Raw genomic sequence first — 48,887 nt, 5'->3', positions numbered from 1 at the left:
GTGGCAGGGCTCCCCGGTGGGGAGGCGCTGGGCGCCTGGCTGGAGGCCCATCGGCCCGAGCCGAGCCCAGCCGGCCTGCTGCACGGCGACTTTCATCTGTCGAACCTGATGTTCCGCTTCGACGCGCCGGCGGTCGCCGCCATCATCGACTGGGAGCTCGCCACCGTCGGCGACCCGCTGCTGGACCTCGGCTGGCTGATCGCCACCTGGCCCGATGCCAGCGGGCGCGGCGCCGGCACCATCCATGTCGAGCCCTGGGACGGCTTCCCTTCCACCGCGGAACTGAGCGCGCACTACGGCGAGCGCAGCCCGCGCGACCTGTCGCGGCTGCCCTGGTACGTGGCCCTGGCGGGCTACAAGCTGGGCATCCTGCTCGAGGGCAGCTACGCGCGCACCTGTGCCGAGGGTACTGCCGAGGCGCGGCGGGAGCTCGGCCTGAAACACCACGCATCGGCCCGGCGCCTGATCCAGACGGCGCTGGCACACATCGCCTCCGGAGCCATCGCATGAGTTCAGAACTGAAGGGCAAGCGCATCATCGTCACCGGCGCAGCCCGGGGCATCGGCGCCAGTGCCGCGCGAGCCTTCGTGGCGGCGGGCGCGCGCGTGGCGGCGCTCGACGTCAACGAATGCCCGGCGCTGGAGGCTTCCCGCTATTTCCGCTGCGACGTCGCCTCGCGCGCCGAGGTGGACGCGGCCTTCACCGCCGCCGTCGACTGGCTCGGCGGCCTGGACGTGCTGGTCAACATCGCCGGCGTCGAGCGCGCCGCGCCGGCCGAGGTGATCGCCGCTGCGGACTGGGACCTGATGTTCGACGTCAACGCCCGTGGCACGCTGAACACCAACCAGGCCGCCTTCGAGCACCTGCGCGCCGCCGGCGGCGGGCGCATCCTCAACTTCGCCTCGGCGGCCGGCGTGCTCGGCATGCCCGGCTGCGCGCACTACTCGGCCGCCAAGGCGGCGGTGCTGGGCTGGACGCGCACGGTGGCCAAGGAATGGGCGCGCCACAACATCACCGTCAACGCACTCGCGCCCGGCATGTGGACGCCGATGTACGAGACCCATCGCCAGCGCATGAGCGCGGACGAACTCGCCGCCCACGACCGGATGATGGCGATGCTGATCCCGCTGGGCGGCAAGCTCGGCGACCCGGATCGCGACATGGCGCCGGTGCTGGTGTTCCTGGCCGGGGACGGCGCCCGCTTCATCACCGGGCAGACGCTGGCCGTCGACGGCGGGTTGATGATTCCATGACACGGCTGACCCGTTCGCAGGCCATCCCGCTGGTGCTGCTCACGCTCGTCTGGGGCCTGAACTGGCCGGTGATGAAAAGCGCCGTCAATGCGTATCCGCCGATGAGTTTCCGCGCCTTGTCGATGCTGGCCGGCCTGCCGTGCCTGGCACTGGCGCTGCGCTTCTTCAAGGTGCCGTTCCGCATCGCCCGGCGGGACTGGGCGGCCGTGGCCGTGCTGTCGCTGACGAACATGGTGGTCTGGCATGTCTGCCTGATGCTCGCGCTGCCGGGCCTGCCCTCGGGCCGGGCCGCGATCCTGGGTTACACGATGCCGGTGTTCTCGGCCCTGTGGGGGTTGGGACTCTACGGCGAGCGGGTGCGCGGGCGGCAGGCGCTGGGCATCCTCGCGGCCGGCGCGGGTGTGGTGCTGCTGCTGTGGCACGAGTTCGCGCGGATGAGCGGCGCGCCGGTGTCTGCGGCGGTGCTGCTGTTCGGCACCGCGATCTGGGCGCTGGGCACGCAGCAGCTGCGCCGCACACGGGTGCAGGCGCCGACGCTGGCGATCGCCTTCTGGATGACCGTCGTCACCACCGTCGTGGCCTGCGTCTGGAGCGCGGCCACCGAGTCGGCCCGCTGGGCAAGACCTGACCCCCGGGTGCTCGGCGCCATCGCCTACAACGCCGCGCTGATCTTCGGCTTCTGCCAGCCGGCCTGGTTCAGCCTCGCGCGTTCGCTGCCGCCGGTGGCCTCCAGCGTCAGCATCTGCATGATCCCGGTGATCGGGCTGCTGTCCGGCGCGGCGCTGCTGGGCGAGACCTTGCACTGGCAGGACGGCGCGGCGATTGCGCTGATCATCGGGGCGATTGCGCTGGTCTTGTGGCCGGCCCGGTCTCCCTCAGCCTCGGTCCAGCTTCGAGAGGCCTGAAGTGAAGCTGCCACCCTCCAACAGCGCTCGCCCAGTCTCCGTTCGGCCTGAGGTATCGAAGCCCTGTGCCCGACCTCTCGCATGGGCCCTTCGATACCTCAGGGCGAACGGTGCTTGGGTTTCATCGGCCGAGGGTGGCGCGCAGCGCTATGGAAAACTGAAATGAGCGAACCGCAAGTCCGCGCAACACCGATTCCCGCGGCAGAGAGCCAGGCCATGGCCCTGCTGGCCCTGGTCAGCTGCCAGGTCGGCCTGCATGCCTGCACGCAGGGCGCGCGCCTGGCCGCACCCCTGCAGGCGCTGCAGCAGGGGCAGGGCGCCTTCACCGTGGGCGTGCTGCTGGCCTTCTTCGCGCTGGTGCCGGCGGTGTTCGCGATTCCGGCCGGGCGCATGGCCGACCGATTCGGCTTTCACCGGCCGGTGCGCGTGGCAGCCACGCTGTCGCTGATGGGCGCGCTATGCAGCGCGCTGAGCAGCCATGTGCTGGCGCTCTGCGCCACGGGCGCGCTGTGCGGCGCGGGTTCGGGCTTCGGCATGATCGCCGTGCAGCGTACGGCCAGCCGCATGGCGCGCAGCGCCGCCGAGCGGATCAGCATCTTCTCCCGCGTGGCGCTGGCGCCCTCGGTGGCCAATCTGGTCGGGCCGATGCTGGCCGGCGTACTGATCGACCACTACGGCTTTCGCGCCGCCTTCTCGGCGCTGGCCCTGCTGCCGGCCGCTACCCTGCTGATCGCCGGAGGCGTGCCGCGGGAGTTGATTGCCCGCGCCGCGCCGGTGGCAACGGCGCCGCCGCCAGCCTGGCAGATGCTGCGCTCGCCGGGCTTCCGGCGCCTGCTGTTCATCAACTGGCTGGTGTCGACGAGCTGGGATGTGTTCGGCTTTGCGCTGCCCATCCTGGGCCATGCGCGAGGCTTCAGCGCGGCCTCGATCGGCGGCGTGCTGGCGGCCTATGCGGTGGCTTCGATGGCGGTGCGCCTGCTGATCCCGCTGGTGGCCGAGCGGCTGTCGCGCCGGCTGATGATGGTGGGCGCGCTGGGCCTGGCGGGCGTGGTGCTGCTGGTGTTCCCGTTCCTGGGCGCTGTCTGGGCGATGGGCCTGGGCGCCTCGGTGCTGGGCCTGGCGCTGGGCGCCGTCCAGCCGGCGATCCTGGCCAGCGTGCACGAGGTGGCGCCGCCCGGCCGCCAGGGCGAGGCGCTGGCCCTGCGGGCGATGAGCGTGCATCTCTCGATGGCCACGATGCCGCTGGTGTTCGGGGCGGCGGGCGCGGCGCTCGGGGCCAGCACGCTGCTGGGCCTGATGGCCGGCGCGCTGGCGCTGGGCACCTGGCAGGCGAGCAGGAAGGGAAGCGAGAGCCATGCAGACCACTGAACTGAAGTCGCTGATGCAGAGCCTGGCGCCGCACAAGGTCTTTGGCGGCCGGCGCCAGGAGGCGCACTACGAGGTGGCGGTGCAGGACATACGCTGGGCCACGCCCGGCGAGATCCGGCTCCTCTCAGGCCGGCACTGCCTGATCGAGCTGGCCGAGCCGCCGTCGCCGCTGTCAGTGGGCCGGGCACGTTATGTGATCCAGGCCGAGGACGAGCGCAAGCGCGCCGCCGGCATGCTCAACGTGATGCCGCCGGACTCGTCCCGCGTGGTCAGCTGGAACGCGGGTGAGCACCATGCGGTGGTCTGCGTGATCGAGCCCGAGCACTTCGGCCTGCTGGGCGGGATCGACTGCCGCTGGAAGGAAGTCGACCCCGGGCTGACGATCGACATCCGCAACCCGCGCCTGCAGACCTGCATGCAATGGCTGGCCGAGGAGATCGCCCGGCCGGCCTTTGGCTCGGCGCTGCAGGTCCAGAACATCCTGACCATGCTGGTGCTGGAATTGCACCGCCACTTCGCACAGGGCAGTCAAGCCTGCGAGCCTGCACCCGCCGGTCGGCTCAGCGCCGCCCAGCTGGCGCGGCTGCGCGACCTGGTGGAAAGCTGCGGCGACCCGGAATCGCTGACGCTGGCCGGGCTGGCGCAGGCCTGCGGCCTGCCGGCCCGTTCGCTGTCGTCGATGTTCAAGGAGAGCACGGGCCAGACGCTGCGCAGCTATGTGGCGGCCAGCCATATCGAGCGCGCCAAGCTGCTGCTGTCCGATGGCGGGCTGCTGATCAAGCAGGTGGCCTACCGCAGCGGTTTCCGCAACGCGGCGGCCTTCGGCGATGCCTTCCGCAAGGCGACCGGACTGACGCCGGTGCAGTACCGTCAGCACCTCGGCCTCGCCGGCCTCGTCGGCGACATGCCGGTCCGCACCGATCACTGACAACACCCCGAGACGACAAGGAACCCCCATGAGACTCGAAGGCAGGAAGGCACTGGTGACCGCGGCCGGGCAGGGGATCGGCAAGGCCGCGGCCCTGGCGATGGCGGCCGAGGGCGCGCAGGTCTGGGCGACGGACGTCAATCCGGAACTGCTGGCCGGCTACGCGGGTGTCGCCAACATCAGCACCGCCGTGCTCGACGTGATGGACAAGGCCGCCATCCAGGCCTTGGCAGAGGCGCTGCCGGCGCTGGACGTGATCTTCAACTGCGCCGGCGTCGTGCACGGGGGCACGGCCCTCCAGGCCACCGACCGGGACTGGGACTTCGCCTTCGACCTCAACGTCCGTTCGCAGTTCTGGGTGGCGCAGGCCTTCCTGCCCGGCATGATCGCCAAGGGCGGCGGCAGCATCGTCAACATGAGCAGCGTCTGCGGCGTCAAGGGCCTGCCCAACCGCTTCATCTACGGGGCTTCGAAGGCCGCGGTCATCGGCCTGAGCAAGAGCATCGCTGCGGACTTCGTCAAGCAGGGCGTGCGCTGCAATGCGATCTGCCCGGGCACGGTCGACACGCCTTCGCTGCAGGGCCGCATCGACAGCGCCGCCGATCCGGTCGCCGCGCGCAAGGACTTCATCGCTCGCCAGCCGATGGGCCGGCTCGCCCAGGCCCATGAGATCGCGCCGCTGGTGGTGTTCCTGGCCAGCGACGACTCGATGTTCATCACCGGGCAGGCCTACAACGTGGACGGCGGCATCACGATCTGAGCGCGACCCAGCTGTCCATCAGCAGGCGGCTCTGCGAGCGGGCCGCCTGCTTGATGGCCTCCAACTGCGCCGGCCCGAGGTCCTGCCAGCCGAGCTTGGACAGCAGCGAGCGCTGGCCGATCGAGAACACGATCACCTGCCCGCACAGCATCATCACGCGCATGCGCAGCAGCGGGTCTTCCGACGTGCCGCCGCAATAGCGGGCGACCAGCAGCGCCGACACCTCGCCCATGCGCGGGCGCAGGCCCTGGTCGAGCAGCTCCAGCAGGGCGCCCGGGCCGTGGCCGACCTGTTCGTGCGTGATGAAGAGCCGGCGGTGCGCGGCGTCGTCGGGCAGCAGCAGGAAATCGGCCAGCGCATCGAGCAGGGTGCCGAAGGCTTCGAAGATCTGCTCGCGCGAGGCGGCGTCGTCGTCCAGCACTGCCTGCGCCTGGCTCACCGCCGGCTCGAAATGCGCGGCCGAGCTGTCGGCGATGTACTGGGCGCAGGCGCGGTAGACGCCTTCCTTGCTGTCGAAGTAGTACTGCAGCGCGGGGGCGTTGACGCCGGCCATCTCGGCGATCGCGCGGGTGGTCGTGCCCTCGAAGCCGCGCTCGCCGAACAGGCGAAGCGCGACCTGGATGATGCGGCGACGTGTCTCCTCGCCGCGGGCATAGCCGGAGTCGGCGCGGTGGCGTGGCGCGCCCTCGCGGTGGGGGCTCCTCTTCGCAAGCTCAGCGGGCATATTGGTGTCGGGGCGTCAGGCCTTGGACAGCAGGCTGATCATTCTCGTTCACGCCAGCTGCAGGCTCCCCACTCGCGGCATCCGCCCCAGCGTCAACAACAGCACCGGTCCGATCACGCAGCAGGCGGTGCTGTACGCGAGCAAGGGCCCGTAGCCGCCGCTGGCCTTGTACATGGCCGCATACATCAGCGGCGCGAGCATGCTGCCGGCGGTGATCAGGCCCAGGTGGATGCCGAACAGGCGGCCATAGTGCTCCAGCCCGAAATAGCGCGAGACCAGGTAGGCGGACATGTCGAACTCCGCACCGGTGCCGACGCCGACCAGGCACACCGCCAGCACCAGCAACCAGGAGGGCGAACCGGCGCCCGCGCTCCACAGCATCAGGCAGCCGATGGCAGGCATGGCCAGCGCCACGGCCGCGACGCCCGGCGCCCAGACCCGGTCGATCAGCCAGCCGGCGATGACCCGGCCGGCGATCAGCGCGATGCCGAAGCTGCCGAAGACGCTGCCGGCCTCGGTGGCGCTGAGCCCGATGTCGCGCAGCAGCGGCACCGTGTTGGTCACCATGCCGACGATGGCCGAGACGACCAGCGTCAGCGCGACATTGAGTGTCCAGAAGCGGCGCGAGCGGACGGCGGTGCGGAAGTCCGAAGGCCCGGCCACCGCGGGCTGCCCGGCAGCGGCCGCCTTCAGCGGCGTCGCGCCAGGATCCGGGCTGGCATCGGGGCTGGCCCTGAACCACAGCAGCGCCAGCGGCCAGGTCAGCACCAGCGGCAGGCCGCCCAGCACAAGGAAGGCCGCGCGCCAGTCCCAGCGCTCGATGGCCCAGCCCAGCAGCGGCGGCAGGATCGCGGCCGACAGGCCCGAGCCGCAGAGCACCAACGCCAGCGCCAGGCCGCGGCGGCGATCGAACCACTGGCTGATCAGCTGCGTCCAGGTCACGAAGGTGATGCCCGTGCCGGCGATCGGGGCCAGGAAATAGAACAGGTAGAGCCAGCCGATCGCGTTCGGGATCAGTGTGATCGCGAACAGCGCCAGGGCCAGCGCCACCAGCGAGAACAAGGCCATGCGCCGCAGGCCCCAGCGCAGGTTGGCCCAGCCGGCCAACTGGCTGGCGACGACCACGCCGCCGGACATGAAGCTGATCGCGATCTGCAGGTCGGGCCGGCTCCAGCCGAAGGCCTTCTGCAGCGGCAGCACCAGCGTGCCCAGGCTGTAGAGCATCGTCACGCTGGCGGTGGTGGCCGCGCCGGCCAGGGCCAGCAGCAGGATGCGCCAGCCGCGCGCGAATTCATTGTTGTTCATCGGCTGGCCGCCAGGTCGACGAGATCGGCCATCGCCGGGTTGTGGGCCAGCATGCCGCCGTCGGCGATATAGGTCTGGCCGTTGATGTAGCGCGCCTCGTCGGAGGCGAGGAAGCAGACCAGGGCGGCCAGGTCGTCCGGCTCGCCGATCTCCGGCGTCAGCAGATGACGCTGCATGACCTGGATGACGTCCGGCACCGCGGCGCGCGCGCCGGGCGACATGACCAGCCCCGGCGCCACCGCGTTGCAGCGGACGCCCTGCTTGCCGTGGTGGGTGGCGATCTGGCGGGTCAAGCCGATGATGGCCGCCTTGGACACCGTGTAGGCCATGCGCGTGATGTCGCCGGAGAAGGCGCCGGTGGAGGCGGTGTTGACGATGGCGCCCGCACCCTGCTTGATCATCGTCGGCAGCGCGTACTTGCAGCCAGCCAGATAGCCGCGCACATTGGCGGCGAAGATCAGATCCCAGGTATCGAAGCCGATGTCGATGGCGTTCGTGTCCTTCGCGTGCAGCGCCCGCGAAGTGAGGGCGGCGTTGTTGTGCAGCACGTCCAGGCGGCCGAAGCGCTCGATGGTGCCCAGCACCAGGCTTTCGATCGTGCTTACGTCGGCAGCGTCGAAGCGCATGGCGCTGGCGGCGCTGCCAAGTTCGGCGGCCACCGACGCCGCCCGATCGCCATTGATGTCGGCGATGACCACCGTTGCGCCCTCGGCGACCAGCCGCCGGCAGGTCGCCTCGCCGATGCCGGAGGCGCCGCCGGTGACGATCGCCACCTTGCCGTCGAAGCGGCCCGGATGCGGGCTCATCATCATCATTCCTCGGTGCCGAGCACGTTGCGGGCCGTGCCGTTGCGGCGGTCGCCTTCGCCCCAGGCGAACCAGCGGTCGGGCACGCGGGTGTCGCCGACGCGCTGCCAGCGGCCTTCCTGCTGCGCCGTGGGCACATGGCCGCCGAGGAAGTCGACCATGCGGCCCTTGGCGTCGGGGATGAATTCCCACTGGTCCTTGCCCTCGACGGTCAGCAGCACCTTGTCGATGAAAGGGTCGCCGTCCTTGCGGATGACGGTGGCCTCGACGTCGGTGGTGGTCCGTACCTCGCCCTTCTCGTTGCAGAGGAAGGCGAAGCCGAGGTTCTCGTGGCCGACCAGGAAGGTGCCGGCGTCGATCGTGCCGTCGGTGTAGACGGTGGCGAAGGCGCACCAGATCACATGCTTCTTGTTGTTGACGATCAGGCACTTCTTGGCGTGCACCTGGCCGCCCTCGGCCATGTAGGACTGCTCGACCGCCACGATGCCCTTGACCGCGCGGCCCTCGACCGTGCCGGCCACGTCATAGAGCTGCGAGATGTAGAAGGTGCCCCAGTCCACGCCGGGCAGCAGCCATTGCATGCCGGGGCCGATGTTGCGGCCCTGCAGGTCCATCAGGCCTTCCTCGAGCCAGTGGATGTGCTCGCCGGAGGCGTCCAGCTTCCAGGGCGTGCCGGCTTCGTCAGGCAGGCTGGTCCAGCGGGCGGTGTCGCCTTCGACCAGCGCGCGGGTAGGCATCAGCGTCTGCGCGGTGGCCAGCATCTTCGGCTTGTCCATGCGCAGCGTCTGTCCGTCCACGCGGGTGCTCTGGTAGATGAAGCGGGTGTTGTTGGGCGTGCCGGTGGGCGAGTTGACGGCGCGCACCATCGTGTACATGTGGCCCTCGTCGTCGCGCACGGTGCCGAAGGGCATGGTCTTGCTCAGATGCAGGCCGAAGAAGCCACGCAGGTCGTGCATGGCCGCGCCGCTGCTGCGGTGCGGAGCGACGAGCATCTGGAAAGCGAAGTCGCCACGTTCGGGCAGGCGGGGGAAGGTCTTCATGATGGGGTCAGTGCTTTCAGGGAGTTGAGCAGCGCGTCGGAGCTCATGCCATGCTTCTGGGCGACGCATGCGAGGTCGAGGTATTCGCGCCAGGACTGGATCTGGCCGCGGTCGTTCAGTTCGAAGACGGCCACCAGCGGGATGTCGACCCAGTGGCCATTGCGCAGCGAGGAGTCCACGCGTTCGGTGAACACGGTGTTGCCGCTGGCCGCCACGGCCTTCATTTGATGCTTCTGGTCGGCCACCCGTTCCTTCATGCCCAGCAGCGCGGCCTTGATGGCAGCGCGGCCGCGGATCGGCTCGACGGTCGGCGTCACGATCTGGTAGCTGGCGTCCTCGGCCAGCGGGGCGAGCGCGGCGTCGAAGTCCTGGGGCCAGGTCTTGCTGAAGGCGCTGATGAACTGGCGGACCGTGGTTTCGTGGTTCATGGGAGGACCAGTGGCTGTCGATTCAGCATGATGGCGAGATCGCCGCGGGGCCGGGGCGGGCTTGCTATCGCTGAGTTGCGGGCTGCCATCGCTGAGTTGCGCGCCGGCGGGCAGGGCGGTCGGCGCGCGCGAGGTAGGCGTCGATCACGGCGCTGTCACCCAGCAGCGGGCGGGCGTGCTCGAACAGGCTCATGTAGAGGATGTCCACGGCCGTGAAGCGGTCGCCGAGGATGTAGGGCCCGGCGGCAAGCGTGGCCTCGATGTGCTTCATCATCTCGCCGTCCAGGTAACTCATCGGCGCGTCCTGCGCGAGCAGCTTGTTGCCCTTCATGTAGACCAGCGGCTCGGTCAGGCCCACCTGGTAGAACAGCCAGGTCAGGTAGCGGCCGCGCAGCGGATCGCCCGGCGGCACGCCGACAGGCGCTTGCGGAAACAGGTCGGTCAGGTAGAGCGCGATGGCGCCGGTCTCGGTCACGACATGGCCGTCGTGCGAGAGGGCCGGCGTGTAGCCGTGCGGGTGCGGATTGCGCGGGTCGGCGTTGCTGCCGTCGGCCTTGGGATAGCTGACGACTTCGACGGCGTATTCAGCCTCGAGTTCCTCGAGCAGCCAGAGGATGCGCGAGGAGAAGGAACCGGGCGAGTGGTAGAGCGTCAGCATCTTCGCCGCCCCGTCCTTCAGTTCGTGGCAAAGCCGCGGAACTGCTCCAGCTCGACCACCTGCGCCGGCGGCTTCAGGAAGTAGACGACCGACAGGCGGCCCGGCTCGAAGCGGTAGGTCTCGATGCTCTCGATCACCGCATCGGTTCCCTTGATGCAGTTGCGGTGGTGCACGGCGACCTCGTTGCCGTTGATGATGGTCTCCACCACTTCGAGCCGGAAGCTCGCGTTGTGCTTGTCCCACATCTCCTCGATGATGAACCAGCCGGTGTTCGGGTCGCTGCGGCCGGCGTAGCCGATGTCCAGCCGCTCGGGCGCCATCTCGCGGTAGTGGGCCATGAAGCCGTCGCGGTCCCCGCTGTTCCAGCAGGCCACCTGGCCCTTCATGAAGCGCTCGATGGCTGTTCTGTCTACCGTTGTCGTGCTTGTTGTCATGCTTGTCCTTTTACGCGGGCCAGAGGTCGGCGAGGCCGGGGTTGGTCGAGGTGATGAACTTGCGCAGCAGCGCCTTGAGCAGCAGGCCGTCGTCGCCATCCATGCGGGCGAGCAGGTCTGACTCGCGCGACTTGGCGGCGGCCAGCAGGCGGACCGAGCGCGTGCGGCCCGAGTCGCTCAGGCGGTACAGCGGCGGCCCGCCGGCCGAGCCGGCGATGGCGACCCAGCCCTGGGCGAGCAGCGTGTAGAGGAGGGGCTCGCAGGAAGCGGCGAGCACGTAGGAGAGCGCGGCATCGAGGCTGGCGGCGGTGATGCCGTCCTGCACCGTCAGCGCCGCGATGACGATCCATTGCGCTTCGCTCAGGCCCTGCGCGCGCACCAGCTCGCGCAGGCCGGCGTGGCTCTGGTAATGCGCGCGGCCGAGCAGGTAGCCGAGCATGTCGTCGTTGAGCCCGCCCGCGACCCTGGCGCTGCGCGCCTGCGGCAGCGAGCGGTCGTGTTCGGTGGCCCTGGCGTAGCGGCCGGCATGGAAGACCAGCGGCGAGCGGGCGCTGCGCTCGAAGGCGATGACCTCGCCCACGATGATGACGTGGTCGCCGCCCTCGTAGCGGAAGCTCGTGCGGCATTCGAAGCGGGCGGAGCAGCCTTGCAGCAGCGGCACGCCGGAGCTCGCCGCGGGCACGACGTCCAGGCCAGCGAACTTGTCTTCGCCCGCGCGTGCGAACACGTCCGACAGCGCATGCTGTTCGGCCGCCAGCACATGCACCGCCCAGTGCTCGGTGTCCATGAACACCGGCAGGCTGCGCGAGCTCTTGGCCAGGCTCCAGAGCACCATCGGCGGATCGAGCGAGACCGAGTTGAAGCTGTTCGCTGTGAGGCCTACCGGCCTGCCGTCGCTCGTGCGCGCGGTGATGACCGTCACGCCTGTGGCGAAGGAGCCCAATGCAGCGCGAAAGGCCTTCGGATCGTGGCTGCGCGCCGGCAGCACCGCGTCCACCCGCTCAGCCCTGCTTGATGAAGTAGCGAACAGCCAGGCGGCCCGGTGTCCTGAAGTCGTACAGCTCGATGGTCTCGATGGCGATCGCCGTGCCGCGGACCTTGTTGCGGTTGTGGCAGGCCGCCTCCAGGCCGTTGACGACCAGCAGCACCTCTTCGATCTCGATCTTGGCGCTCTGCTGGGACCACATGCCTTCGAGCACCGGCCAGCCGTCGCCGGCCGGTCCGCGGCCGACATACTCGATCTGCAGGCCGTCAGGCGCAGCCTGTCGATAGGCGCCGATGAAGCCGTCCTTGTCGCCCGCGTTCCAGGCCTGCACCTGGGCATGGAGGAAGGCCTGGATGGTGGATGCGTCCATGGCGTTCAGTCCCAGATGACGTGGATGTTCTTGGCGCCGCGCAGCATGGCGCCCTCGATGACCGGCGGGGCCTGGGTCGGATCGACGCGCAGATTCGGCAGGAGATCCAGCACGGCATTGACCGCGCAGACGATCTCGACCTTGGCGACGAACTGGCCGATGCACATGTGCGCGCCGAAGCCGAAGCCGAAGGAGGGCTTCTGGCGGCGATCGACGTCGAACACGTCGGGGTTCTCGAACACCGTCTCGTCCCGATTGGCCGAGGCCACCATGCACTGGACGAAGCTGCCCTTCTCGATCTTCACGCCGCCGATCTCCATGTCGTTGGCGGCCTCGCGGACCTTGAAGGTGGACACCGGCTCGAAGCGCACCGTCTCGTCGATGATCTTGTTGAGCAGCGAGCGATCGGCCATCAGGCGGGCCATCAGCTCGGGCTTGGTCAGCAGCATCGTCATCACGGCGCTGAAGGTGCGGGTGGTCGTCTCGGTGGCGGCAGGCAGCAGCGAGCGGACGAAGGTCGTGACCTCGTGGTCGTCGAGCTTGCGGCCCTCGTACTCGGCGCGGATCAGGCGGCTGATCAGGTCGTCGCCGGTGGCGCCTTCGGCGCGGCGCTGCTGCACCACACCCTTGATCGAGTCGTACAGGCCCTTCAGCGCGATGCCGGCCTGGCGGCGGGCTTCGTCGATCTTGGTCGGGTCGATGATGTTGGCGCCCAGGATGGCCAGGCCCCAGGTGGCGTATTGGCGGTAGGTCTCCTTGTCCTCGGGGAAGCCCATCACGGCGTAGATCGCGCGGATCGGGAAGTTCAGGCCGAAGCCCGCCAGGTCGGCCTTCTTGTCAGCCACCAGCGGCGCGATGAACTCCTCGCGCATGATCCGGTCCAGCGCCGGCTTCCACTTGTTGACCGTCTCCGGCATGAAGGCCGGCTGCAGCATCGCGCGCACGTTGCGGTGCTGCTGGCCGTCCATGGCCAGGATGATCAGCCCATCGAACACGGCTCCTAGGCCTTCGGCGATGAAGCCGTTGGTGTAGTTGGTCGGATCCTTCAGCACGTTCAGCACGTCCTGGTACTTGAAGACGGCCACGGTCTTGCGGGTCTGCATCTTCATGCCGGCATTGGTCGGCACGCCGAACTTGCCGATGAAGTCGCCCTCCCAGACCGGAGAGTTCTGGCGCATCTCGCGGCACAGCGCGTAGATGTCGGCGCCGGTGCCCTGGTAGGCTTCTGAGACCGACGAGTACACACTCTCCAGCTTCTGTTCGTTCGATTGCTGAGTCGCGGTTTCGGTGTGGCTTGTCATGGTCATGTCTCCGTCTTGGAAAGGTCGGGGTAGCGCCCCAGGGTGAGCAGCAGTGCGGGGCCGAGGACGCACGCGCCGCCGCAGAGCATGAAGAGAGGGTGGTAGCCGCTGGCCTTCAGCAGCGCGCCGAAGGCGAAGGGCGACACGGCCGAGCCGATGGTGACCAGGCCCAGGTGCATGCCGAACAGCCGCCCGTAGTCGCGCAGCCCGAAGTAGCGGGAGATCAGGTAGGCCGCGATGTCGAATTCGGCGCCAGCGCCCACGCCGCACAGCGCGACGGCGGCGATCAGCAGGGCCAGCGGGGTCTGCGCATCGGCGCTGAGCAGCAGCGCGCAGCCGATGGCCGGCATCGCGAGCACGACTGCCGCGACGCCCGGCGCCCAGAAGCGGTCGATCAGCGCGCCGACGAAGACGCGCCCGGCGATCAGCGCCACGCCGAAGCTGCTGAAGATGCCGGCCGCGGTGGCGGCGCTGAAGCCCAGGCCGCGCAGCATGGGCACGGTGTTGGCCGTCAGGCCGTAGAGTGCGGAAACGACCAGTGCCAGCGCGATATTGCAGGTCCAGAAGCTGCGGCTTCGCACGGCCTGCCGCCACGGGATGCCGTCGACCTTGGCCGTTAGCACCTTGGATGCCGACACGCCCTGCGCGGGCAGGCTGCGCCAGGCCGTGCTCAGCCAGAACAGCAGCACCAGGCCGCCGAGGCTCAGGTAGCCGGCCTGCCAGCCCCAGCGCGCGACGGCGGCGCTTAGCAGCGGGGGCAGCGCGGCCGCGGCCAGGCCGGTGCCGCACAGCACCAGCGACAGGGCGAGGCCGCGGTGGCGTTCGAAGCGCAGGTTGACGATGTGGGTCCAGGTGACCGGCGTGGTGCCGATGCCGATGAAGGGCAGCAGGAAGTAGCCGAGGTAGAGCCAGCCGATGGCGCTGGACGCCAGCGTCAGCGCGGCGAAGGCCAGCACCAGCGCCAGCATCGACACACCGGTCACCGCGCGCATGCCGTAGCGCGCATTGAGCCAGCCGACGAAGTTGACCGAGACCGCTCCGCCGGCGGCGAGGAAGCTCACTAGCAGTTGCAGGTCCGCCTTGCTCCAGCCCAGCGCGTCGCTCAGCGGCACGATCAGCGTGCCGAGGCTGTAGATCAGCAACGCGCTGACGCTGGTGGCCACGCCGGCCAGGGCCAGCAGCAGCGTCGGCCAGCCGGCGCGGAACTCGCTAACTCCGAGATTCGGCGCAACCGCTGCGCTGATGGTGTGTGTAGTCATTTGCCGAGGAAGCGCTTGACGCGCCCCGCTGCGATGCGGCCGGGCAGGCCGTTGATGCCGCCGCCCGGGTGGATGCCGGCGCCGCCGAAGAACAGGCCCGACACCGGCAGCGTCTCGCCGCCCAGGCCGAAGGCCGGCCGCATGCCGCCGGAGCGGGTCGTGCCGGTGTCGATGTGGACGACGCAGCCGTTGTGCACGTTCAGCCGCTTGGCCAGGTCCGGCGAGGCCTCGACCCGGCGACCGATCTCCAGGTCCTTCAGCCCGTCCATGTACTCGCTGGCCTGGTCGATCACCTGCTGGCCCACGCGGCTGCGGATCGCGTCCCAGCCTTCGCCGGGCTTGACCGGCATTGCCACCGGATAGAGGTAGGCGATGTCCTGGCCCGCCGGCGCCTGCGACGGGTCCACCGCGCTGGGCAGCGTGTTCCACATATAGGGAAGGGAGGGCACCTCGCCGCGCGCCGCGGCGCGGAAGTTCTCGAGCACCGCTTCGGTCGTGCCGATCAGCAGCACGCACTTTCGCAGGTCCAGCCCGTCGCTGCGCATCGCCTGGTGGCGCTTGACGCTGACCTGGCCGCGCAGCGCCACGTCCACCTTCAGCGGGGCGCCGCCATGGGCGTTGGCCGGCGCGAGCGCCACGCGCACCATCGCGCGCCGGTCCAGCGCGCCTGGGGTGACGATGTCGAAGGCGTTCTTCGGATGGATGCTGGCCACCACGGCCTTGGCGTTCAGCACGCGGCCGTCCTTCAGCCGCACGCCGGTGGCCTTGCCGCCCTGGGCGATGATCTCGGCCGCGGGCGCGTTGAGCAGGATCGTCCCGCCTAGTTCTTCCAGCCGTGCGGCCAGGGCATTGCTCAACTGCTGCATGCCGCCCACCACGCGGCCCACGCCGGTGCGCAGCAGGAAGCCCAGCAGCGCGAAGTAGACGCCGGTGCCCTCGTTGGTGATCGGACCGGCGGCGCCGAGCAGGCAGCACAGCGCCGACTGGGTGATCGGGTGCTCGAAGCGCTCCATGATCACCTGGTAGGCCGGGCTGCCGAGCATGCCCATGATCTCGGGTTTCAGGTGCTTGTTGCGCAGCAGCGCCTTCAGCGCCTGGAACTTCGCGCCCCAGTTCTTCAGCGCCGGGTCCACGCGCATCATCGGGATCGCCATGTCGATGAAGGCATTGACGATCTTCATGAATGCGATGAACTCGGCGGCGTCCGGCTCCGAGAAGCGGCGGATCTCGGCTGCGGTCTTGTCCACGTCGCGCCAGAAAGCCAGCGACTGGCCGTCCGGATGCAGGTACACATAGCCCGGCGTCATCTCCACGTGCTTGAAGCCGTGGCGCGCCAGGTCCAGTTCCTCCGGCATCATCGGATGGACCCGCAGCGACATCAGGTCCAGCGCGCAGGGGTGCACCAGGTGCTGCGGCGCCTCGGGGATCAGGTAGCCCGACGAACACATGCCGCCGACCTTCTCCAGCGCCTCGGTCACCACCACCCTCTTGCCCGCCATCGCCAGGTAGCAGGCGCAGGCCAGGCCGTTGTGTCCGCCGCCGACGACGACCACGTCGTATGTTGCTGTTGTCTCGCTCATGGAATCCTTGTGCTTCTTCTCGAATGGGGGTCTTATCTCAGATACTCAGATGCCGCCGACCGGTCTCCACCAGTGCAGTCGGTCGGAGACCTGTTGCAGGTGCTGCCAGGCGGAGGAGACGGCAGCGCTGGCTTGCGGGCGGGACAGCCCCAAGCCCAGCATCACCAGCGTCGCGGTCTCGCGGATGTAGGCGGCATCCAGCGCGCCGGTCTGCAGGATGCGCCGCGCGCCTTCGAGGCTCACGCCGACGACCAGGTCCACCGCGGCCTCCAGCGACTCGAATTGCACCTGGCCGCGCTGCCGGGCCTCCTCGAGCCCGCGCTTGACGATCACGCTGCGCGGGTCCTCGCCGTCGAGAAACTCGATGAAGTCGACGCGCGAGATGAAGGCCGCGTGCCGTGGCTCCATGGCCGCGCGGGCCAGCGCCATCAGCGGGCCGGCCGCCATGCGCACGGCGTAGTCCTCGACGCCGGCGAACAGCGCCTCGTAGCTCGACAGCATCTCGCCCGCCATGCTGCGACCGATCTCGGCGCGCACTTCGTCCAGCGAATCGAAGTACTTGTAGAAGGTGCCGCGCGAGACTTCGGCCACGCGGATCACGTCGTCGATCACCGGGTGGAAACCGGCAGGCGCCTGCAGATAGGCCTCCATCGTCGCGGCGATCAGCCGGGCGTGCATGCGCTCGCGCTTCTCCGCGGCCGAGCGGACGCGGAAGTCGTCGGTCGCGGTGCTAGCTTCCACTTCAGGCAGCCTCGCGGATATCGGGCAGCAGCGACAGGTTCGACGCCTGGCCCAGCAGCGCGCGCCCATAGAGTTCGGTGGACAGCATCGTGTTCAACGCCGTGTGCCGCGAGCCGACGCTCAGGTCGCGCCACAGCCGCTGCAAGGGGCTGCTGAGCGCGAAGGCGCCGGGCCCGGCGATCTCCATCAGGCGCTCGCCGGCGCGGCGCAACTGACGCATCGCATAGCCGCAGTCCGCCTGGATGCGCGCCTTCTCGTAGCCGCTCAGCGGCTGGCTCTGCGCCGCCTCGTCGATCATCGAGACGGCGCGGCGCACATGCAGCCAGGCCGAGTCGATCTCCAGCGCCGCCTCGCCGAGCTGGCCGACGAAGGTCTGCGAGTCCGCCTGCTTGCCGTACTGCCAGCCAATCGTCGGCCGCACGGGCATGTTCGCCTTGACGATGTCCAGCATCGCGCCGGCCGCGCCGAGCATCGGCGACAGCACGCCCAGCGGGAACAGCGGCTCGACCGGCCAGCGGTCCCGTGGCTCCATCTCTGCCAGCGGACGGCTGCCGCGCAGCGCGGAGAAACGCAGCACCAGCGTCGCCGGCACGAAGGCGTTCTTCGCCACGATGGTGTTGCTGCCCGAGGCCGAGAGGCCCGAGACATGCCAGGTGTCCTGGATGGACACATCCGGCCCGGCCAAGGGCAGGAAGGCGAAGCCCGCGTCGATCTGCTGTCCCTGCTCGTCGAGGATGCGGATGCCGTTCAGCGCCCAGTCCGCATGCAGGCAACCGGAGCCGTAGCCCCAGGCCCCATCGACGATGTAGCCGCCCTCGGTGGCGCGCGCCGTACCGATCTGGCCGGCCACGCTGCACACCAGTTCATCGCCGCGCTTGAAGACCAGTTCGCGGATAGCCGGTGGCATCGCCGAGGCCGAGCCGGTCACGCCCGACAGCAGGCCGAAGGCCCAGGCCGTGCCGGGGCAGCCGCGCGCCAGTTCAGCGACCGTCTCCACATGGGTGGTCAGCTTGTGCCCGACACCGCCGGCGCGGCGGGCGAACATCATCTTGAACAGCCCGGCATCGCGCAGCGCCTGGATCACCACGGCGCTGGCGCAGCGCTCGCGCTCGGCATTCTCGGCATGCCGGGCCAGCAGTGGCGTCAGCGCGCGGGCGAGGGCGACGGGGTCGGAAAGGCTTTCGCGAGATCCAAGTGACGACATAGACATGTGTGTTCCTGAACAGATATGCTGATAGTGTCAAATACAGAGACAGAGTGACATAAGTGTTTACTCTGATTAGGCGACTGCTCAACCACGACCTACAGCGATGCAAGCTCAAGCCAGGCGCAGCACGGCGCCGCCGATCCCGCCAGCGGCCTATGTCACGCGGACCGTGGCGCAGACCTACCTGCTTGTGGCGGAACAGCACGGCATGGGCGAGGCTGAGTTCCTCGCCCGCAGCGGCAGCTGCCGGGCAGACCTTGAAGGATGGAACGGCCGAGTCACAGGCGCTGCGCAGCGCCGGACGCTGCGCCTGTTCGATGCCCTGGGCATCGTGCCGCTGCCGCAGGCCGATGGGGGTTTCGACGACCTGCATACGTTCTACCCGGCGCTGATGACGCTGCTGGCCAGCAGCCGGACCTTGCGCGAGGCGCTGCGCAACTACGTGCACTACCTGCCGCAGGTCATGGGCAACTTCGACCGGCTTTCGATGAAGGAGGACCATGAGCGAGTGCTGCTGACTCTCGAGCAGACCGATTCCGCGGGCCTGTCGAGCGCGCCCGCGTTCGGCGTCCTGATGCTGGCCCAGAACATCGTCAGGCACTACGACGCGAGCGCATCGACCCTCATTCGGATGGAGGTGCGGGGGCGCCTGCCCGGCGCAGGCGCTGCGCTGAAGTCAGCGGCCGATTGCCATGTCCTCGACGATGCCTCGGGAAATGCCTGTCTGATCTCCGGCGCGGTGCTGGACCAACCCTTCGAGTTCTACAACCCGCACGTCCAGCGCTATGCGCGACAGCAGCTCGACCGGCAGTTCGAGGAGTTCCAGGCCGCGCTGAGCCTGTCCGCGCAGGTGCGCCTGCAGGTCCGCGATCGCCTGCAGGCACCGGCGCAAGCTTCGCACGAAGAGAACCTGCTGGCGTTGCTGTGCGAGCGGCTCGGCATGTCGCGCTGGACGCTGCGCCGCCGCCTGGCCTTCGAGGGTGTGTCCTTCTCGGTCTTGCTGGCTGCGCAGCGCCGCGACGAGCTGTGCCGATTGCTGGCCCAGACCGAGCTGTCGATCGCCGAAATCGGCGACCAACTGGGCTTCTCGACGCCGGCCTCGGTGGCCAGGTTCGCGCGGCAGCAGCTGGGCGTGGCGGCGTCGGAATATCGGCTGCGCGTGCGCACGACAGGGACGTGATCAGGGCGCCTGGCAGCTCCAGTTGCTCGCGTCATTCACGTTCAAGCCCGCGCTGTTTGCGACGCCACCCTTGAACACCGCGCGCTGCGGATGCGGGCACAACAGGAAGGTCCGTGCCGGCAGGCTAGTACCCGCTGCGCGGTTTGCCACCAACTGCGTCGGCGCCGTTCCCGCTTCCACCCACTGGGCGAGTGCCGGCAGCGCCTGCGCCGCAACGTCCTGCGGACCGGCCCCGCCACCGCAGTGCTGCAGCCCGGGCACGGTGTAGAGCTGGGCCACCTGCGCCAGCTTGGCCTGCCCACCCTGGGCGCTTGCCAGGTCGCTGAAGAAGCGGAAGGTGTCGTTGAGGGAGATGCCGTTGTCCGCCGTGCCGTGCCAGAACAGCATCTTGCCGCCGCGCTGGAAGAATGCGTTGAGGTTGCCGGCCTTGGCGGTGCCCGAGCCGGTGAAGACGCTCTCGAACATTGCGTTCCATCCGTTCACATCGGCGCTGTTGTCGAAGCTGAACGCACTGGCGAAGTCGTAGCCTGCGCCGAACAGGCCGCGCGAGGTGGTGTCGAAGACAAGATAGCCGGCCGGTGGAAGGCGACCATCGGTCGGATTCATCGACCACGGGGGCGGCGTCGCGCCCAGCATGAAGGCCGACCAGCCGTTCGGATTGCCCAGCGTGTATCCCGGGTAGGTCAGTCCGAAGTCGTTCATGCCGTTCACCAGGATGTCCAGCAGTGCCTGCTGGGCCGGCGTGAATGCGGCCCTCAACGTCGCATCGAGCGACACCACGCTGGGGTCCGAGATCAGCCCGTCGACGGCACCGTCCGCAGCATCGAATTTCTGCAGCAGGGCGGCATCCAGGGCTTGCAGCTGCGCAGGCGAAATCCAGGCATCCGGATGGTCGATCAGGTACTTGGCCACCTTGCCGAAGAACATCTGGTTGGTGACGCTGATGCCGGGCGCTCCGGCCACCACGCCGTCGAAGTCCTCCGGGTACCAGGAGGCCGCCACGACGCCCATGCGTCCACCACCGGAGCATCCGTCGATGTATCGGTACAGGCGGCGGTTGGCGTTGGCGCCGGAACTCATGCCGTAGAAGGCCTTCACCAGGGCCTGGGTCGCGGCGGTCCCGACGTGCACGCCGCGCTGGGCATAGTCGTAGGCCTTGGTGCGGTCCGTCGCGAACGCCCAGTCCACGCCGGGCGTCGTGCTGCCGGCGTCGGAGCCGGCGACCGCATAACCCGCCGAAAGCAGGCTTGCCGAAGGCTCGGGCAGGTATCCGGCGGAGCCGCCTTCGCCTGCGAAATAGTAGCGCGCCTGGAAACTTGGCGGCAAGGCGACGGTGAAGCGCACCTGGTTGCTGGTCGCGGCCGGGCCCTGGGTCGTGACGTAGCCGTCGACGCGACAGTAGGCGGTTCCCGTCGATGGGGTTACGGCGGATGCGGCCGTCAACACGGCGCTGGGGACCGCAGCCTGCAGGGCGCCGATGCTGCATTGCGCTGCGGCTGCCAGAGGCCCGGTGGAGACAGGCGGCGTGAGAGGCACATCGACCTTGTCATCATTGCCGCCGCATGCGGACAAGGCGGTCAGCGCCAATATCGTGGCGCCGCGCCACAAGCCCTTGTCGTTCAAGCTCGTTTCGATCCTCAAGGCAGTCTCCAGTCCTGGTTGTTGGAATGCGATGTCGCCGGTTCGTCCGTGGCGAGGCATCGATCAGGAATTCTGGAGAGGCACCGTCGCGAGCGGTATCCGTCAGGGAGCATCACTTGTCCTGAGGGAGCAGCGGCGCGGAGAAGTTTGGGTTAATCGGCGCAAGGGTTCGCTAGGCCCCGGCCAAGGCGCGTCCGACGATGTAGCCGAAGGTGAGGCCCAGTGTGTTGTTCGCTCCGCTGCCCGGCGCGCGCCCGCGCCAGAGCGAGTTCATGTCCAGGCCGATCGCATGCAGGCCGCGTATCGGCTGGTCTGCTGCGTCGAGGACGCGGGCCTGCGTGTCGACCCGCAAGCCGACAGTCGTCGTCGAATCGCCGGGGAAGATCTGCACCGCATAGAACGGCCCGTGTCTGATGGGGCCGAGGCAGGGGTTGGGACCATGGCCGGGATCGCCCATGAAGTGGTCGGCCTTGTCCTTCCCGCGGGCGAAGTCTTCGTCGATGCCGCTCTCGGCCTGTGCGTTGAAACGGCTCACCGTGGCGGCCAGGGCCTGGGGCGGCGTGCCGATCCTCAGCGCCAGGGCTTCGATGGAATCGGCCTTGATGATGTAGCCCGCCGCCACCAGGCGGCGAAGACCCCAGCCGCCCGGCCGCACCAGGCCCAAGCCGTAGCGGTGAATGAATGCGTCGTCGCAGATCAGGTGGGCCGGCACCGAGCCGCTGCGATGCATCGGCTCGACCAGGTTGGTGGTGGACTCATTGCCGAAGCGCCTGCCGTCCTGGTTGACTGCGATGCAGCCCGGCTTGCCGCGGTCGAGGAACAGGTGCGGGAACTTGCGCAGGCGGCCATCCGGCTCTCGCAGTACCGAGACGACGACCCAGCCGGCGTTGCTGTGGTTGTCGCCGTCGAAGCGGCCGCCGCAGGCTTGTGCCTTGCTGAGTCCGTCACCGGTGTTGCCCTCCGGGACCAGCGACACATGGTGCTCGGCGAAGGGAATGTAGCGGCGACGCATGTCGGCGTTGGCCGAGAAGCCGCCGCTGGCCAGCACCACGCCGCGGCGTGCGTTCACCTGCACCGGCCGGCCCTCGCGCAGTACGGTGATGCCGGTCACCGAGCGGCCCTCCGTCAGCAGGCCGGTCATCGGCGCGTGGTTCCACAGGCTCACGCCGGCATCGATGGCCGAACGCAGCAGCCGCGCCGCCAGCGCATTGCCCATCGTCAGTCGCATGCCGCGTGGGTGGCGCAGACGGTCGCGCGCATAGGCCAGGCCGAGACGCGCCATGTGCCTGAACGAGGCCAGCGAGCGCGTCATGTTGGCGGCGTGGCCCATGTCGGGCAGGCCGATCATCAAGCCGCCCGGGGCGTTGAATTCGTTCAGCGGTGGCCGCAGCGAGGCGAAGTGCGGACCGAGGTCGCGGCCGTCATAGTCCACCGGGCATAGCAGCCGGCCTTCGCGCATGAAGCCGGCGGCGGCGGGATGCCAGTCGGCAAAGCCGCGTTGCAGGTGGAAGCGTACGGCGGTGTGCTCGTGCAGGTAGTCGACCATGCGCGGCGCGGCTTCGAGGAAGGCTTGCAGCAGATCGGCGCGAAGGCTTTCGCCGACGACCTCGTGGACATAGCGCGAGGCCGACTCGGGCGCTTCCTCGATGCCGGCCTGCGCCGCGAGCGTGCTGCGAGGCACCCAGATGCCGCCACCGGAAAGCGCTGTGGTCCCGCCGAAGAAGGCAGTCTTCTCCACGAGCAGGACTTCCAAGCCATGACGCGCCGCAACCGTTGCCGCGGTCAGGCCAGCGCCGCCGGAGCCGACGATGACAACATCCGTCTCGATGATCTGTGCGGCGTCCTCGCCCGCCAATCGCATCAGGTGGAGGGACCGTAGAAGTTGTCCAGGAACTTGCTCTGCACCTCGACCCGTTCACGACGGATCGTCGACGAGACGAGCGGGTTGTCCTGCGTCTCCAATTCATTGAGGACAAGCGTCGGGCCGTGGCCGAGCCCGCTCAGGCCCAGGCGGGCGACTTCTTGCGAGGGCGTGAGCGGGACCACGTCGGGCGAGAGATTGTTCTTCGCGAAGACCGTGCGCAGCTTCGGCGTGTCGGTGGCGCCGATCAGCAGGTTCAGCACATCGACGCCGCGTGGCTTCAACTCCTTCCACAGGCTTTCGCCGAAGTTCATCGCATAGGCCTTGGTGGCCGTGTAGATGGCCAGGCGGCCGCAGCCACCGAGGGCCGCCTCCGAACCCACCAGGATCAGCCCGCCGCGCCCGCGCTTGACGAAGGCGGTACCGAAGGCATGGCAGGCCTCGGTCAGCAGGTCGATATTGCGCTGGGTCAGCGTGCGCCAGGAGGCATAGGGCTTGTCGAGGAAAGGCCCGCCGACGCTATCGCCGCCGGCATTGAAGACCACGAGGCCGAGGTCGCGGCCCGCTGCGGCCTGCTGGAGCTGGGCGGCGGCATCGGCGGCGGTGAGATCCAGCGAGACGGTGTGGACCTCGACCTTGTGTTCGGCGCGGATGCGCTCGGCCAGTTCCTTGAGCTTGTCGGCGCGCCGGGCCACCAGGATGACGTTCAGCCCCTTGGCCGCGGCCTGCAGCGAGAACTCGGCGCCGGTGCCTTCGGAGGCGCCGGAGATCAGCGCCCATGGGCCGTAGCGGTCGCGGAAGTCGGCGTCGGACAGGGATGGGATGGTCATGGTGCTTGTCTCCTCGGTGTTGCGGTCATGGTGGCCGGGACTCGGTCGCAAGGCCAGCGCAGGCCGCCTCGGCGAACGGTCTGTCGATATCGCTGAAATTCGGTCAGTCGTCCACGCCGAGCAGCTTGCGCAAGCCGGACGCGATCGGCCGCGCGTTGTCGCCAAGGCGCACCTGACGCCGCGGCGTCTTGCCGGCCGTCAGCAGTTCGATGCTTTCCATGTCCTCGGCCGCGGCGAAGAAGCGCTCGACCATGTGCATGCCGGTCTGGCCCCACTGGTCCACATTGCCGAGCCAGGCTTGCATGCCGTAGACCGGCCAGCGGCGGAAGTGGTCCCAGGCGGTGTCCTGGTCGGCCACGTCGCGCGCGCCGGTGGCCATCAGGGCCTCGCGGTAGTGGCGGATCAGGTCGGTAGCCGAGGCGCGGCGCTCCTCGATGGTCAGCGCGCCGAGCATGAAGTAGGTGATGTCGCGCCAGGGCTGGCCTTGCCGTGCGAGTTGCCAGTCATGCCAGACCCGCTCGCCGTTGGCGCGCAGGAAGCTGTTGCCCTGGTGCGAGTCGCCATGCACCAGGCAGTGAGGCCCGGGTTGGCTGCGGGCGAACTCGGCCAGTTCGTCGAAGGCGTGGGCGAAGCGCTCGGGCTGGTCGTAGATCCAGCGCGGCAGGAAGGCCTGGTAGGCCGGCTTGGCCAGGTTGATCGCGATGTAGTTGTACATGCGCAGCACCTGCTCGGTGTCCACCGGCGTGGCCATCGAGGTCTGCAGCCAGGACTGCTGGCGCAGCAGCGGGCTGTCCCAGAGCGCGCCGTGCAGCACGGCCAGCGATTCCAGCCCCTTGGCCACGCCGTCCACGCCGAGGTGATGCGAACTGTGCCCGAACTCCCCGTCGGCCACGCCCAGGTCTTCCATCACGATGATGCCGCGGCCCCTGCCATCGTCGTCCCAGTCGGCGTACCAGGTCCGCGGAATCGGTGCCTTCAGGTGGCCCTGCATCATGAAGTAGAAGCGCGCCTCGAGCTCGCAGATGTCCCCGCTCTCGAAGCCTTCCGACCAGTTGGATTTCAGGCAGACATGCCGAGGGATGCCCGCGGCCCGGCCTGCCTCGTTGAGATCGAGCGCCAGGCGCAGTTTGGTGGTGTGGCTGTTCCTGACCTCGACGACGTCCATGCCCTCGATGACGAGGCCGGGATGGCGGTGGCGCAGCAGGCCTTGGAGCCACTCCGGCGTGACCTCGCTGAGGTGGCGCGGCAGGCGGCCGGTTCGGGCGGGATAGGGGCGCATCGATGCGGTCATCAGCAGGGCTGCCGCGTTCAGAGTGACCGGCTAATGATTTCCTTCATGATCTCGGAGGTGCCGCCGTAGATCCGCGCCACCCGCGCATCGACCCAGGCCCGCGAGACCTTGTACTCGCTCATGAAGCCGTAGCCGCCGTGCAGCTGGAGCAGTTCGTCGAGCACCTTGCCCTGCATCTCCGAGCCCATCAGCTTGCACATGGCGCCGACCTCCGCGGTCAGCTCGCCGCGCATGGCCTTGGCGAGGCAATCGTCGACGAAGGCACGCAGCATCGTTGCCTGCGCCTTGCACTCGGCCAGCTTGAACTTAGTGTTCTGGAAGTCGAACACCGTCTGGCCGAAGACCTTGCGGTCGCGCGTGTAGGCGATGGTTTCCTCCAGCAGCGCCTCGATCGAGGCGCAGGCGCGGATGCCGATGATGGTGCGCTCCCAGGCCAGTTGATGGGTCAGGTACTTGAAGCCTTCGTTCTCGGCGCCCAGGCGGTTGCCGACCGGCACGCGCACGTTGTCGAAGAACAATTCGGAGGTGTCCTGGCCCTTCAGGCCGATCTTCTCCAGCAGCTTGCCCTTGGCGAAGCCGGGCCGCTCCTCTTCCACGCAGACCAGAGTCAACTTCTTGTCGGCCGGGTCGAGCTTGGTGGCGGTGACCATCAGGCCGGCGTTGCCGCCGTTGGTGATGAAGGTCTTCTGGCCGTTGACGATGTAGTCGTCGCCCTCGCGCCGGGCGGTGGTGCGCATCGCCCGCAGGTCGCTGCCGATGCCGGGCTCGCTCATCGCGATCACGCCGATCAGCTCGCCGCTGACCATGCGCGGCAGCCAGCGCTGCTTCTGCTCCTCGCTGCCGTAGGCGACGATGTAGGGCGCGACGATTTCCGAATGGGTGGTGAAGCCCACGGCCGTGGCGTTGGCGCGGGCCAGTTCCTCGATCATCACGGCCGAGTGGCCGAAGTCGCCGCCCGAGCCGCCGTATTCCTCGGGCACGGTGGAGCACAGCAGGCCGGCCTCGCCCGCTTTGAGCCAGAGCGACTTCGGCACGATGCCGGCGTGTTCCCACTCGTGCAGATGGGGCACGATCTCCTTGTCGACGAAGCGGCGGGCGGTTTCGCGGAACTGTTCGTGGTCTTCGCGGAAGACGGGGCGCATGGCGACTACTTTCCTGTGTACCGGGCCGGGCGCTTCTCGAGGAAGGCGTTGACCGACTCGTGATGGTCTTCGGTGTGATGGGCCAGCGCCTGGTAGGCGGCCGAGAGCTCCAGCAGGGAGTCCAGGCGCATGTGCTGGCCTTCGCGAAGCAGGCGCTTGGTCAGGCGCAGCGCGTGGGCCGGATTGGCGGCGATGCGCTGGGCCAGCGCCAGCGCTTCCTGCTCCAGTTCGATGGCCGGTACCACCTGCGCCACCAGGCCCCATTGCTCGGCCTTGGCGGCGTCGATGGTGTCGCCGGTGAAGGCCATCAGGCTGGCCTTGGGCAGGCCGATCACGCGCGGCAGCAGCCAGGCGCCGCCGTCGCCGGGCACGATGCCCAGCTTGACGAAGCTCTCGGCGAACAGGGCCTTGTCGGACGCGATGCGGATGTCGCACATGCAGGCCAGATCCAGGCCGGCGCCGATGGCGGGCCCGTTGACGGCCGCGATCACCGGCAGGTCCAGTTCGTACAGCGCCAACGGGATGCGCTGGATGCCGTCGCGATAGCTGTTGCGCACCTCGTAGGGGCTGCCGGCGAAGATGCCACCGCGGGTCTGCATGTCCTTGACGTTGCCGCCGGCGCAGAAGGCCGAGCCATTGCCGGTCAGCACCAGGACCTTGGCCTCGCGGTCGCGGCGCAGGCCGTGGCAGAGATCCACGAATTCCTGCATCTGCTGCGGCTCGGACAAGGCGTTGCGCGTCTCAGGCCGGTTCATGCGGACCAGCACGACGGGCCCGTGGCGCTCGACCAGCAGGAAGGGATTGTTGTTGTCGATGGCAGCGCTCATTTGAATTTTCCGGCGGTGATGGCGGGCCAGAAGTTGGTCGCGCCACCGGCGCAGGCCAGCCGGCCGATGCGTTGCGACCACTCGCTCGCCGAGCCGTACTCGCTGCGCCAGGCCCAGAGCCGGCGCGTGCTCAGGTGCAGGCGGTGCTCGTGGGTGAAGCCCATGGCGCCGTGCACGGCGTGGGCGATGCCCGCGGCGATGCCGGCGGCCTCGGCGCTGCACACCTTCGCAGAAGCGATCCGCAGCGGCGCGAATTCGGCGCAGGCGGCCTCGGCGGTGACGGTAGCCAGCGCCACCTGTTCGGCCAGCACGGCGATCTGGTGCCCGATGGCCTGGAAGCTGCCGATCGGCTTGCCGAACTGCACCCGCTCGGTGGCATGCTGGGTGCACATGGCCAGCACGGCCTGGAGCGCGCCGGCCGTCTGCGCGGCGCGGAGCAGGGCGGCACCTTGCAGCAGAGCGTCGGCACCGAGACCGGCCGGCAGGGTGGCGCTGGCGATGGGTGTGACGCTGCTGAAGTTCAGGTCGTCGCGGGCTTCGCCGGCGGTGTTCTGACCTTCGGTGACGGTCGATGCCGACGCGGTGGCCAGCAGGACGACATCGGTGCCGACGAGGGCTACGACATGCTCCACATGCCGGCCCCAGGGCACGCCGCCCAGGCGCCCGCTGAGCGAGCCGTCGACCCAGCTGAGTCTGGCATCGACGGCGACGGACAAGGGGCCGCCCACGGCCTCCAGCCCCGCGCAGCCCAGCAGCCAATTGGCCAGGATCGCTTCGGGCAAGGGCAGGGGCGCGCAGTGCCGGCCGCAGGCGAGCAGCACGGGGAACAGGTCGTCCCAGCTCGCGCCGGCGCCACCGCTGGATTCCGGCGCCGCCGCCAGGGTGAAACCGGACTCCTCGATGGCTGCCCACAGTGCCGCCGGCCACCGGCCGCCTTCGCTGGCGAGCACGGCCTCGGGCGTGCAGATATCCGCGAGCAGGCGCTCGACGGTCGATTCGAAGAGTTCACGCATCAGCGCAGTCCTAAGCCACGCGCGATGATGCCGCGCAGGATTTCCCGGGTGCCGCCGCGCAGCGAGAAGGACGGCGCCATCTGCGTCAGTTGCGCGAGCACGCGGGCATGGGTGCTGCCGCCTGCGGTGCTTGGCGGCGTGTCGTGCAGCAGTTGGGCGATCTCGGGCAGCTCCTGCTCGAAGCCGGTGCCCAGGTCCTTGACGCAGGAAGCGGCCAGCGCCGGATTGGCGCCCGCGGCCAGTTGGGCCGTGACGGACAGCGACATCGTGCGCAGCCCGATCAGCTTCGCCGTGAGGCGTCCGATCTCCTTGGCCTGCAGCGCGTCGGGTGCGGGGCCGATGGCGTCGATCAGCGTGTGCAGCAGCGCGATGCTGCTGAGGAAGCGTTCCGGCCCGCTGCGCTCGAAGGCCAGCTCCGCCGTCACCTGTTCCCAGCCCTGGCCTTCGGTGCCGATCAGCGACTCCGGGCCCAGTTCCACGTTGTCGAAGAAGACCTCGTTGAAATGTTCGCTGCCAGCCAGGTCGCGGATCGGGCGGATCGTCACGCCGGGCGCGCCCAGGTCGATGATGAACTGCGACATGCCCTCATGCCGCGCCTTGGTCGGCTCGGCCGTGCGCACCAGCGCGATCATGAAGTGCGACTTGTGGGCGTTGGTGGTCCAGAGCTTCTGGCCGTTCAGCAGCCAGCGGTCCGTGCCCTCGATGCGCCGGGCGCGCGACTTGATCGAGGCAAGATCTGACCCCGAGCCCGGCTCGCTCATGCCGATGCAGAAGTACTGCTCGCCGCGGCAGATCGCTGGCAGGTGGCGGTCCCGCTGCGCGTCGCTGCCGTAGCGCAGGATCAGCGGACCGCTCTGCCGGTCCGCGATCCAGTGCGCCGACACGGGCGCGCCGGCCGCGAGCAGTTCCTCGATGACCACGTAGCGGGCAAAGGGGCCGGCCTCGGCGCCGCCGTAGCGCCTGGGCAGGGCCATGCCGATCCAGCCCCTGGCGCCCAGCTTGCGGCTGAAGCTCGCATCGAAGCCCATCCAGGAATCGGCGCGACGCTCCGGCGGATAGTCGCCCAGCGCCTCACGCAGAAAGCTGCGGACCTCCTGGCGCTGAGCCTCGGCCGCCGCAGGAATCCGGCTGTACCTGAACTCCTGAGCAATCATGTGAGCCCCTCGCCCGATGGGTACATCGATCGGTCCCCCGCGGGGACGAAGGCCGGCTCGGGGGCGGCCCAGCGCTCGGCCTTCACAGCGCCGTCTGCGCGTCCGCCGCAGCGAACATGCGGTTGATGTCGCCCGAGGTCACCGGCTTGTTCGGATCACGCTCCGGCGCGGCGCCGCCCAGGCCCAGCGCGGGCTCCACGCTGACGTGCTTGGCCTGCGCCTTCAGTGCGCCCACGGTGCAGTTCTCGCGGCCGAGGATGCTGAACGGGTCGTAGCTGAACTCGCGCATGGCGTTCAGGTGCGTGATCTTGTTGATGATCTCGTCGCTCAGGTGGGCGGACTGCTTCTGGAACACTTCCGCCGAGTGCGGCCAGGTGCAGTCGGAATGCGGGTAGTCGCATTCCCAGCAGGCCATGTCCACGTTGATCGAGTCCAGGTTCTTCAGGCCGAAGGCGTCTTCGATGAAGCAGGTGATGAAGTGCTTGTTGAAGGTGTCGCTGGGCTTCTTGCCGCCGAAGTTGGTGTTGGTCCAGGCGTGGTGGTGGTTGTAGGTGAAGTCGGCGCGTTCGAGAAGGTAGGGAATCCAGCCGATGCCGCCTTCGGACAGGGCCATCTTCAGGTTGGGGAACTTCTTCCACATCGGCGCCCAGATCCAGTCGGCCGCCGAGTTGGCGATCGAGATCGGCATCGAAGTGATCCAGGCGTCGATCGGCGATTCGTCCGAGGCGTGGGCCGCCTTGGCGCCGGTGCCGATGTGGCAGCAGACGACGACGTTGTTGTCGGCGCAGGCCTTCCACAGCGGATCCCAGTGGTCGTTGTGGATGGAGGGGTAGCCGTGCACCGTCGGGTTGTCCGACAGCGTGACCGCATGCACGCCCTGGTCCGCCATGCGCTTGACCTCGGCGGCGGCCGCCTGCATGTCCCACCAGGGCACCATCATCAGCGGGATGAAGCGGCCCGGCGCCGCGTTGCACCAGTCGTGCAGGTGCCAGTCGTTGTAGGCCTGGATGGCCGCCAGCGAGACGCCGCGATCCTCGATGCCCTGGAAGCGCTGGCCGGCAAAGCCGGGGAAGGTGGGGAAGCACAGCGACCCCAGCACGCCGTTGGCGTTCATGTCGTCGACGCGGGCCTTCACGTCCCAGGTGCCGCGGCGCATGTGGGCGTAGGACAGCGGCTCCATGCCGTACTCCTCCTTGGGCCGACCGACGACGGAGTTCAGGCCCATGTAGCCGGTGGCGCGCTCCTCGAACACCCAGACGTCGCGGCCCTTGATCTGCTCGACCTTCGGGTGGCGGCCCTTGTATTTGGCGGGCATGTGGCGCTCGAAGGCATTCGGCGGCTCGATGGCGTGATCGTCAACGCTGACGAGGATCAGGTCTTCCAGTTTCATCAACTTCCCCTTGGGTTGCGTGAGCGGCGAAGCGGACTGCGGCCGCGCTCGGTTCCGATGTGGAGCTGATGATAGGATTTAAATTGAACAGAATCAATGACTCTGTTCAGTAATTGAGTCCGGTCTGGTGTTTGTACCTAGAACAGCGTCTTGGTGAGCGCTGTACCGGCGGCGCGCAGCGCCTCGCCGATGGCGTCCACGCCAGCGTCGTCGTAGTGGCCGCGGATCATCACGGCGGACAGCGTGAACGCGATGGTGCCCGCCGGGTCGTAGACCGGGGCGGCGATGGCGAGGATGCCGTTGGAGAAGTAGCCGTCGTCCTGGGCCCAGCCGCGCTTCCTGGCCCTGTTCACTTCGCGCCAGTAGGTGTCGAAGGAAATCGGACGCGACCAGTGGATGCCCTCGAACTCCTTGCGGGTTTCTTCCTCGCTCCAGCCCAGTTGACCGATGAACAGGCGGCCGCTGGCGCCCATCAGCAGCGGCAGGCGCTGCCCTGGCGGCATGTCGATGCGCAGTGCGGCCGGGCTCACGACGGAGCTGACCAGCACGATGCGGTCGAGCCCCATACGGCGCCACAGCGTCATCGTGACCTGGTAGCGCGCCGCGAGGTCTTCCATCACCGGGCGGGCCAGTTCGATGCGCTGGCCCTGTGTCATCACCTGGTTGGCGAGCTTGGCCAAGCCCAGGCCGACGGTGTACATCTTGAACACCGGACTGAACTCGACCACCTCCTCCGCGACCAGCGTGCGCAGGATGTTGAAGCAGGTGCTGGGATTGATCTGCAGGTGGCGCGCGATATCGGCGGCGCGCTCGGGCGCTGCGGTCTGCGACAGGTAGCGCAGGATGCGGATCGCATTCGAGACCGGCTTGACCGTGACGCCGCTGGCGCTGGCGCCGCTGCTGCGGGCGCCGCTGTCGGCGTCTTCGTCCACTTCGTGTTCTTCGTTCGTCGCGCTGGGCATGGTGATGGAATGCGAGGATGAAGTGGTGCCGTGCGCGAGGCGTGGCCGGGGAGGGAGGTCATTTCATTCTAGATATGGAAAGGCATTCCGACATCCGAATAATCACCAATCGGCTCATCACTGATTTGGATACACAATCGGCATTAGTGTGCATAATTAGTCGCCAAGAGATCGACGACAGGAGACAAGATGAGTTCGTCCGACACCCCGAAATTCCGCGTCATCGCCGATCGCAGCCGCTGCTGCGGCTATGGCCTGTGCGCCCAGGTCTGCCCCACGGTCTACAAGCTGGATTCCGACGGGCTTGTCTATCTGGACAGTGACCTGGTGCCCGCCGGCCTGGAGGATGAAGCCAAGGAAGGCGCCGCGGCCTGTCCGGCCGAGGCACTGGTCGTCGAAGCCATCGCCTGACCATGGCCGGTCGCTTCGAAGGCAAGGTCGTCCTGCTGACCGGCAGCGGCGGCGGGCAGGGACGCGTCGCCGCGCTGCGCTTCGCGCGCGAGGGCGCCATCGTTGTCGGTTGCGATGTCAACGCCGACGGGCATGAGGGCACGCGCGCGCTGATGGCCGCCGAAGGCCTGGTGCTGCACGGCACGGCGCCGGTGGACCTGGGCGACCCCGAGCAGGCGCGCCTTTGGATTGAGAGCGCCGCGGAGCAGCACGGGCGCATCGACCTGCTCTACAACAATGCCTCGGCCGCCCGCTTCGGGCCGGTGGCCGAGCTGTCGATCGAGGATTGGCGCTACACGATGCGCAACGAGATCGACCTGGTCTTCTTCGCCACCAAGTACGCCTGGCCGCATCTTGCGAAGCAGCGGGGCGTGGTGCTGAACGTGTCGTCCGTCGCCGCCTGGGGCGGCTCCAAGGCGGCGGGCATCTCGGCCCACGCGGCGGCCAAAGGCGCGGTGGTTTCGTTCACCCGGCAGATCGCGATCGAGGGGGCCAAGGTCGGCATCCGGGCCGTCAGCATCAGCCCGGGCTTCATCGCCACGCCGGGGACGGAAGCCTTCATGCAGAACGCGGCCGCGCGTGCCGTCATCCTGGACGGCGTGCTGATGGACCGGCCCGGCGAATCCGACGAGGTCGTGTCCACCGCGCTCTTCCTGGCGTCCAGCGAGGCGTCCTTCATCACTGGCACCGACGTCGTCGTGGACGGCGGCCTGCTGGCCCATTGAACCAACGAATTACCTGAGCGGACTCGACCATGGACATCATCGGCCTCGGCTACCTCGGCTTCGAAGCGACACCCGCCACGCTGGATCAGTGGCGCAGCTATGGCCCGGAGGTGATGGGCTTCCAACTCGGCGCCGTGCCGGCCAACGATCCGGAGTCGCTGTACTTCAAGATCGACGATCGCCGCAACCGCTTCGCCTTCCACCCCGGCCGGATCGACCGCCTGGCGTACATCGGCTGGGAAGCGCGCGGGCGCATGGAGTTCATCGCCGCGGTGGAGAAGTTCCGCGCGGCGGGTGTTGATGTGACGGTCGGCGATGCGGCGCTGTGCGAGCAGCGCGGCGTCAAGGAGCTGATCCGCTTCAAGGACCCCGTCGGCTACCAGCACGAGCTGTACTACTCGCAGAAGTGGACGCCCAAGTCCTTCGTGCCGGGTCGCCCGCACGGCGGCTTCGTGGCGAACGCCCGCGGCATGGGGCATCTGGTCGTCATCACGCCCGAGTACCCGCCCGAGCTGGAGTCCTTCCTGATCGACCTGATGGGCTTCAAGTGGTACGGCTCGGGCGCAGGCAAGGGCAAGACCGGCTTTTTCCGCGCCAAGCTGAACGAAAACACCAGCCATGACATCGCCTACGGCTTCGGTGCCGGCAAGCGCGGCATCCAGCACGTGGGCCTGTTCGTGAAGTCGGTGCAGGACGTCGGCCAGACCTATGACATCGTCAAGAAGCGCAACCTGCCGATGATGATGACGCTGGGCCAGCACACGCAAGACCCGCACATGTCCTTCTATCACTTCAACCCCTCGGGCTTCGCCTTCGAGACCATCGTCGAGCTGGAGCCCTGGCATAACGACGGGTTCGAGTTGAATCCCGAGAAGATGAGCACGTGGGGGCATGAGCTGGTCGGGCCCATCCTCGGGCCCAGCGTGCGCAATATCGAGGAGTTGAAGGACTTCTGATCGGGGCGCCAGCCTCGGAGTCAGTCCTGCGTCAACGGGTCCTGCCGGGCATCGTCCTGGAAGTGGTGGCAGACGAAGTCGACGAAGGCGCGGACCTTGGGGCTCGCCAGCCGCTGTGAAGCGTGTAGCACCCATATCTCGGTGGGCGCCTGGGTCGACAAGCCCCAGCTCACGAGACGGCCCGAGGCCAGTGCGTCGACGGCAATCGTCCGCGGAATCAAGGCCGCGCCGGCACCGGCCAGCGCTGCGTCCCGTACTGACAGTGGAGACGCCAGCCGCATCACGGCCTGCGGGCGGAAGACATGTTCCCGCCCATCCTGCTCGTCGGCGACGCGCCAGGTTTCATCATCGGCAGCGCCGTGGCGTAGCACCGCGGGGAAAGAGTCGACCTGGCCGTCGGGCGCCAGCCCTGGACGCGGCAGCGAGGGCGGTGCCACGAGCACCAGGCGGTTGCGAAGAAAGCACCGACCGACCAGGTCGCTGTCCGGGCGAGGGTTGACCCGCACGACGGCGTCGATCTCATCGGCGATCAGGTCGACGAAGCGGTCGTCGGCCACGACATCCAGCAGGACGTCCGGATAGGCCTTCAGGAAGGCCGCCGCAAGCGAGCCCAGGCTCGTCTGCGCGAAGAGAAGGGGCACGCTGATCCGCAGTCGGCCGCTGGGCCGCCCGAGACCCGCCTTGACGTCCTTCAGCGCCTCCCTGATTTCGCCGATCCGCGATCCGGTGCGCTCGTGGAGGACCACGCCTTCGTCGGTCAGCCGCAGCGTGCGTGTGCCGCGCTCGATCAAGCGCACGCCCAGGCGCTCCTCGAGCTCGCGGACATGACGGGACAGGCTGGCCTTTGACTGGCCGCTGGCCCGGCTGGCGCGGCCGAAACCGCCGTGGATCGCGACAAGGTGGAAGTCGGCAAGTGCCAGCAAATCCATGATGTTCCATTTTTGAGACGACTGATCTCAATATTAGCGTCTGTGCATCACGGGTGGGACGACCTAACTTTCTGTCACGGGAGCACCACGCCAGTCGGCCCGCCGGGGACGACAGCAGAAGGCCCTTCAACTTGTCGCCCTGTGCGGCGCCATCCATTCAAGGAGTTTCACCATGTCCATCCTCGTCACCGGCAGTACCGGCCGTATCGGCAGCCACGTCGTCCAGCAACTCGCCGCCAGCGGTGCTGATGTGCGCGCCCTGACGCGCGCACCCGAAAAAGCGAACTTCCCCGCCGGCGTCGCGGCGGTGCGAGGCGACCTGCTCGACGCCCACGCGATGCGTCAGGCGCTGGACGGCGTGAAGACGCTGTTCCTTCTCGTGAGCAACGCGCCGGATGAACTCACTCAAGCGATCAACACGCTGGGACTCGCGCGACTGGCAGGTGTGCAGGGCATCGTCTACCTGTCAGTGACGCGTAGCTCCGTGTTCACCGACGTCTCGCACTTCACGGCCAAGCACGCGGTCGAACGCATGATCGAGCAGTTCGACCTTCCGGCCACGGTCCTGCGTCCGTCGTACTTCTTCCAGAACGATGCCACCCTGGAAGGCCCACTGACCCGGGCCGGGCTCTACGTGTCACCGGTGGGCAGCAAGGGGGTGTCGATGATCGATGTGCGCGACATCGCGGACGCCGCGGTGATCGAACTGCTGCGACGTGATCGTGCCTCGATGGCGCTGCCGCGCGTGAGCTATGAGCTGTCGGGGCCGGACGGTCTCACCGGCACCTCGCTTGCCGCCATCTGGGCCCAGGTACTGGGCCGCGAAGTGCACTATGCGGGCGATGATCTCGAGGCCTTTGAAGGAGCAGTCAGCGCGCGGGCGCCGGCTTGGCTGGCCTATGACCTGCGGGCCATGATGCATCGCTACCAGGCTGACGGCGCTGTTGGGACGCCGGCTGACCTCGACCGCCTGACGACGCTTCTCGGCCGACCGCCGCGCACGTATCTCGACTTTGCACGGGAGACTGCCGCGGCCTGGAAGGCCTGATCCTCAGTCCGTCACATCCCCCACCACCAGGAGATTCTCATGACCACCATCCATCAAGCGCCGCGCGTGCTGTTCATCGGCCAGCAGCCGGAGACCGTCGACTTCTCCGACCCCGCATTACCAGCTGGATTCGACGCCGCGAAGATCCACGCCGGCATCGCAATCGGCATGCAGCAGATGAGCGACCGCGGATGGGCTGCCGAGCTCTGTCTGGCTCAACCCGACGCGTCGGCGTCGGAGGCGGTCGCGCAGAAGCTGGCAGGCGCGAGCTACGACTGCGTCGTGATCGGCGGCGGCATCCGCATTCCGCCGAAGAGCCTGCTGCTGTTCGAGCAGCTGATTAACGCGGTCCATGCGGCGGCGCCATCGACGCGCCTCGCCTTCAACACCACGCCGCAGGACACGGCGGATGCTGCTGCGAGATGGCTCTGGGTTCGCTGAGGACGGGGCGCTGAAGCTGGTTCCTTCGGTCAACGCTGCGTGCTGCTGGCGTTGACGCGCTCCTGCATCGCTGCGTTGAACTCCCGCTTCAGCGTCGGGTAGTAGGCGATCTGTCCCTGCATGCCGCCGGCGATGTCGATGGACGCGCCGCTGATGAAGCTGGCCCGGTCGCTCGCCAGCAGCAGCACCATGCCGGTGATGTCTTCGGGCCTGCCATAACGTCCCGCGGGCACGACCTTCAGCACCATCTCGTCGAACTCCTCGCGCGTGCAACTGCCGGCCGGCATTTCTTTGAAATGTCGGTTCCACTGGCCGGTGTCGATCCAACCCATGTTGAGCGTGTTCACCAGGATGCCGTCCTTGGGCAGGGACATGCCCAGCGTCTTGGACAGGGCGATGCAGGATGCGCGGTTGATTACCGAGGGGATGCCGTCCGGCGTCGGGATCGCGCCAGCCAAGGCGTTGATTTCGATGATGCGGCCCCAGCGCTGCTGGCGCATGTGCGGCACGACGGCCTGGATGAAGCGGAAGTGCCCCATCTGCAGCACATTGGCATGCTCCAGGATCTGCTCGGGCGTCAGCGTATCGAGGTTGCCGCCGCGGCCCTGGCCGGCGTTGTTTACCAGCACGTCCACACCGCCCCAGGCGCTCGCCACTTCGTCCACGAAGGCCTTGACCGCGGCGGTGTCGGTCACGTCTACCGCGCGTGCAATCACCGCCTGGGCGGAGGTCGCCAGTTCGTCGCCGACGTCCCGCACATCGGCCTCGGTACGGGCACAGATGGCGACCCGCGCCCCTTCTTGCGCGAAGGCCGTGGCGATGGCGCGGCCGATGCCGCGTGACGCGCCAGTGATGATGACGCGCTTGTTGCTCAGGTCGATGTTCATGGAGGAAGTCTTTCGCAGGCCGTCTGGCGCTGTTCTCGATTAGTTAAACACACCAGCGATGTACGTTCAGGTCATTGGAAAATCAAACGGATTCCGACGCCGACACCACCAGCATTCGTGCGACATTGGCTCGATCCGGCTGTTCGAGCATGAAGCGCACGGCCGCGGCGATATCGGCCGGGTCCAGCGCCGGCGTGCCATCGGCGCCGACCTTCGCGCCTCGGGCGCGCAGCTTGTCGAAGATCTCGGTCTCCGTGGTGCCGGGCGCGACGGTGCCGACCCTCACCCCTGTGCCGTTCAGCTCCACCCGCAACGCGGAGGTAAACACTTCCAGCGCATGCTTGAGCCCGCTGTAGACGCCGACGGACGAGGAACTGATGTAGGCCGCCACGCTCGACACGTTGATGATCGCGCCATGGCCCTGTGCCTTGAAATGTCGGGCCAGTACGTAGGAGCCCCGCACGACCGCATCGAAGTTCACGCGCATCATTTGCGACAGCTCGTCCAGGTCCGCGGTGTCGATGCGGGCCGCGACGAAGATGCCGGCGTTGTTGATCAGGATGTCGGCCCGGCCGAAGGACTTGAGGGCCAGGCCAAGCAGGGCGGCCGGTGTGTCGGGCGCCTCGATGGCAGCGGCGAGTGTGACGCTGGGCGAGGGCAGGGATGCGGCGAGCGCAGCGAGGCGTTCTTCGCGCCGTGCCGTCAGCACCAGCCGCACGCCGAGCGTGCTCAGTTCGCGCGCTATCGCCTCACCAATGCCCGATGAGGCGCCCGTGACGATGGCGACGGTGTCCCGGAGTTCCATGTTTTGAGAGCCCTTTTTGAAAGGCTCGCCATGAGGACGCCGTGCTTGTCGCCAGCACCGGCTTCTTGGCAAGCCGATGCTGCCTGAGACAAATTCGTGCAGTTTGTCCGTGGCGCGGGTAGTTGCCGCCGACGGTGAAAGACGATGTTCAGTGGTGTACGGCCGCCAGCAGCACGTCCCACGACGCCGCATGCGCGCCAGCCGGCACGGCCTGCCCCGGCGCGTGTTGCGCCGACAGGGGCGAGCCCTGCGGGGTCCCGCTCTGCTGGGATGGGTCCAAGTCCGAGTTCAGCGCCACGCCCACGGGTGCCAACCCGAAGCAGAGCGTCTTGATGAGGAATGCTGCCTTCATCTTTGTCTCCTTCAGCGAATCGGATCCCTGGCACCAGTCGTCGCCAATGCTCGAACCCTGAGATGGAGTCTACGTGTTAAATATGAACACAATTACCATGTTTGTACCTATATCGATTGAATCAGTCCGATATTTCGGCCTTCATGAATCAGGGGTCAGGCCGCCTGCAGCTCCTTGCGGTGGGACGCCCACCGGCGCATCAGTTCGGCCTGCTTGAGCGTCGCCGCCCTCGCATTGCGCTCCCTGACATGGCCGAAGCCCTTCACGGTTTGCGGCAGCCGCGCCAGTTCCATGGCGAGGGGCATGCGCTCGTCGTCCAGTTCGATGGCGATGCCGCAGACCAGCGACTCGAAGTCGCGAATGGCCTGGCGTTCATCTCGCCGCTCGGCCGTGTAGCCGAAGGGGTCGAAGGGCGTGCCGCGCAGGCCTTTGAGCCTGGCCAGCGCCTTGAAGACGACGGCGACCCCGGGACCGTAGGCCTTCTTGACCAGGTGACCCCGTTCATCCTTGCGCGCCAGCAGCGGTGGCGCCAGGTGGAAGCGCAGGCTCAGCTTGCCGTCGAACTGCTCCTTGATGCGCTCGAAAAAGCCGGTCTCGACGTGTAGCCTCGCCACCTCGTACTCGTCCTTGTAGGCCATCAGCTTGTAGAGGCTGACTGCCACTTCGCGGGCGAAGCGGTCGCCGCCAGTACAACTTTGCTCCAGGCGCGCGATCTCGGAGACGAAACGCCGATAACGATGGGCATAGGCGGCGTCCTGGTAGGCGCTCAGCCGCTCGCCGCGGTCGCTCAGCAGGTGGGCCAGGCTGGGTAGCCGGTTCGGTAGCAGCATGACCGATTCCGCGGGGCGAATCCCGGCCGCCACGCGAACGGCCTCCAGATCCAGCGCGGCTTGGCGGCCCCATGCGAAGGCGCCCTGGTTCATCGCGACGGCCGTGCCGTTCAACTCGATTGCCTGGGTCAGCGACTCGCGCTGCAGCGGGATCCAGCCCTTCTGCCAGGCGTAGCCCAGCATGAACATATTGCTCGCGACGGCGTCGCCGAGCAGGGCGGTGGCCAGCCGCGTGGCGTCGACGGCCGCCAGCTCCATCACCGCGCCGCGCACCCGCTCCAGCAGCCCCTCCGGCGATGCCTGCCAGTCGGGATTGCGGGTGAAGGCGCCGGTCGGCGCCACGTCGGTATTCATCAGCGCGCGGGTCCGCTGGTTGGACAGCGTGGCCAGGGGATCGGTGCCGGCGCTGGTCATCAGGTCGCAGCCCAGGATCAGGTCTGCCTGGGCGCGCGGCACGCGGGTGGCGTGCAGTTCCTCCGGCGTGGCGGCCAGGCGCACATGTGATTGCACCGCGCCGCCCTTCTGGGCCAGGCCTGCCATGTCGAGCACGCGGACGCCCTTGCCCTCGATGTGCGCCGCCATACCGAGGATGGCACCGATGGTCACGACGCCCGTGCCGCCCACGCCGGCCACGAGGATGTTGCAGGGCTGCGCGAGGCCAGGCAGTGCAGGCTCAGGCAGGTTCTCCGGCAACTTGATCTTGCTGCGATCGGGCTTGCGCAGCTCGGCGCCTTGCACCGTGACGAAGCTGGGGCAGAAGCCGTTCACGCAGGAGCTGTCCTTGTTGCAGGAGCTCTGGTCGATCACGCGCTTGCGGCCCAGCTCAGTCTCCAGCGGCAGGATCGAGACGCAGTTGGACTGGACGCCGCAGTCGCCGCACCCCTCGCAGACGGCTTCGTTGATGACCACGCGTCGGGCCGGGTCCGCCAGCTTCTTCGCCTTGCGGCGCCGGCGCTTTTCGGTGGCGCAGGTCTGCACGTAGACGATGGCGGAGACGCCCTTGACTTCGCGCAACTGCCGTTGCAGCGCGTCCATGTTGTCGCGGTGGGCGATGTGACTTCCTGGAGGCAACTCGTGGAGGCTGAAGTTCTCCGGTTCATCGCTGACCAGATGCAACTCGCGCACGCCTTCCGCGGCCAGCTGATGCATCAGCTGCGGCACGGAAGGCGCGCCCTCCACCGGCTGGCCGCCGGTCATTGCGACCGCGTCGTTGACCAGCAGCTTGTAGGTGATGTTGACTTTGGCCGCGACCGCTGCCCGGATCGCCAGCGAGCCGGAGTGCATGTAGGTGCCGTCGCCCAGGTTGGCGAAGACATGGGGCGTGTCCGTGAACGGCGCGGTGCCGATCCAGGTAGCGCCTTCGCCGCCCATCTGGGAGAAGGTCTCGGTCCGGCGGTCCATGCCCTGCACGAGGTAGTGGCAGCCGATGCCGGCCAGCGCCCGCGAGCCTTCGGGCACGCGCGTGCTGGTGTTGTGGGGGCAACCGGAGCAGAAGTAGGGCACCCGCTGTGGCAGGTTCGGATCGGCCGGCAGGCTCAGGCGCATGGCAGCGCAGCCCTCGCCGAGCCAGGCGATGACGCCCGCGGGCAGGGCACTGCGGCCGAGCACGCGCTCGAGGCGACGCGCGATCGCATCGGCGATCACCGCAGGGTTCAATTCGCCGTTCGGCGACAGCAGGATGTGCTGGCTGGGCACTTTCACCCACTCGCCGGCGTCGTCGTACTTGCCGACGACGCGGGGGCGATCCGGCTCGTTGTAGAGATGCTCCTTGATCTGGTACTCCAGCACCTGGCGCTTTTCCTCGACGACAAGGATCTCCTCCAGGCCCTGCGCGAACTCGACCACGCACTGGGGTTCCAATGGCCAGACCACGCCCACCTTCAGCAGCCTCAGGCCCAGCGTCGCCGCGTCATCCTCATTCAGCGCGAGCAGCTTCAGCGCCTCGCGCACGTCCAGGTAGCTTTTGCCCGCCGTGACGATGCCCAGGCGGGCCTGCGGCGCCGACCAGTCCTGCCGATTCAGCCGGTTGACGCGGACGTATTCCAGCAGCGCGTACAGGCGCTCGCGTTGCAGCCTGTTCTCCTGCACCAGCGGCGGATCGGGCCAGCGGATCGAGAAGCCATCCGGCGGGATCGGGTAGCTGTCGGGGATCTGGATGTCGATGGCCAGCGGGTCGATTTCCAGCGAGCCGGAGGACTCCACCGTGTCGCTGACGACCTTGTAGCCGACCCAGCAGCCCGAGTAGCGGGACATCGCATAGCCGTGCAGCCCGAACTCGATGAAGTCCTTGAGATCGGCCGGCGCGAGCACCGGAATCATCGAGGCGATCAAGGCATGTTCGCTCTGATGCGGCAGCGACGAGGACTTGCACGAGTGGTCGTCACCGGCCACCAGCAGCACGCCGCCTTTGGGCGCGCAGCCGGCGATGTTGCCGTGCTTGAAGACGTCGCCACAGCGGTCCACGCCCGGGCCCTTGCCGTACCAGAGCGAGAACACGCCATCCACCCGCGCCTTCGGATCGAGGGCGAGCATTTGCGTGCCCCAGATGGCCGTGGCCGCCAGCTCCTCGTTGAGGCCCGGCTCGAAGCGAATCTTGCGTTCGGTGAGGCGTGCCTTGTTCTTCCATAGCTCCAGGTCCAGCCCGCCCAGCGGTGAGCCGCGGTAGCCGGAGACGAAGCCTTCGGTGTTCAGGCCCGCGGCTTCATCGCGGGCCTTCTGGGCCAGCAGCATGCGGACCAGCGCCTGCGTTCCGGTCATGAAGACGCGACCGGCTGGGAGGTCGTACTTGTCGCTCAGGCGAACGGAATGGCTCATGGGTGCTGGGTGTCGTCGAGACGAATGCAAACAGAATTCGGCAGTGTGTTCACAAGCTGTGCCATAGTCGAATTCAATTTCCTGCCTCGAACATTGATATTTCCAATGTCAAAGACACTCGCGCCCGCCGAGGCCCGTTCCCTACCGCGCTTCACCTTCCGACAGCTCCATTACTTTGCTGCTGCGGCCCGCTGCGAGCAGATCTCGGTGGCGGCGGCGGAGGTCGGCGTCTCGCAGTCTGCGATGACCCTGGCGATCGCGGAGCTGGAGCGGTCGGTGGGCGCCATGCTTTTCGAGCGTGGCCGGCATGGCGTGACCCTGACCTTCGAAGGGCAGGCATTTCTTCAGCAGGCGGAAGGGCTGCTGCAGGCCGCCCAGGAGGCGTCTCGGCTGCCCTTCCATCGTCCTGCGGAGCTCAGTGGCCGGCTGGAACTGGCGGCCACGTACACGGTGCAGGGCTACTTCCTGATGCCGATGGTTGCCCGGTTTCGCAAGCTGTTTCCGAATGTCGAGGTGGTCCCGATCGAGCTGCCTCGACCGGAGATCGAGGGCCGGCTTCGCGACGGGTCGCTGGAGCTGGCCGTGGTGCTGCTGTCGAACCTGGAGTCGCGGACGGGCTTTGCCACGCGGTTGCTGGCCAGTTCGCGCCGCCAGGTCTGGGTTTCGCACAACCATCCGCTGGCCGGACGCAGCGTGGTGAACTGGTCTGACCTTGCGCCCTATCCGTACATCGTGCCGATGATGGACGAGGCCGACCGCAACTCGCGGCGGTACTGGCAGCAGGCCGGTATGGATCCTGCGTCCTGGATACGGACCTCGTCCATGGAGGCCCTGCGCGAGATGGTTGCGTTGGGCCTTGGCGTGACGATCCTGTCCGACATGGTCTTCCGCACCTGGTCGCTGGACGGCCGGCGTATCCAGTCCCTCCCGCTCGACCAGCACCTGCCCGTCATGGAGATCGGGCTGGCCTGGCGCAAGAAGCCCCATCTCTCTCCGTGCGCCGCTGCGTTCCGGGAGTTCCTGGGGCGGGCCGCCCCGCAGGCGCCGGACATGGAGGAGCTCAGCTGACCTCGCTGCCCTACGCAGCGAGGGTCGACATGTCGATCACGAAGCGGTACCTGACGTCATTGGCCTGCATGCGGGCCCAGGCGGTGTTGATGTCCTGCATCGCGATCACCTCGCAATTCGGCAGGACCTGGTGCTCTGCACAGAAGTTCAGCATTTCCTGCGTAGCGGCCAGTCCTCCGATGGCCGAACCCACCAGCGACCGGTGATTGCGCAGCAGCATGCCTGCGTGAATTGGGGCCAGGACCTCGATGGCGCCGACCACGACGATCTTGCCGTTGCGCGCTACGAGGCCGACATAGGGGCCCACGTCATGGGTGACGGGGATGGTGTCGATGATGAGATCGAACCGGCTGGCCGCCGCCGTCATGGCTTCGGGGTCGGTGGACAACAGGACATGGTGCGCGCCGAGTGCCTTCGCGTCCTCGCCTTTAGACGGAGAAGTGGTGATCATCGTCACCTCGGCACCCAGCGCGGAGGCCAACTTGACACCCATGTGGCCGAGCCCGCCCAAGCCGACGATGGCCACCCGCTTGCCAGGCCCGGCATCGAACCGTCGCAACGGGCTCCAGAGCGTGATACCGGCGCACAGCAGCGGCGCGGCGTGGCGGAGATCCAGCGAGGAGGGCATGCTGAGGACGAAGTGCTCGCGCACCACGATGCGTTGCGAATAGCCGCCGGCCGTCGGCTTCCCTGTGTCGCGTTCCCGGCTGTTGTAGGTGCCGACCGCGCCGTTCTCGCAATGTTGCTCTTCATGGTCGGCGCAGGCCGCGCACCGGAGACAGCTGTCGACCATGCAGCCGACCGCCACGGCGTCGCCGACCGCATGGCTGGTGACGGCCGACCCGACAGCCGTCACGTGCCCGACGATCTCGTGTCCCGGCACCATCGGATAGATGCTGGTCTTCCAGTCGTTGTGAGCCATGTGAGCATCGGAATGGCACACACCGCAATAGGCGATGGCGATCTCGACGTCATCGGGCCTAAGTTCGCGACGCTGGATCAGCATCCGCGTCAGGGGGACGTTGTCGGCGGTTACGCCATAGGCAAGGGTTGCAGACAAGCGGAGTCTCCTTGGACTGTTGGAAGCGCGAAGGCCTGTAGGGATAGGGTGCAGGACTGGCACGTGCTGGTGCTGGTGCCGTAATCCCTCGTTTGGCGTGGGCTGGAGGATATTAAAAGATAAACATAATTGCAAAATGTGTTCATTTAAGTTTTGCGGCGCGTGTAGAGACGCGGCAAGCCTTTTGACGTACGCAGGTTCAATCGCGTCTGCTCGGACCTGAGGGCGGGCGCATGCCTCTTGGGGGGCAAAGCCAAACCCTCGGCGTATGCGCAGACGACTCGTCGAGCTGGACTCCCATTCGAGCAACAATCTCAAAAGCTCGATCGAAGCTCAGGGATCCGGCCATTACCATTTGGACGGCCTGGCGCGTGGGTCAGATCTGCATCCGAAGCGCCGGTGAGGGGTCCACCGGGCGAGAACCGCGCAGGAGTTCCGCCAAGCCAATCCTGGCATCAATGACGGAGCAGGCGCGGCGTGCCTTCCGACTGCAGGGCCGCGCTTCTGCTGCAATCTGCAGATGGCGCCAGGGCCCCGCGACGCGACTTAGGCATTCATAGGAAAAAACCTGGTTCGCACCAGGCACTCCGCGCGTGATGTGGAAGCTTTCCGTTGGCCCTCGCCATCAACCATGACCTCATCGAAGCCGAGCCTCTTTGACCGCAGGATGCCCTTGACGGTGTCGAGTTGCGGAGACGCAGATTAGGAATAGACGACGATCTTGAACTGGACGGATGCAGCCCTGGTGGGGCGCTTCAGAGCTTTTCCCGGCCGCGGGCGAAGTCGCACCATCGATCGAAATGGCGACTTGCAGTACTTAATGCGAGGTCCGACCCACCAGGTGGGCCCACCGAAGCAGTTCTTCATCGGAGGCCGCATGCGCGCGCGTCGACGCAGCGCCGGGATGCTTGCGGATCAGCTGCAGCAGCGCCGTTTCGTCGAGGGAGTCGATATAACTTGCAAGCTGGCGCTCGGAGGGGATGAAGCCACGGTTGGACAAGCTGAAGGCGTGCGTGACGATCGCCTCGATCACGCCGGCCATCTGCTTGTCGACGAAGCGCTGGTTCGATTGCGCTTCGCGGCTGAGGGTGGTGGTGTCGTTCATGTACTGCCTGTGATCTGAAAGCCGGGCCGGCGGAGCCGCCCTATTGGCGTCGATCATGGCATGACAGCACCTGCTCGGCTTCCCCAGATCGGAGGGAGGCGCAATCCCTTGCATCAAATACTGTATGAATATACAGTAGTGAAAAGCCGCGCTTGATGCGGCATTCTGGACAAGGAGCGAGCCATGGTGGTGGATCTGAATGACCCGGAAAGCATCCTTCGTTGGTGGAAGGTCTGGCCCGCGCGACACGATGGGTATCTCGATTTCGAGATGCAGACCCAGCCGCAGTTCGCACCGGCCATCCGGGAGGTCCAGCGGCGTATCGCGTCCGATTCGGCCTTGAGTGCGATGCTTTCAGCGGGGATTCGGGAACAGCGCGAGCAGTTGGCCCAGCGCTCGCGTGGCAACGCCGAGTTGCGGGCCTATCAGATCAGGCACCGCGAGTTCTCGCTCGCAGCCTGACCTTCAGCAGGCCGTTCAACCGGCCGGCGTGCGTCCTTTTCGTCGAACGATTGCAGTTGCTGGTCGCTTTCCCGCCGATCCAGCTTTGGGCTTGGCCACCTGGGTGGCGAAGCCCCTTTTTGCGTCGAAGGTTCCGCGATTGCGAGGCGGACCTTGAAAGCCGGGAAAAAGAACGCCCTCGCGGCACCGGGTGCAGGAGGGCGGAGTGCACCGTTGATTGGGCGGCGCAGGAGACAGTTCTCATTGTTGGGGCGCAAGCGGTCAGAAACAAGGCAGATCGTCAGCCCAGCAGCAGATCCGAGAAATCGACCACGAAATCTCTGCTGCGGCCCGGTCGAACGCTCTTCGCAGCCGCCAATGCCAGTGGCCTCGCTCGTTGCTTTGCGGTGTCTTACGCACACCAGCATGACAGCCGTGCGGAAAACCGCTTCCTGCCGACTCCTGATCTTTGACGATGCGACGGTGCCGGCGCAAGGCTATAACCCGGCGGCGCCTGCGGGTTTGCTGGCGCTTTCGACCATGAGGAGAGAAAGATGACGATCCGCGGACTTCGTTCTGCCGCCCACGGGGCGATGTCCCTGGTCGCTGTCGTGCTTTCACTGGCGACGCCGACGGCCGCGTTCGCCTATGGGGCCGACGGGCACCGATCGATTGGCGCCATCGCGGACACCCTGCTGAAGGACACGCCGACCGGCGCGAAGGTGAACCAGTTGCTGGGCGGCCTGACCTTGAGCCAGGTCGCGGTCTGGGCCGATTGCGCCAAGAACACCAAGCCGGATGGAAGCGGCAAGCTGGTGTACAGCGGCACGGCAGGGTGCAAGGACTTCGACGGGCCGGAATGGAAGCCGCGGTTCGAGAATTTCGTGACGAGCAACTGGGTGCAGTGCGGGCCGCCGCACGGCGGCGAGTACTGCCACCATCAGTACCACTATGCCGATGTGTCGACGCTGCGCTCGCGCTACTCGGAAAGCTATGTCGGGACCAACACGCACGACATCGTGCATTCGATCAATGCAGCGATCGCCATGCTGCAGGACCGTGCGGTCCCGCCGCCTTTCAGGTTCGCGGACAAGCGAGAGGCGCTGATGCTGCTGGCGCACTACATCGGCGACATCCACCAACCGCTGCACGTCGAAGCCCTGTACCTGGACGCGACCGGCACCCTCGTGGACCCGGATGCGACCGGTTACCGTGCGGACAACGACACCGAGGGCGGCAACTCGGTGTTCGACAAGAGCCAGCGTTTCCACGGCGAATGGGACGACGTGCCGGCGGCGCTGAAGGCCACGGGGGCGCATTTCGCGTCCATGGTCGGCAAGGCGAAAGCATTGCCGATCGCTGCAGGCGATGTCTACTCGTGGTCAGCCGCCTGGGCAAGCGAGGTGATCCAGGCCGGCAAGCCGGCATTCGCCTCGCTGACCTTCGCGCCCAAGCTGCCGGCCACGGATCCACCGCAATGGCTGCTGTCGGGCGAGGACGATGCCTACCGCGCCCAGGCGGCGCTGATCAAAGAGGACCTGATCGCGAAGGCCGGCGCGCGGCTGGCCCAGGTCCTGACCCTCGCGCTGGCGGACAACCCGCCTGTGTGCGCAGACGGTGGCGAGCCGCAGGTCGCTGCTTATGCCAACGGCGTCGTGCTGCCGGACATCGCGGCCTGGCTTCCCGAGGTACCCCGGCCGAATTCCGTCTCCGATCGGCATGACAGTGAGGTCTTCTGGCGCGCGCGGGACTTCGTGGCCGCCGATGCGGCGGGCCATGTGAGTCCGCGTGGCAAGAGCGCGGCGGAGGACGACATCTTCGATGCCGAAGCGGTGCTTTGCAGGTTCGGGAGCGTCATCGGCGCGTCGCTGACGATGGCCAATGCGCCCGATCTGGTTCGTCTGATCGCCAGGGCAAAGAAGAATGCCGGGGCCTTTGTCGGCCCGATCAAGTTGTCGGTCAGCAAGGGCGGTCGGGTGCGGCCGTTCGTCCTGCACCCGGAGGCGCCGTCCTGCCTGGCGCCGGTCGACTGGACCGGCCACAAGGACAGCGATCTGGGGCAGTTCGGTCTGGCAGGTTCGGGTTCGTATCCATCGACCCATGCGCTGGTGGGCATGTTCGTGGGCTTGGTGCTCGCCGAACTGGAGCCGGAGCGGGGCGCTGTGCTGATCGGCCGGGGCCTGGAGTTCGGCGAGAGCCGCATCGTCTGCGGCTTCCACTATGCCTCGGATGTCGAAGCGGGCCGCCTGGCCGGCGCCGCACTGTTGTCGGCGTTGCGCAATGACAGCGATTTCCGCGGCGACCTCGAGAAGGCGAGGGCACAGGTCAGGGCCGCCCTGTCGCAGTGATCGGTAGTGATTGGCAGGACCGGCAGTGACCGCGACGGCTGCGCTCGCTGCCTTGACTTCTTAGCCCGCCTCGACTCCTTTTGGCTCTCCTGTTGTCGGGTCCTTGCTAGTCCTCGGCATCGCTCGGGGCTGGCTTCGGTCGGGCGGTGATCCTGTCGCTGGGCACGACGATGTGCCGACGCTTCTTGATTGTCACGATGGGCCGGACGCGATCGCTGTCGTCGGTGGCAGAGCGCGCGGCGAGGTGCGGTATGGCAGCGCCGGCGCGTCGCAAGGCCAGGGCGATCTGGCTTGGGTTCAATGCGGTGATCACGTCACCGTTGACCTGCACATAGGCGCCGGTGGGAAGTCGGCAGAGCGCGCCCATCTGCAGGCCGCGCTTGACGATCCCGTGAGCTTCCATGTCCTGGCGTGAGTAGGTGAATCGCGTCCAGCCAGGTCCCAGGATGACGGCCAGCTTGGCCGCGGGTCGTTGCTTCGGTTTGGGCATCGTGCAGCGGCAAGGCACCGGCCTTGCTCTGGGCCATGCTAGTCCGGCAGGGAGCGGCTGGCTTCCCCGCTGTTCGGGGGAGCAGAGGCTGAGCGTTTGTGGCAACGATGACCCAGCTTGTACGTACGCCGGAGCGGGCGGGGTGGCCGTCATGGCTGCGAGATGCGCCCTTTGGAGTTGAGGACGAATGGGCGAGGCGAAGCACACACTGCCCTGCCTTTCCTTCAACGACGAGCCCGATGGTTTCGAAGGGGCGTTCGATGGGCGAATCGGCCCCTTGGACGGGGCCGACCGGGCACTTTCGGTGTCGCGCGGCTCCTCCCCAGCGGGGACTGCTGCGCAGCCCTGTCGATCCCTTTCGCGCAGCGCCTGCGTGGCACGGGTGGGCCGGTAGCAGAGGCTGGCTCGGGTTCAGGGATTTGCCTGGCGCCGAGCTGTATTGCTGAGGCGATGGGGATCCGTGGTGTGCTCGCGGCGGCTCGACCATCGTGCCAGCCGCTGCGCTTGCCTGTCACGCCGGCCGCGGAGCCGCCGCCGCTCGTGAACGTGCGTCGCCTTTCGCTGCAGGGGCTGCGCCAGGCGGGCTGGCACAGGCCCTGCGAACGCTCGGGCGCCGTGGCGGGCAGCCAGCGCGCCGGGCCGTCCCACCGGCTCCCCCCAGCAAGCCCTGATCCTCTTGTGAGGGGACTTGCTGGGGGGATCTGAATACGGTGGGCCGGGAAGCCGGCGCACTGCATCGGCTGCTGGGAACCCCACCCATCCCCAACCCCTTCCCGTGAGGGAAGGGGCCATGCC

The 48,887-nt window shown here is 67.7% G+C and carries 48 protein-coding genes; 16 read left to right on the top strand and 32 right to left on the bottom strand.

Annotated features, from left to right (window positions below):
* The 6 genes from B0W88_RS03310 to B0W88_RS03285 form a co-directional block, all read left to right on the top strand.
* Nucleotides 1-510, top strand: a 510-nt coding sequence (locus B0W88_RS03310; RefSeq protein ID WP_158080787.1) for a phosphotransferase, incomplete at its 5' end; no start/stop codon positions are given.
* The gene (locus B0W88_RS03305) at nucleotides 507-1,253 is read left to right on the top strand and encodes an SDR family NAD(P)-dependent oxidoreductase (RefSeq protein ID WP_077033226.1); all 747 of its coding nucleotides are present in this window, start codon (nucleotides 507-509) and stop codon (nucleotides 1,251-1,253) included. The genes B0W88_RS03310 and B0W88_RS03305, both read left to right, overlap by 4 nt.
* The gene (locus tag B0W88_RS03300) at nucleotides 1,250-2,158 is read left to right on the top strand and encodes a DMT family transporter (RefSeq protein WP_077033225.1); all 909 of its coding nucleotides are present in this window, start codon (nucleotides 1,250-1,252) and stop codon (nucleotides 2,156-2,158) included. Before B0W88_RS03305 ends, B0W88_RS03300 begins: the two co-directional genes overlap by 4 nt.
* Nucleotides 2,159-2,320: 162 nt before the next feature.
* Nucleotides 2,321-3,526, top strand: a complete 1,206-nt coding sequence (locus B0W88_RS03295; protein WP_083748540.1) for an MFS transporter — start codon at nucleotides 2,321-2,323, stop codon at nucleotides 3,524-3,526.
* Nucleotides 3,513-4,454 (top strand): helix-turn-helix domain-containing protein, encoded by a 942-nt coding sequence (locus tag B0W88_RS03290; RefSeq protein WP_077033224.1) that lies wholly within the window; start codon nucleotides 3,513-3,515, stop codon nucleotides 4,452-4,454. The genes B0W88_RS03295 and B0W88_RS03290 overlap by 14 nt, the downstream gene beginning before the upstream one ends.
* Before the next feature lie 28 nt (nucleotides 4,455-4,482).
* On the top strand, nucleotides 4,483-5,214 hold the full coding sequence (locus B0W88_RS03285) for an SDR family oxidoreductase (RefSeq protein WP_077033223.1): 732 nt from the start codon (nucleotides 4,483-4,485) through the stop codon (nucleotides 5,212-5,214).
* Here B0W88_RS03285 and B0W88_RS03280 read toward each other — a convergent pair.
* The 14 genes from B0W88_RS03280 to B0W88_RS03215 all read right to left on the bottom strand — a co-directional run bounded on the left by B0W88_RS03280 (nucleotide 5,204) and on the right by B0W88_RS03215 (nucleotide 18,049).
* On the bottom strand, nucleotides 5,204-5,938 hold the full coding sequence (locus tag B0W88_RS03280; RefSeq protein ID WP_077033222.1) for a CerR family C-terminal domain-containing protein: 735 nt from the start codon (nucleotides 5,936-5,938) through the stop codon (nucleotides 5,204-5,206). The genes B0W88_RS03285 and B0W88_RS03280 overlap by 11 nt on opposite strands.
* A gap of 48 nt (nucleotides 5,939-5,986) precedes the next feature.
* On the bottom strand, nucleotides 5,987-7,243 hold the full coding sequence (locus B0W88_RS03275; RefSeq protein ID WP_077033221.1) for an MFS transporter: 1,257 nt from the start codon (nucleotides 7,241-7,243) through the stop codon (nucleotides 5,987-5,989).
* The gene (locus B0W88_RS03270; RefSeq protein ID WP_198937760.1) at nucleotides 7,240-8,049 is read right to left on the bottom strand and encodes an SDR family NAD(P)-dependent oxidoreductase; all 810 of its coding nucleotides are present in this window, start codon (nucleotides 8,047-8,049) and stop codon (nucleotides 7,240-7,242) included. Before B0W88_RS03270 ends, B0W88_RS03275 begins: the two co-directional genes overlap by 4 nt.
* Before the next feature lie 5 nt (nucleotides 8,050-8,054).
* Complete coding sequence (locus B0W88_RS03265) at nucleotides 8,055-9,089, bottom strand: hypothetical protein (RefSeq protein WP_077033220.1); 1,035 nt, start codon at nucleotides 9,087-9,089, stop codon at nucleotides 8,055-8,057.
* Nucleotides 9,086-9,517: a limonene-1,2-epoxide hydrolase family protein gene (locus B0W88_RS03260; RefSeq protein WP_077033219.1), complete on the bottom strand. Its 432-nt coding sequence runs from the start codon at nucleotides 9,515-9,517 to the stop codon at nucleotides 9,086-9,088. The genes B0W88_RS03265 and B0W88_RS03260 overlap by 4 nt, the downstream gene beginning before the upstream one ends.
* Before the next feature lie 64 nt (nucleotides 9,518-9,581).
* Nucleotides 9,582-10,175, bottom strand: a complete 594-nt coding sequence (locus B0W88_RS03255) for a glutathione S-transferase family protein (protein ID WP_077033218.1) — start codon at nucleotides 10,173-10,175, stop codon at nucleotides 9,582-9,584.
* A gap of 17 nt (nucleotides 10,176-10,192) precedes the next feature.
* Complete coding sequence (locus tag B0W88_RS03250; RefSeq protein ID WP_077033217.1) at nucleotides 10,193-10,609, bottom strand: hypothetical protein; 417 nt, start codon at nucleotides 10,607-10,609, stop codon at nucleotides 10,193-10,195.
* Between the two features lie 10 nt (nucleotides 10,610-10,619).
* Nucleotides 10,620-11,606 carry a flavin reductase gene (locus tag B0W88_RS03245; protein ID WP_198937759.1) on the bottom strand — a complete coding sequence of 329 codons (987 nt, stop codon included), beginning with the start codon at nucleotides 11,604-11,606 and terminating at the stop codon, nucleotides 10,620-10,622.
* A 4-nt stretch (nucleotides 11,607-11,610) separates the two neighbouring features.
* The gene (locus B0W88_RS03240; protein WP_077033216.1) at nucleotides 11,611-11,964 is read right to left on the bottom strand and encodes a hypothetical protein; all 354 of its coding nucleotides are present in this window, start codon (nucleotides 11,962-11,964) and stop codon (nucleotides 11,611-11,613) included.
* 5 nt (nucleotides 11,965-11,969) lie between these two features.
* Nucleotides 11,970-13,265, bottom strand: coding sequence for a cytochrome P450 (locus B0W88_RS03235; protein WP_077033215.1), 1,296 nt, complete (start codon nucleotides 13,263-13,265; stop codon nucleotides 11,970-11,972).
* A 2-nt stretch (nucleotides 13,266-13,267) separates the two neighbouring features.
* Nucleotides 13,268-14,524 carry an MFS transporter gene (locus B0W88_RS03230; RefSeq protein WP_077033214.1) on the bottom strand — a complete coding sequence of 419 codons (1,257 nt, stop codon included), beginning with the start codon at nucleotides 14,522-14,524 and terminating at the stop codon, nucleotides 13,268-13,270.
* Entirely contained in the window at nucleotides 14,521-16,104 is a 1,584-nt protein-coding gene (locus B0W88_RS03225; protein WP_077033213.1) for an NAD(P)/FAD-dependent oxidoreductase, read from the bottom strand. Before B0W88_RS03225 ends, B0W88_RS03230 begins: the two co-directional genes overlap by 4 nt.
* A 45-nt stretch (nucleotides 16,105-16,149) precedes the next feature.
* Complete coding sequence (locus B0W88_RS03220; RefSeq protein WP_077033212.1) at nucleotides 16,150-16,845, bottom strand: TetR/AcrR family transcriptional regulator; 696 nt, start codon at nucleotides 16,843-16,845, stop codon at nucleotides 16,150-16,152.
* 1 nt (nucleotide 16,846) lies between these two features.
* On the bottom strand, nucleotides 16,847-18,049 hold the full coding sequence (locus B0W88_RS03215; protein ID WP_198937758.1) for an acyl-CoA dehydrogenase family protein: 1,203 nt from the start codon (nucleotides 18,047-18,049) through the stop codon (nucleotides 16,847-16,849).
* Nucleotides 18,050-18,155: 106 nt separating this feature from the next.
* Between B0W88_RS03215 and B0W88_RS03210 the strand changes: the two genes are divergently transcribed.
* Nucleotides 18,156-19,232: an AraC family transcriptional regulator gene (locus B0W88_RS03210; RefSeq protein ID WP_077033210.1), complete on the top strand. Its 1,077-nt coding sequence runs from the start codon at nucleotides 18,156-18,158 to the stop codon at nucleotides 19,230-19,232.
* Here the strand turns inward: B0W88_RS03210 and B0W88_RS03205 are convergent, their stop codons facing one another.
* Nucleotides 19,233-20,873: a tannase/feruloyl esterase family alpha/beta hydrolase gene (locus tag B0W88_RS03205; protein WP_158080786.1), complete on the bottom strand. Its 1,641-nt coding sequence runs from the start codon at nucleotides 20,871-20,873 to the stop codon at nucleotides 19,233-19,235.
* Between the two features lie 172 nt (nucleotides 20,874-21,045).
* Nucleotides 21,046-22,683: an FAD-dependent oxidoreductase gene (locus B0W88_RS03200; RefSeq protein ID WP_233151608.1), complete on the bottom strand. Its 1,638-nt coding sequence runs from the start codon at nucleotides 22,681-22,683 to the stop codon at nucleotides 21,046-21,048.
* Between B0W88_RS03200 and B0W88_RS35090 the strand changes: the two genes are divergently transcribed.
* The gene (locus B0W88_RS35090) at nucleotides 22,630-22,752 is read left to right on the top strand and encodes a hypothetical protein (protein WP_255378644.1); all 123 of its coding nucleotides are present in this window, start codon (nucleotides 22,630-22,632) and stop codon (nucleotides 22,750-22,752) included. The two genes, B0W88_RS03200 and B0W88_RS35090, sit on opposite strands and share 54 nt — an antisense overlap.
* Here the strand turns inward: B0W88_RS35090 and B0W88_RS03195 are convergent.
* The 8 genes from B0W88_RS03195 to B0W88_RS03160 all read right to left on the bottom strand — a co-directional run bounded on the left by B0W88_RS03195 (nucleotide 22,734) and on the right by B0W88_RS03160 (nucleotide 31,343).
* Nucleotides 22,734-23,564: an SDR family oxidoreductase gene (locus tag B0W88_RS03195; RefSeq protein ID WP_077033207.1), complete on the bottom strand. Its 831-nt coding sequence runs from the start codon at nucleotides 23,562-23,564 to the stop codon at nucleotides 22,734-22,736. The two genes, B0W88_RS35090 and B0W88_RS03195, sit on opposite strands and share 19 nt — an antisense overlap.
* A gap of 103 nt (nucleotides 23,565-23,667) precedes the next feature.
* Complete coding sequence (locus B0W88_RS03190; protein ID WP_077033206.1) at nucleotides 23,668-24,855, bottom strand: phosphotransferase; 1,188 nt, start codon at nucleotides 24,853-24,855, stop codon at nucleotides 23,668-23,670.
* Nucleotides 24,856-24,872: 17 nt separating this feature from the next.
* Nucleotides 24,873-25,997 carry an acyl-CoA dehydrogenase family protein gene (locus B0W88_RS03185; protein ID WP_077033205.1) on the bottom strand — a complete coding sequence of 375 codons (1,125 nt, stop codon included), beginning with the start codon at nucleotides 25,995-25,997 and terminating at the stop codon, nucleotides 24,873-24,875.
* Nucleotides 25,998-26,002: 5 nt separating this feature from the next.
* Nucleotides 26,003-26,824, bottom strand: coding sequence for a crotonase/enoyl-CoA hydratase family protein (locus B0W88_RS03180; protein ID WP_077033204.1), 822 nt, complete (start codon nucleotides 26,822-26,824; stop codon nucleotides 26,003-26,005).
* Nucleotides 26,821-27,837 (bottom strand): acyl-CoA dehydrogenase family protein, encoded by a 1,017-nt coding sequence (locus B0W88_RS03175; protein ID WP_077033203.1) that lies wholly within the window; start codon nucleotides 27,835-27,837, stop codon nucleotides 26,821-26,823. The genes B0W88_RS03180 and B0W88_RS03175 overlap by 4 nt, the downstream gene beginning before the upstream one ends.
* Entirely contained in the window at nucleotides 27,837-28,991 is a 1,155-nt protein-coding gene (locus B0W88_RS03170; RefSeq protein WP_077033202.1) for an acyl-CoA dehydrogenase family protein, read from the bottom strand. The genes B0W88_RS03175 and B0W88_RS03170 overlap by 1 nt, the downstream gene beginning before the upstream one ends.
* Nucleotides 28,992-29,073: 82 nt before the next feature.
* On the bottom strand, nucleotides 29,074-30,381 hold the full coding sequence (locus B0W88_RS03165) for an amidohydrolase family protein (RefSeq protein ID WP_077033201.1): 1,308 nt from the start codon (nucleotides 30,379-30,381) through the stop codon (nucleotides 29,074-29,076).
* Nucleotides 30,382-30,518: 137 nt separating this feature from the next.
* Complete coding sequence (locus tag B0W88_RS03160) at nucleotides 30,519-31,343, bottom strand: IclR family transcriptional regulator (RefSeq protein ID WP_083748538.1); 825 nt, start codon at nucleotides 31,341-31,343, stop codon at nucleotides 30,519-30,521.
* 189 nt (nucleotides 31,344-31,532) lie between these two features.
* On the opposite strand from B0W88_RS03160, the gene B0W88_RS03155 reads away from it, so the two are divergent.
* The 3 genes from B0W88_RS03155 to B0W88_RS03145 are packed head-to-tail and all read left to right on the top strand — an operon-like array spanning nucleotide 31,533 to nucleotide 33,474.
* Nucleotides 31,533-31,754, top strand: coding sequence for a ferredoxin (locus tag B0W88_RS03155; RefSeq protein WP_077033200.1), 222 nt, complete (start codon nucleotides 31,533-31,535; stop codon nucleotides 31,752-31,754).
* 2 nt (nucleotides 31,755-31,756) lie between these two features.
* The gene (locus tag B0W88_RS03150) at nucleotides 31,757-32,518 is read left to right on the top strand and encodes an SDR family NAD(P)-dependent oxidoreductase (protein ID WP_077033199.1); all 762 of its coding nucleotides are present in this window, start codon (nucleotides 31,757-31,759) and stop codon (nucleotides 32,516-32,518) included.
* 29 nt (nucleotides 32,519-32,547) lie between these two features.
* Nucleotides 32,548-33,474, top strand: a complete 927-nt coding sequence (locus B0W88_RS03145; protein WP_077033198.1) for a VOC family protein — start codon at nucleotides 32,548-32,550, stop codon at nucleotides 33,472-33,474.
* Nucleotides 33,475-33,494: 20 nt separating this feature from the next.
* On the opposite strand, the gene B0W88_RS03140 is transcribed toward B0W88_RS03145, so the two are convergent.
* Nucleotides 33,495-34,403, bottom strand: coding sequence for a LysR family transcriptional regulator (locus B0W88_RS03140; protein ID WP_077033197.1), 909 nt, complete (start codon nucleotides 34,401-34,403; stop codon nucleotides 33,495-33,497).
* Between the two features lie 172 nt (nucleotides 34,404-34,575).
* Here B0W88_RS03140 and B0W88_RS03135 point away from each other — a divergent pair, with 172 nt between their 5' ends.
* Nucleotides 34,576-35,451 (top strand): SDR family oxidoreductase, encoded by an 876-nt coding sequence (locus tag B0W88_RS03135; protein WP_077033196.1) that lies wholly within the window; start codon nucleotides 34,576-34,578, stop codon nucleotides 35,449-35,451.
* Nucleotides 35,452-35,490: 39 nt separating this feature from the next.
* The gene (locus tag B0W88_RS03130; protein WP_077033195.1) at nucleotides 35,491-35,892 is read left to right on the top strand and encodes a hypothetical protein; all 402 of its coding nucleotides are present in this window, start codon (nucleotides 35,491-35,493) and stop codon (nucleotides 35,890-35,892) included.
* A gap of 29 nt (nucleotides 35,893-35,921) precedes the next feature.
* On the opposite strand, the gene B0W88_RS03125 is transcribed toward B0W88_RS03130, so the two are convergent.
* The 4 genes from B0W88_RS03125 to B0W88_RS03110 form a co-directional block, all read right to left on the bottom strand.
* Nucleotides 35,922-36,779 carry an SDR family oxidoreductase gene (locus B0W88_RS03125; protein ID WP_077033194.1) on the bottom strand — a complete coding sequence of 286 codons (858 nt, stop codon included), beginning with the start codon at nucleotides 36,777-36,779 and terminating at the stop codon, nucleotides 35,922-35,924.
* 82 nt (nucleotides 36,780-36,861) lie between these two features.
* The gene (locus tag B0W88_RS03120) at nucleotides 36,862-37,584 is read right to left on the bottom strand and encodes an SDR family oxidoreductase (protein ID WP_077033193.1); all 723 of its coding nucleotides are present in this window, start codon (nucleotides 37,582-37,584) and stop codon (nucleotides 36,862-36,864) included.
* A 148-nt stretch (nucleotides 37,585-37,732) separates the two neighbouring features.
* A complete protein-coding gene (locus B0W88_RS03115) occupies nucleotides 37,733-37,936 on the bottom strand; it encodes a hypothetical protein (protein WP_077033192.1) in 204 nt (67 codons plus the stop codon).
* A gap of 155 nt (nucleotides 37,937-38,091) precedes the next feature.
* Entirely contained in the window at nucleotides 38,092-41,580 is a 3,489-nt protein-coding gene (locus tag B0W88_RS03110) for an indolepyruvate ferredoxin oxidoreductase family protein (protein ID WP_077033191.1), read from the bottom strand.
* 105 nt (nucleotides 41,581-41,685) lie between these two features.
* Between B0W88_RS03110 and B0W88_RS03105 the strand changes: the two genes are divergently transcribed.
* A complete protein-coding gene (locus tag B0W88_RS03105; RefSeq protein ID WP_077033190.1) occupies nucleotides 41,686-42,648 on the top strand; it encodes a LysR family transcriptional regulator in 963 nt (320 codons plus the stop codon).
* A 10-nt stretch (nucleotides 42,649-42,658) separates the two neighbouring features.
* On the opposite strand, the gene B0W88_RS03100 is transcribed toward B0W88_RS03105, so the two are convergent.
* Both B0W88_RS03100 and B0W88_RS03095 read right to left on the bottom strand, forming a co-directional pair.
* A complete protein-coding gene (locus tag B0W88_RS03100; protein ID WP_369973842.1) occupies nucleotides 42,659-43,708 on the bottom strand; it encodes an NAD(P)-dependent alcohol dehydrogenase in 1,050 nt (349 codons plus the stop codon).
* 817 nt (nucleotides 43,709-44,525) lie between these two features.
* A complete protein-coding gene (locus B0W88_RS03095) occupies nucleotides 44,526-44,813 on the bottom strand; it encodes a hypothetical protein (protein ID WP_077033189.1) in 288 nt (95 codons plus the stop codon).
* Between the two features lie 183 nt (nucleotides 44,814-44,996).
* On the opposite strand from B0W88_RS03095, the gene B0W88_RS03090 reads away from it, so the two are divergent.
* Both B0W88_RS03090 and B0W88_RS03085 read left to right on the top strand, forming a co-directional pair.
* Complete coding sequence (locus B0W88_RS03090; RefSeq protein ID WP_077033188.1) at nucleotides 44,997-45,275, top strand: hypothetical protein; 279 nt, start codon at nucleotides 44,997-44,999, stop codon at nucleotides 45,273-45,275.
* Nucleotides 45,276-45,808: 533 nt separating this feature from the next.
* Nucleotides 45,809-47,602: a S1/P1 nuclease gene (locus B0W88_RS03085; protein WP_083748536.1), complete on the top strand. Its 1,794-nt coding sequence runs from the start codon at nucleotides 45,809-45,811 to the stop codon at nucleotides 47,600-47,602.
* 106 nt (nucleotides 47,603-47,708) lie between these two features.
* Here B0W88_RS03085 and B0W88_RS03080 read toward each other — a convergent pair whose 3' ends face one another.
* On the bottom strand, nucleotides 47,709-48,092 hold the full coding sequence (locus tag B0W88_RS03080) for a hypothetical protein (RefSeq protein ID WP_144006578.1): 384 nt from the start codon (nucleotides 48,090-48,092) through the stop codon (nucleotides 47,709-47,711).
* Nucleotides 48,093-48,887 lie beyond the last annotated feature (795 nt).

Origin of the sequence: Pelomonas sp. KK5 (genome assembly GCF_001984095.1) — a bacterium.
Lineage (GTDB): Bacteria > Pseudomonadota > Gammaproteobacteria > Burkholderiales > Burkholderiaceae_C > KK5.
This window is presented reverse-complemented; position numbering and strand designations above follow the sequence as displayed.

What these genes read in the sequence shown, in the direction of transcription:
- B0W88_RS03305 (WP_077033226.1), top strand. Translation starts at nt 507, where the DNA reads ATGAGTTCAGAACTGAAGGGCAAGCGCATCATCGTCACCGGCGCAGCC.
- B0W88_RS03300 (WP_077033225.1), top strand. Translation starts at nt 1,250, where the DNA reads ATGACACGGCTGACCCGTTCGCAGGCCATCCCGCTGGTGCTGCTCACG.
- B0W88_RS03295 (WP_083748540.1), top strand. Translation starts at nt 2,321, where the DNA reads ATGAGCGAACCGCAAGTCCGCGCAACACCGATTCCCGCGGCAGAGAGC.
- B0W88_RS03290 (WP_077033224.1), top strand. Translation starts at nt 3,513, where the DNA reads ATGCAGACCACTGAACTGAAGTCGCTGATGCAGAGCCTGGCGCCGCAC.
- B0W88_RS03285 (WP_077033223.1), top strand. Translation starts at nt 4,483, where the DNA reads ATGAGACTCGAAGGCAGGAAGGCACTGGTGACCGCGGCCGGGCAGGGG.
- B0W88_RS03280 (WP_077033222.1), bottom strand. Translation starts at nt 5,938, where the DNA reads ATGCCCGCTGAGCTTGCGAAGAGGAGCCCCCACCGCGAGGGCGCGCCA.
- B0W88_RS03275 (WP_077033221.1), bottom strand. Translation starts at nt 7,243, where the DNA reads ATGAACAACAATGAATTCGCGCGCGGCTGGCGCATCCTGCTGCTGGCC.
- B0W88_RS03270 (WP_198937760.1), bottom strand. Translation starts at nt 8,049, where the DNA reads ATGAGCCCGCATCCGGGCCGCTTCGACGGCAAGGTGGCGATCGTCACC.
- B0W88_RS03265 (WP_077033220.1), bottom strand. Translation starts at nt 9,089, where the DNA reads ATGAAGACCTTCCCCCGCCTGCCCGAACGTGGCGACTTCGCTTTCCAG.
- B0W88_RS03260 (WP_077033219.1), bottom strand. Translation starts at nt 9,517, where the DNA reads ATGAACCACGAAACCACGGTCCGCCAGTTCATCAGCGCCTTCAGCAAG.
- B0W88_RS03255 (WP_077033218.1), bottom strand. Translation starts at nt 10,175, where the DNA reads ATGCTGACGCTCTACCACTCGCCCGGTTCCTTCTCCTCGCGCATCCTC.
- B0W88_RS03250 (WP_077033217.1), bottom strand. Translation starts at nt 10,609, where the DNA reads ATGACAACAAGCACGACAACGGTAGACAGAACAGCCATCGAGCGCTTC.
- B0W88_RS03240 (WP_077033216.1), bottom strand. Translation starts at nt 11,964, where the DNA reads ATGGACGCATCCACCATCCAGGCCTTCCTCCATGCCCAGGTGCAGGCC.
- B0W88_RS03235 (WP_077033215.1), bottom strand. Translation starts at nt 13,265, where the DNA reads ATGACAAGCCACACCGAAACCGCGACTCAGCAATCGAACGAACAGAAG.
- B0W88_RS03230 (WP_077033214.1), bottom strand. Translation starts at nt 14,524, where the DNA reads ATGACTACACACACCATCAGCGCAGCGGTTGCGCCGAATCTCGGAGTT.
- B0W88_RS03225 (WP_077033213.1), bottom strand. Translation starts at nt 16,104, where the DNA reads ATGAGCGAGACAACAGCAACATACGACGTGGTCGTCGTCGGCGGCGGA.
- B0W88_RS03215 (WP_198937758.1), bottom strand. Translation starts at nt 18,049, where the DNA reads ATGTCGTCACTTGGATCTCGCGAAAGCCTTTCCGACCCCGTCGCCCTC.
- B0W88_RS03210 (WP_077033210.1), top strand. Translation starts at nt 18,156, where the DNA reads ATGCAAGCTCAAGCCAGGCGCAGCACGGCGCCGCCGATCCCGCCAGCG.
- B0W88_RS35090 (WP_255378644.1), top strand. Translation starts at nt 22,630, where the DNA reads ATGACGCGCCGCAACCGTTGCCGCGGTCAGGCCAGCGCCGCCGGAGCC.
- B0W88_RS03195 (WP_077033207.1), bottom strand. Translation starts at nt 23,564, where the DNA reads ATGACCATCCCATCCCTGTCCGACGCCGACTTCCGCGACCGCTACGGC.
- B0W88_RS03190 (WP_077033206.1), bottom strand. Translation starts at nt 24,855, where the DNA reads ATGACCGCATCGATGCGCCCCTATCCCGCCCGAACCGGCCGCCTGCCG.
- B0W88_RS03185 (WP_077033205.1), bottom strand. Translation starts at nt 25,997, where the DNA reads ATGCGCCCCGTCTTCCGCGAAGACCACGAACAGTTCCGCGAAACCGCC.
- B0W88_RS03180 (WP_077033204.1), bottom strand. Translation starts at nt 26,824, where the DNA reads ATGAGCGCTGCCATCGACAACAACAATCCCTTCCTGCTGGTCGAGCGC.
- B0W88_RS03175 (WP_077033203.1), bottom strand. Translation starts at nt 27,837, where the DNA reads ATGCGTGAACTCTTCGAATCGACCGTCGAGCGCCTGCTCGCGGATATC.
- B0W88_RS03170 (WP_077033202.1), bottom strand. Translation starts at nt 28,991, where the DNA reads ATGATTGCTCAGGAGTTCAGGTACAGCCGGATTCCTGCGGCGGCCGAG.
- B0W88_RS03165 (WP_077033201.1), bottom strand. Translation starts at nt 30,381, where the DNA reads ATGAAACTGGAAGACCTGATCCTCGTCAGCGTTGACGATCACGCCATC.
- B0W88_RS03160 (WP_083748538.1), bottom strand. Translation starts at nt 31,343, where the DNA reads ATGCCCAGCGCGACGAACGAAGAACACGAAGTGGACGAAGACGCCGAC.
- B0W88_RS03155 (WP_077033200.1), top strand. Translation starts at nt 31,533, where the DNA reads ATGAGTTCGTCCGACACCCCGAAATTCCGCGTCATCGCCGATCGCAGC.
- B0W88_RS03150 (WP_077033199.1), top strand. Translation starts at nt 31,757, where the DNA reads ATGGCCGGTCGCTTCGAAGGCAAGGTCGTCCTGCTGACCGGCAGCGGC.
- B0W88_RS03145 (WP_077033198.1), top strand. Translation starts at nt 32,548, where the DNA reads ATGGACATCATCGGCCTCGGCTACCTCGGCTTCGAAGCGACACCCGCC.
- B0W88_RS03140 (WP_077033197.1), bottom strand. Translation starts at nt 34,403, where the DNA reads ATGGATTTGCTGGCACTTGCCGACTTCCACCTTGTCGCGATCCACGGC.
- B0W88_RS03135 (WP_077033196.1), top strand. Translation starts at nt 34,576, where the DNA reads ATGTCCATCCTCGTCACCGGCAGTACCGGCCGTATCGGCAGCCACGTC.
- B0W88_RS03130 (WP_077033195.1), top strand. Translation starts at nt 35,491, where the DNA reads ATGACCACCATCCATCAAGCGCCGCGCGTGCTGTTCATCGGCCAGCAG.
- B0W88_RS03125 (WP_077033194.1), bottom strand. Translation starts at nt 36,779, where the DNA reads ATGAACATCGACCTGAGCAACAAGCGCGTCATCATCACTGGCGCGTCA.
- B0W88_RS03120 (WP_077033193.1), bottom strand. Translation starts at nt 37,584, where the DNA reads ATGGAACTCCGGGACACCGTCGCCATCGTCACGGGCGCCTCATCGGGC.
- B0W88_RS03115 (WP_077033192.1), bottom strand. Translation starts at nt 37,936, where the DNA reads ATGAAGGCAGCATTCCTCATCAAGACGCTCTGCTTCGGGTTGGCACCC.
- B0W88_RS03110 (WP_077033191.1), bottom strand. Translation starts at nt 41,580, where the DNA reads ATGAGCCATTCCGTTCGCCTGAGCGACAAGTACGACCTCCCAGCCGGT.
- B0W88_RS03105 (WP_077033190.1), top strand. Translation starts at nt 41,686, where the DNA reads ATGTCAAAGACACTCGCGCCCGCCGAGGCCCGTTCCCTACCGCGCTTC.
- B0W88_RS03095 (WP_077033189.1), bottom strand. Translation starts at nt 44,813, where the DNA reads ATGAACGACACCACCACCCTCAGCCGCGAAGCGCAATCGAACCAGCGC.
- B0W88_RS03090 (WP_077033188.1), top strand. Translation starts at nt 44,997, where the DNA reads ATGGTGGTGGATCTGAATGACCCGGAAAGCATCCTTCGTTGGTGGAAG.
- B0W88_RS03085 (WP_083748536.1), top strand. Translation starts at nt 45,809, where the DNA reads ATGACGATCCGCGGACTTCGTTCTGCCGCCCACGGGGCGATGTCCCTG.
- B0W88_RS03080 (WP_144006578.1), bottom strand. Translation starts at nt 48,092, where the DNA reads ATGCCCAAACCGAAGCAACGACCCGCGGCCAAGCTGGCCGTCATCCTG.